Source organism: Sphingobacteruim zhuxiongii (assembly GCF_009557615.1).
Classification (GTDB): Bacteria; Bacteroidota; Bacteroidia; order Sphingobacteriales; family Sphingobacteriaceae; genus Sphingobacterium; species Sphingobacterium zhuxiongii.
Genome location: NZ_CP045652.1, coordinates 4267693 through 4322926 on the forward strand (window position 1 = coordinate 4267693; position 55234 = coordinate 4322926).

The 55234-nt window shown below is 37.7% G+C and carries 48 protein-coding genes and 1 tRNA gene (1 of these 49 cut by a window edge); 24 read left to right on the forward strand and 25 right to left on the reverse strand.

What is annotated here, in order from left to right; all coding sequences use genetic code 11:
- The 4 genes in view from GFH32_RS17975 to GFH32_RS17990 are tightly spaced (at most 14 nt apart) and all read left to right on the forward strand, a layout consistent with a single transcriptional unit that may run on beyond the window.
- Window positions 1–1007, forward strand: partial view of a RagB/SusD family nutrient uptake outer membrane protein gene (locus GFH32_RS17975; RefSeq protein ID WP_202111240.1) — the 3' portion only. It extends 472 nt beyond the left edge of the window; the window shows 1007 of its 1479 coding nt (coding positions 473–1479); its start codon lies off the left edge, out of view; the stop codon is at window positions 1005–1007.
- Between the two features lie 3 nt (window positions 1008–1010).
- Window positions 1011–2501 (forward strand): aryl-sulfate sulfotransferase, encoded by a 1491-nt coding sequence (locus tag GFH32_RS17980; protein ID WP_153512914.1) that lies wholly within the window; start codon window positions 1011–1013, stop codon window positions 2499–2501.
- 1 nt (window position 2502) lies between these two features.
- Window positions 2503–5499: a glycoside hydrolase domain-containing protein gene (locus tag GFH32_RS17985; protein WP_228384169.1), complete on the forward strand. Its 2997-nt coding sequence runs from the start codon at window positions 2503–2505 to the stop codon at window positions 5497–5499.
- A 14-nt stretch (window positions 5500–5513) separates the two neighbouring features.
- Window positions 5514–8624, forward strand: coding sequence for a DUF5107 domain-containing protein (locus GFH32_RS17990; protein WP_153512915.1), 3111 nt, complete (start codon window positions 5514–5516; stop codon window positions 8622–8624).
- Between the two features lie 130 nt (window positions 8625–8754).
- Here the strand turns inward: GFH32_RS17990 and GFH32_RS17995 are convergent.
- Window positions 8755–8826: transfer RNA gene (locus GFH32_RS17995), tRNA-Arg, on the reverse strand.
- Between the two features lie 275 nt (window positions 8827–9101).
- On the opposite strand from GFH32_RS17995, the gene GFH32_RS18000 reads away from it, so the two are divergent.
- The 6 genes from GFH32_RS18000 to GFH32_RS18025 all read left to right on the forward strand — a co-directional run bounded on the left by GFH32_RS18000 (window position 9102) and on the right by GFH32_RS18025 (window position 15111).
- Window positions 9102–9734, forward strand: coding sequence for a peroxiredoxin (locus GFH32_RS18000; RefSeq protein ID WP_153512916.1), 633 nt, complete (start codon window positions 9102–9104; stop codon window positions 9732–9734).
- 66 nt (window positions 9735–9800) lie between these two features.
- Entirely contained in the window at window positions 9801–10115 is a 315-nt protein-coding gene (locus GFH32_RS18005; RefSeq protein WP_153512917.1) for a thioredoxin family protein, read from the forward strand.
- Window positions 10096–10353 (forward strand): DUF6952 family protein, encoded by a 258-nt coding sequence (locus GFH32_RS18010; RefSeq protein WP_153512918.1) that lies wholly within the window; start codon window positions 10096–10098, stop codon window positions 10351–10353. Before GFH32_RS18005 ends, GFH32_RS18010 begins: the two co-directional genes overlap by 20 nt.
- Window positions 10354–10647: 294 nt before the next feature.
- Entirely contained in the window at window positions 10648–13086 is a 2439-nt protein-coding gene (locus tag GFH32_RS18015; protein WP_153512919.1) for a PIG-L family deacetylase, read from the forward strand.
- 12 nt (window positions 13087–13098) lie between these two features.
- Window positions 13099–13296 carry a hypothetical protein gene (locus tag GFH32_RS18020; RefSeq protein WP_153512920.1) on the forward strand — a complete coding sequence of 66 codons (198 nt, stop codon included), beginning with the start codon at window positions 13099–13101 and terminating at the stop codon, window positions 13294–13296.
- 105 nt (window positions 13297–13401) lie between these two features.
- Window positions 13402–15111: a sodium:solute symporter family protein gene (locus tag GFH32_RS18025; protein WP_153512921.1), complete on the forward strand. Its 1710-nt coding sequence runs from the start codon at window positions 13402–13404 to the stop codon at window positions 15109–15111.
- Window positions 15112–15128: 17 nt separating this feature from the next.
- On the opposite strand, the gene GFH32_RS18030 is transcribed toward GFH32_RS18025, so the two are convergent.
- The 8 genes from GFH32_RS18030 to GFH32_RS18065 form a co-directional block, all read right to left on the reverse strand.
- Window positions 15129–16055 (reverse strand): N-acetylmuramoyl-L-alanine amidase, encoded by a 927-nt coding sequence (locus GFH32_RS18030; protein ID WP_153512922.1) that lies wholly within the window; start codon window positions 16053–16055, stop codon window positions 15129–15131.
- Window positions 16056–16060: 5 nt separating this feature from the next.
- On the reverse strand, window positions 16061–17107 hold the full coding sequence (locus GFH32_RS18035) for a DUF3078 domain-containing protein (RefSeq protein ID WP_228384170.1): 1047 nt from the start codon (window positions 17105–17107) through the stop codon (window positions 16061–16063).
- A gap of 1 nt (window position 17108) precedes the next feature.
- Window positions 17109–17870, reverse strand: a complete 762-nt coding sequence (locus GFH32_RS18040) for a hypothetical protein (RefSeq protein ID WP_153512924.1) — start codon at window positions 17868–17870, stop codon at window positions 17109–17111.
- A 69-nt stretch (window positions 17871–17939) separates the two neighbouring features.
- Complete coding sequence (locus tag GFH32_RS18045; protein ID WP_202111239.1) at window positions 17940–18788, reverse strand: glucosaminidase domain-containing protein; 849 nt, start codon at window positions 18786–18788, stop codon at window positions 17940–17942.
- 14 nt (window positions 18789–18802) lie between these two features.
- Window positions 18803–19282: a glycoside hydrolase family 73 protein gene (locus tag GFH32_RS18050; RefSeq protein WP_160366850.1), complete on the reverse strand. Its 480-nt coding sequence runs from the start codon at window positions 19280–19282 to the stop codon at window positions 18803–18805.
- A 48-nt stretch (window positions 19283–19330) separates the two neighbouring features.
- Window positions 19331–19966 (reverse strand): O-methyltransferase, encoded by a 636-nt coding sequence (locus GFH32_RS18055; protein ID WP_153512926.1) that lies wholly within the window; start codon window positions 19964–19966, stop codon window positions 19331–19333.
- A gap of 141 nt (window positions 19967–20107) precedes the next feature.
- Window positions 20108–20731 (reverse strand): GTP cyclohydrolase I FolE, encoded by a 624-nt coding sequence (folE, locus tag GFH32_RS18060; RefSeq protein WP_153512927.1) that lies wholly within the window; start codon window positions 20729–20731, stop codon window positions 20108–20110.
- A gap of 25 nt (window positions 20732–20756) precedes the next feature.
- Window positions 20757–21170: a 6-pyruvoyl trahydropterin synthase family protein gene (locus GFH32_RS18065; RefSeq protein ID WP_153512928.1), complete on the reverse strand. Its 414-nt coding sequence runs from the start codon at window positions 21168–21170 to the stop codon at window positions 20757–20759.
- Window positions 21171–21222: 52 nt separating this feature from the next.
- On the opposite strand from GFH32_RS18065, the gene mqnB reads away from it, so the two are divergent.
- The 3 genes from mqnB (at window position 21223) to GFH32_RS18080 (ending at window position 23939) form a co-directional block, all read left to right on the forward strand.
- Entirely contained in the window at window positions 21223–21849 is a 627-nt protein-coding gene (gene mqnB, locus GFH32_RS18070) for a futalosine hydrolase (RefSeq protein ID WP_153512929.1), read from the forward strand.
- Window positions 21850–21969: 120 nt separating this feature from the next.
- Window positions 21970–22956: a pyruvate dehydrogenase complex E1 component subunit beta gene (locus tag GFH32_RS18075; RefSeq protein ID WP_153512930.1), complete on the forward strand. Its 987-nt coding sequence runs from the start codon at window positions 21970–21972 to the stop codon at window positions 22954–22956.
- A 230-nt stretch (window positions 22957–23186) separates the two neighbouring features.
- On the forward strand, window positions 23187–23939 hold the full coding sequence (locus GFH32_RS18080) for a DUF6263 family protein (RefSeq protein ID WP_153512931.1): 753 nt from the start codon (window positions 23187–23189) through the stop codon (window positions 23937–23939).
- 61 nt (window positions 23940–24000) lie between these two features.
- Here GFH32_RS18080 and gcvH read toward each other — a convergent pair whose 3' ends face one another.
- Entirely contained in the window at window positions 24001–24381 is a 381-nt protein-coding gene (gcvH, locus tag GFH32_RS18085; RefSeq protein WP_153512932.1) for a glycine cleavage system protein GcvH, read from the reverse strand.
- A 72-nt stretch (window positions 24382–24453) separates the two neighbouring features.
- Here gcvH and GFH32_RS18090 point away from each other — a divergent pair, with 72 nt between their 5' ends.
- On the forward strand, window positions 24454–25650 hold the full coding sequence (locus GFH32_RS18090; RefSeq protein ID WP_153512933.1) for an anhydro-N-acetylmuramic acid kinase: 1197 nt from the start codon (window positions 24454–24456) through the stop codon (window positions 25648–25650).
- On the opposite strand, the gene GFH32_RS18095 is transcribed toward GFH32_RS18090, so the two are convergent.
- From GFH32_RS18095 to GFH32_RS18140, 10 genes are all read right to left on the reverse strand, one after another.
- Window positions 25644–26306, reverse strand: a complete 663-nt coding sequence (locus GFH32_RS18095; protein ID WP_153512934.1) for a DUF2461 domain-containing protein — start codon at window positions 26304–26306, stop codon at window positions 25644–25646. The two genes, GFH32_RS18090 and GFH32_RS18095, sit on opposite strands and share 7 nt — an antisense overlap.
- 6 nt (window positions 26307–26312) lie before the next feature.
- Window positions 26313–27110 (reverse strand): phosphatidate cytidylyltransferase, encoded by a 798-nt coding sequence (locus tag GFH32_RS18100; protein ID WP_153512935.1) that lies wholly within the window; start codon window positions 27108–27110, stop codon window positions 26313–26315.
- Window positions 27100–27327, reverse strand: coding sequence for a putative signal transducing protein (locus GFH32_RS18105; RefSeq protein ID WP_153512936.1), 228 nt, complete (start codon window positions 27325–27327; stop codon window positions 27100–27102). Before GFH32_RS18105 ends, GFH32_RS18100 begins: the two co-directional genes overlap by 11 nt.
- Window positions 27308–28237: a CPBP family intramembrane glutamic endopeptidase gene (locus GFH32_RS18110; protein WP_153512937.1), complete on the reverse strand. Its 930-nt coding sequence runs from the start codon at window positions 28235–28237 to the stop codon at window positions 27308–27310. The genes GFH32_RS18105 and GFH32_RS18110 overlap by 20 nt, the downstream gene beginning before the upstream one ends.
- Before the next feature lie 12 nt (window positions 28238–28249).
- A complete protein-coding gene (locus GFH32_RS18115) occupies window positions 28250–28963 on the reverse strand; it encodes a DsbA family oxidoreductase (RefSeq protein ID WP_153512938.1) in 714 nt (237 codons plus the stop codon).
- A gap of 64 nt (window positions 28964–29027) precedes the next feature.
- Window positions 29028–32321: a S41 family peptidase gene (locus GFH32_RS18120; protein WP_153512939.1), complete on the reverse strand. Its 3294-nt coding sequence runs from the start codon at window positions 32319–32321 to the stop codon at window positions 29028–29030.
- Window positions 32322–32462: 141 nt separating this feature from the next.
- Entirely contained in the window at window positions 32463–33200 is a 738-nt protein-coding gene (locus GFH32_RS18125; RefSeq protein ID WP_153512940.1) for a zinc ribbon domain-containing protein, read from the reverse strand.
- On the reverse strand, window positions 33200–34297 hold the full coding sequence (locus GFH32_RS18130; protein ID WP_153512941.1) for a Nif3-like dinuclear metal center hexameric protein: 1098 nt from the start codon (window positions 34295–34297) through the stop codon (window positions 33200–33202). The genes GFH32_RS18125 and GFH32_RS18130 overlap by 1 nt, the downstream gene beginning before the upstream one ends.
- A complete protein-coding gene (locus GFH32_RS18135; protein WP_153512942.1) occupies window positions 34287–34772 on the reverse strand; it encodes a hypothetical protein in 486 nt (161 codons plus the stop codon). The genes GFH32_RS18130 and GFH32_RS18135 overlap by 11 nt, the downstream gene beginning before the upstream one ends.
- A gap of 91 nt (window positions 34773–34863) precedes the next feature.
- Window positions 34864–35577: an SAM-dependent methyltransferase gene (locus tag GFH32_RS18140; RefSeq protein WP_153512943.1), complete on the reverse strand. Its 714-nt coding sequence runs from the start codon at window positions 35575–35577 to the stop codon at window positions 34864–34866.
- Window positions 35578–35806: 229 nt separating this feature from the next.
- Between GFH32_RS18140 and apaG the strand changes: the two genes are divergently transcribed.
- The 4 genes from apaG to GFH32_RS18160 all read left to right on the forward strand — a co-directional run bounded on the left by apaG (window position 35807) and on the right by GFH32_RS18160 (window position 41826).
- Window positions 35807–36193 (forward strand): Co2+/Mg2+ efflux protein ApaG, encoded by a 387-nt coding sequence (apaG, locus tag GFH32_RS18145; protein WP_153512944.1) that lies wholly within the window; start codon window positions 35807–35809, stop codon window positions 36191–36193.
- 98 nt (window positions 36194–36291) lie between these two features.
- A complete protein-coding gene (locus GFH32_RS18150; protein ID WP_153512945.1) occupies window positions 36292–38139 on the forward strand; it encodes an ABC-F family ATP-binding cassette domain-containing protein in 1848 nt (615 codons plus the stop codon).
- 69 nt (window positions 38140–38208) lie between these two features.
- On the forward strand, window positions 38209–40068 hold the full coding sequence (gene mnmG / locus GFH32_RS18155; RefSeq protein WP_153512946.1) for a tRNA uridine-5-carboxymethylaminomethyl(34) synthesis enzyme MnmG: 1860 nt from the start codon (window positions 38209–38211) through the stop codon (window positions 40066–40068).
- Between the two features lie 201 nt (window positions 40069–40269).
- Window positions 40270–41826: an Ig-like domain-containing domain gene (locus GFH32_RS18160; protein WP_228384171.1), complete on the forward strand. Its 1557-nt coding sequence runs from the start codon at window positions 40270–40272 to the stop codon at window positions 41824–41826.
- On the opposite strand, the gene GFH32_RS18165 is transcribed toward GFH32_RS18160, so the two are convergent.
- Window positions 41823–42347: a gamma carbonic anhydrase family protein gene (locus tag GFH32_RS18165; protein ID WP_153512948.1), complete on the reverse strand. Its 525-nt coding sequence runs from the start codon at window positions 42345–42347 to the stop codon at window positions 41823–41825. The genes GFH32_RS18160 and GFH32_RS18165 overlap by 4 nt on opposite strands.
- Window positions 42348–42362: 15 nt before the next feature.
- Window positions 42363–43955 carry an L-aspartate oxidase gene (gene nadB / locus GFH32_RS18170; RefSeq protein WP_153512949.1) on the reverse strand — a complete coding sequence of 531 codons (1593 nt, stop codon included), beginning with the start codon at window positions 43953–43955 and terminating at the stop codon, window positions 42363–42365.
- A 479-nt stretch (window positions 43956–44434) separates the two neighbouring features.
- Between nadB and nadA the strand changes: the two genes are divergently transcribed.
- Window positions 44435–45433, forward strand: a complete 999-nt coding sequence (nadA, locus tag GFH32_RS18175; protein WP_153512950.1) for a quinolinate synthase NadA — start codon at window positions 44435–44437, stop codon at window positions 45431–45433.
- 8 nt (window positions 45434–45441) lie between these two features.
- Window positions 45442–46479 (forward strand): thiamine-phosphate kinase, encoded by a 1038-nt coding sequence (thiL, locus tag GFH32_RS18180; RefSeq protein WP_153512951.1) that lies wholly within the window; start codon window positions 45442–45444, stop codon window positions 46477–46479.
- A gap of 72 nt (window positions 46480–46551) precedes the next feature.
- Here the strand turns inward: thiL and GFH32_RS18185 are convergent, their stop codons facing one another.
- Both GFH32_RS18185 and GFH32_RS18190 read right to left on the reverse strand, forming a co-directional pair.
- Window positions 46552–47289, reverse strand: coding sequence for a LuxR C-terminal-related transcriptional regulator (locus GFH32_RS18185; protein ID WP_153512952.1), 738 nt, complete (start codon window positions 47287–47289; stop codon window positions 46552–46554).
- A gap of 387 nt (window positions 47290–47676) precedes the next feature.
- Window positions 47677–49284: an acyl-CoA carboxylase subunit beta gene (locus GFH32_RS18190; RefSeq protein WP_153512953.1), complete on the reverse strand. Its 1608-nt coding sequence runs from the start codon at window positions 49282–49284 to the stop codon at window positions 47677–47679.
- A 135-nt stretch (window positions 49285–49419) separates the two neighbouring features.
- Here GFH32_RS18190 and GFH32_RS18195 point away from each other — a divergent pair, with 135 nt between their 5' ends.
- From GFH32_RS18195 to GFH32_RS18205, 3 genes are read left to right on the forward strand one after another with little or no spacing between them, the layout of a single operon-like run.
- The gene (locus GFH32_RS18195) at window positions 49420–50571 is read left to right on the forward strand and encodes an acyl-CoA dehydrogenase family protein (RefSeq protein WP_153512954.1); all 1152 of its coding nucleotides are present in this window, start codon (window positions 49420–49422) and stop codon (window positions 50569–50571) included.
- Complete coding sequence (locus GFH32_RS18200) at window positions 50561–51424, forward strand: beta/alpha barrel domain-containing protein (RefSeq protein WP_153512955.1); 864 nt, start codon at window positions 50561–50563, stop codon at window positions 51422–51424. Before GFH32_RS18195 ends, GFH32_RS18200 begins: the two co-directional genes overlap by 11 nt.
- Complete coding sequence (locus GFH32_RS18205) at window positions 51414–52160, forward strand: enoyl-CoA hydratase/isomerase family protein (protein WP_153512956.1); 747 nt, start codon at window positions 51414–51416, stop codon at window positions 52158–52160. The genes GFH32_RS18200 and GFH32_RS18205 overlap by 11 nt, the downstream gene beginning before the upstream one ends.
- Here the strand turns inward: GFH32_RS18205 and GFH32_RS18210 are convergent.
- Window positions 52157–52906 carry a segregation and condensation protein A gene (locus tag GFH32_RS18210; RefSeq protein ID WP_153512957.1) on the reverse strand — a complete coding sequence of 250 codons (750 nt, stop codon included), beginning with the start codon at window positions 52904–52906 and terminating at the stop codon, window positions 52157–52159. The genes GFH32_RS18205 and GFH32_RS18210 overlap by 4 nt on opposite strands.
- 147 nt (window positions 52907–53053) lie before the next feature.
- On the opposite strand from GFH32_RS18210, the gene dxs reads away from it, so the two are divergent.
- Complete coding sequence (gene dxs, locus GFH32_RS18215; RefSeq protein ID WP_153512958.1) at window positions 53054–54982, forward strand: 1-deoxy-D-xylulose-5-phosphate synthase; 1929 nt, start codon at window positions 53054–53056, stop codon at window positions 54980–54982.
- Window positions 54983–55234: the final 252 nt, after the last annotated feature.

A 55234-nucleotide genomic window follows, 5' to 3' on the forward strand; every position in this document is an offset into this window, starting at 1 on the left:
AAGAAATCGAGGCGCTAGTTACGCAAGATTGTCAGTATGCAATCGACAACCTACCGGAGAAATGGTCTGCGGATTTAGGAATCGGTCGCGCGACCAAGGGCGCAGCATTAACCCTACTAGGCAAGATGTATATGCGATCACATAAATATGATAAAGCAAAACCATTAATCGATGAGGTGCTTGCGTTAAGGTCGAAAGGCGTTTATCGCTTGAATCCTGATTTCAAAAACGAATGGTCAGACAATAATAAAATCGATATGGGCTTAATATTCGGAATCCTACATGAACCAACCTTAAATGGAGGAGAAATTACGAACCACTTCGGTCCATCAGATAACAGAGAAGTTCCAGATAGATGGCAATACTACGGTGTTTCCTTACAATTTTGGAGAAAATACAGCGACCTAGATCCTCGAAAAAAGTTCTTCTATTATGACTATGAAGGCTTAGCTCCCAGAGATAAAAATACAACTCATGGATTCTTTTATATGATGCCGAAATTAGGACAAACAGCGCCGCCTAGCGATACTGTAAAACTGTTACAAAATGTGGCTACCAAGAAATATTCATACGATATGACGAACAATTCATACCTCGATGGGCGTACTATCCAAGTATTTAGAATTGCTGATGTTATTCTTTGCAAAGCAGAAATTGAAAATGCTTTAAATGGTCCACAAGCGGCACTACCTTACATAAATGAAATTAGAGCACGTGCTGGGGCTCCGGAATATGGAATAAACGCAAACTTCCCTGTTCCAGCATCTAAAGAAGCGATGATCGATGCATTAGTTGATGAGCGTGGTTTTGAGTTTGTGTTTGAATATAAGCGTAGACAAGATTTAATTAGACTGGGCAGGTATGAGAAGGTAACAAACGAATATCTACAGTCGAGAGGCTTAAAACCTGTTGCAACGCCGGCTTTACGGTACTTCCCTTATCCATTGGACGAGGCTCGTCAACATCAAGAAATGTCTAGTGCTAACGCGAGTAGAATTCCGAACTAATTTATGAAACTTAAAATTATAGCTTTCCTAATAATAATTGTAGTAATCGCCCTAGGCGTTTACTACAATTTAAGTCAACGGGTTGAAATTCAAGAAATTTCACTAAACTCTCCAGACAACCAATCAATCAAAGAAGACATACACATAAAGCTTAGTGCTCCAGCTCCCCTGTATATCGAGTATTGGAAAGACGGAGATTCCGAACGGTTCAGAACTCCATTAACAGATTCCAAAGACGATCATCTAATCAACTTACTGTTGCTAGAACCTTCAACAAAATACAATTACCAAATTGTGATTGATAAATGGTTTCCAGTTAAATCTAAGCAGATGAGCTTCGAAACCAGAAAGCAATCTCCTTGGATGGTTCATAAATGGATAAAAGAAAAAAATCCGCATGATCCAAAAGCATTGGGTGATGATCTGATTATGCTATGCTTCCGAGGATATCCCGGCAACATTTCAATTGTCGATGGCAATGGTACTGTAAGGTGGTATTGGCAAGACGACAAAATGGGGGTTAGATTAGCGTCCTTAACGCCTAGAGGAACAATTCTAGCATTATTAGCGCCAGCAAATAAAGATGAGTTCAAAAAAGAACCCAATAAAAACAATGGTAAACCGCTACCTCAAGGTTATTATCTACGAAGCGGACGCTTAGGATTTATGGGAGGTACTGAATTGGTTGAAATATCTCAAACGGGAAAAGTGCTATGGCGTTGTAATTTGGAAGAAAAAGGTGTTGTAATGCATCACGATGTTCAGATGAACAACTTAAATGAAATATATGCCGTTGTACGTGATTATAAAATTGATGATCGCCCAAATTCCAAAAAAGATACGCTTTGGGGTGATGCAATTGTGCAGATAGATAGTTTAGGAACGATAAAACATAAATGGTCTCCATGGACGGATTGGGATCTTAATAAAGATACACGTTTAGATAGTTTTAAACATGATCGATTCCACTTCAATACCATCGCTTTTGATAAAGACGGAAGCTATCTTACCTCCTCGCCGATCGAAAACCAAATCTGGAAAATTGATCCGAAAAGCGGTAAAATAATCTGGAAACTCGGTAAAAATGGAAGTTTCAAAATGGATCCCAAGGACTACTTTTACTTCCAACATGCGCCGCACATAACCAAAGACGGCGACCTCTTGCTTTTTGATAACGGAGATTATGCGCCACAAGACACGGCAAAACTTCAAAAACGATCTCGGGCGATTGCATTTAGACTCGACACAAAAAATATGGTAGCGACACGATCGTACCAAGCCCCTTTACCAATAAAGCAATATACAGCCCGAATGGGAAGTGCTTTCTTATTGTCAAATGGGAATATTTTACAAACTAGCTCTAAAACAGGAAGCGCAATTGTTACGGATAAACAAGGGAAAGTCCTATGGGAATTAAACAGCCACTTTATACCTTATAGAGCGGTAGAGGTACCAGAAAGTTTTTGGGCAAAATTTAGAATAAAATCTAATTAACATGAAAATCAACCTAAGAGAAAGCCTAAACGTTATACTGTTCTTCGTCATAGCGTTAAGTATTAAAACAGCATATGCACAACAACAACCTTTTCCACCACAGCCTTTGCGATGGGATCCTGATCAGCTAGGTAATCAAAGAGCTGTTATTCGTGTTGACAAAGATATTCAACTCGTGGAGGCAAATATTCCGTGGAGAAATCGTTGGATGACGCCGGAACAAAAACTAATCATCGTCGACAGTACGACGAATAAACAATTCGAACCCTCATCGTATCTATGGATTAACAATGTTTCTGGAGGTATTACCTTTCGACCCCAATCTGGTAAAGGCATCTATTATATCTACTTCCTCCCTTATGAATTGGACGGCCGCACCAACTACCCCACCGCATCATATCTGAAAAATTCGAGCCCCACTCCTGGTACAGAAAAAAAGACGAACAATTCGAAGGCAAAATTGCTACGCCTTGAATCCGTCGATAATTTCAATAGAAACACAGAAATGGATGTTATCGCTTCTGAAAAAGAAGTAGATGCTATATTAAAACAGTTTAACAATGAAGATTACCTGGTGTTTCCTGAGACTCGGAATAACCCGGTAAAAACGGGAGAATACCTTCCAAAACGATGGACCGAAAAAACATTTAATCATCAGCTCTTAAAAGACAAGGCGGAACGAGGCGGATACCATGCTTTCCAAATCGCAATATACCCTATTAAATCAGACCTAAAGCATATAATCGTGTCTTCTAGTGACCTGAAAAGTCAAAATGGTCAATCAATATCCAGTTCATATTTCGACTGCTTAAATCAAGCAGGAATCGCTTATACAGGCGCCCCTCTCACGAACACGGTAAATGCAACGAAAGGGAAAGTGCAATCTTTATGGTGCGGTTTTAATATTCCAGAAAACACGGAACCTGGACTTTACAAAGGAACGCTAACTATAAAAGCTGAAAACAGCGAACCGAGAACCGTTCAATTGGAACTAGTCGTTGATAATAAAAACCTAACCAATAAAGGATATGACGAGCCATGGAAAATGACTCGATTACCTTGGTTAAATTCTACACTGGCACACAGCAATACGATTCTTCCCCCCTATACCGCTATCCAATTAAAGAAGGATTCTATTTTATCAATCCTTGGACGTGAAGTTATTCTTTCTTCATCTGGACTCCCAAAACAGATTCGCACCTACTTCAGTCCAGAAATGACCGAAATATCTGATGCAAAGAATGACATTTTGGCTAAGCCAATTCACTTCAAGTTTATACAGCAAAACGGTAAAGAAGAAGAATTCAAGAATAATGGATATCAATTTACGCAAAAAGAAGAGGGATTACATCGATGGATATCTCAGCTCCTTAGTCCAAACTTACAGATTGACTTAGATGCTCAATTAGAGTTTGATGGGTTTATGCATTATGTCGTTAAAGTTCAAGCACTCAACGATATTGATTTATCTGAAATTAGTCTAGAAATTCCATTTAAAAAAGAAAAAGCAGAGTACTTAATGGGATTGGGACAAAAGGGTGGATATAGGCCATCAAGTATCGATTGGAAATGGGATGTCGCACATAAGAATCAAGATGGCGCTTGGATCGGTACAGTGAACGCAGGATTGCAATTCTCGCTTCGCGATGAAAACTACGAACGACCATTGAACACCAATTTCTATCTTCAAAAGCCACTAAAATTACCGACATCATGGGGAAATGGAAACAAGGGAGGGATAAATATTAAGGAAATTGACAATCAGGCCATCGTCAAGGGCTATAGTGGTAGTCGACACCTAAAGAAAGGCGATGTGCTATACTATAATTTCAATCTCCTAATTACACCATTCCACCCGCTACAGACTGACGCGCAATGGTCGGAGCGCTACTATCACGCTTATCATCCGGTTGACTCAGTTAAGAAAAGTGGTGCCAATGTCGTCAATATCCATCATGCAAATGATCTAAACCCTTATATCAACTACCCCTTCATTGCGACCAAAGAAATGAAGAACTACATTGATTCTGCACATCACGCGGGCCTTAAGGTCAAAATCTATAACACCGTAAGAGAGGTTTCTAATCGTGTTTATGAACTTTATCCTTTACGAAGCTTGGGACATGAGGTATTTTCTGCAGGACCCGGAAAAGGATATTCTTGGTTACAGGAGCATGTCGGTCATGATTACATTGCAGCATGGTATGTTCCAAAATACCAAGATGCGGCGTTAATCAACAGTGGGATGAACCGCTGGCACAACTACTACGTCGAAGGAATGAATTGGTTGGTTGACAACATTGGAATAGATGGTATTTACTTAGACGATGTCGCATTCGACCGCATCACGATGAAGCGGATTAAACGCGTCATGACCAAAAACGGACATCCAGGATTAATCGATTTGCACTCCGCAAATCAGTACAACGAACGCGATGGTTTCAATAACAGTGCAAACCTATATATGGAACATTTTCCGTACATTAATCGTCTCTGGTTCGGGGAATATTTTGATTATGAAAAAAATAATCCTGATTTCTTCCTTACAGAAGTGAGTGGAATTCCATTTGGTTTAATGGGCGAAATGTTACAAGATGGAGGGAATCCATATCGTGGAATGATCTACGGCATGACAAATCGTTTGCCCTATCAGAAAAGTGGACCACAAGGACTGTGGAAGGTTTGGGACGACTTCGGAATCGTAGGTTCAAAAATGATCGGTTATTGGTCGCCAAATATTCCTATCAAAACAGATAGAGCCGATGTGCTAACTACAGTTTTTCAAAAAGATGGAAAAACTATGGTTTCTATAGCTAGCTGGGCAGCTAATGACGTACAATTTAAACTGAAAATCAATTGGGAAAAGCTTGGACTAGACCCTAAAAAGGTAAAAATTAAAGCTCCATATATAGAAAATTTCCAAGAAGCGAAGAACTTTGATCCTCAATCAAACATATTGGTTAAGAAGAATCAAGGTTGGATACTGATCATAGAATAATAACTAATTAAATTATGATTAAAAGCAACAGAATAAAGTCTCTCACTTGTATTGTTATCGCATTTTTGTTTGCGGAGCACGGACTTGCGCAACAGGCAACGAAGGTTGAAGAAGGGCTAGTAAACATGACGACCTACCCTTATTCGGATCCCGATCCTGTGGCCTCCAATCAAAAGCTTTATCCTTATTTTCGTTTTGACGGTTTTTCAAACGCTCCGGTTCAGAAGAGTTGGAAAGTCGTCTATTTGGAAAATGACTACATCAAAGTACAGATAATACCGGAAATCGGTGGCAAAATATGGACAGCCTACGACAAAGTCAATAAAAGGGACTATCTCTATAACAATGGCGTAGTTAAGTTTAGAGATATCGCTATGCGCGGCCCTTGGACTAGTGGCGGAATTGAAGCGAACTACGGCGTTATCGGACATACGCCAAATACATCCACCCCAGTCGATTACTTAATTCAGACTAACGCTGATGGTAGTGCCAGCTGTATTATTCACACCTTAGATTTACTTTCTAGAACCCGCTGGACATTAGAGATCCGATTGGAGAAAGATAAGGGGTACTTCACGACTAAATCATTCTGGTCAAATAGCAATCCCGTTGAACAGCCATATTATACCTGGATGAACTTAGGTATTCCAGCGGCCGATGACCTTCACTTTGTTTATCCCGGACACAAATATATTGGGCATGACGGCGAACAACACAATTGGCCTATAGATGAGCAAGGAAGAGATCTTTCGACCTTTACAGGAAATGCTTTTGGAGATTCGAAGTCTTACCATGTATTAGGTGCTGCCAGCAATACTTTTGGTGCATATTGGTCTAATTCAGATTTTGGGATGGCTAGGTATGCCCCGCGGGAAGACAAGCTCGGAAAGAAGATCTTTCTTTGGGCGCAATCTGGTGCCGGTCAAATTTGGGAGGACTTATTGACGGATAATAGTGGTCAATATGTAGAAATACAAAGCGGAAGACTATTCAACCAAAATATGGGGCGCAGCAGCGAGACGCCATTTAAGCAGATTGGCTTTCAACCCTACCAAACAGACCGTTGGGAAGAAAGTTGGCTGCCCTACCATGGTATTGGTAAGGCAACAGCAATTAATCTTGTTGGGGCTTTCAGTTTGACGCAAAGTGAACAAACATTAGAAGTCCGTATAGATCCAAAACAAAACATCAATGACTCATTAAAGGTTTATAACCGAACCTTTAAGCAAATTGGTGGGACAAGAGTTGACGCAAAAATAGGAACTCCTGTGAGCGTAAAGCTTTCGATAGAAACCGGAGAATCTCCAAGTTACATAGTACTCAATGGAATTCAATTAGACTTAGAACAAGACAAATATGCTTTAAATAGACCTGTAGAGTTAAAAGTTGAATTAAATGAAATTGATTCGCTTGCCTATCTTGGTCGAGACCTCTTAAGATTCCGTCTTTACAATCAAGCGGAACCTCTGATTCGGAAAGCATATGAACTGGCTCCAAACAATTCCACCGTATTAAGTTCCATGATCAAGTTACATTGGTTTCGGATGGAATACGAGAAGGCCTTAGTGTATGCTTCAAGGTCATTGGAATTGGATACTTACGACGCTGAGGCAAACTACTACTACGGTCTAATCAATGAAAAGTTGGGCAATGAATACGATGCTAGAGATGGTTATCAGGTTGCAAGCATGGATGCCGCTTGGCGAGGATCCGCATTTACGGCATTGGCTCGAATATTTTTCAAAGCAAAAGACTTGATAAATGCAAAAAGCTATGCGGAGAAGGCGTTGAATTTAAGCAAAGACAACATTGAAGCTCTTCAAATTCAATACCTGACCTCAACCCTATTAGCGGATGATTCCTCCAAACAAAGCAGTAAACTTACGCTTGAGACCATAGATCCGCTCAACCCATTTTTAAACTTTGAGAACCTCTGGCAACAAAAGACCGTTGAAGCTGAAAAACAATTCCTAGCAGGCGTAAAACAAGAGATGCGAATTGAAGCGTTTTTGGAGTTGGCAATATGGTATAACTCTTTAAACCTCTTCGACAGAACAGCAAAAATATTAGAAGTTGCCCCTAAAAACACAGAAACACTTTACTGGCTGGCATGGCTAAAAAGAGATACACCCGAAGCACAGACCTGGCTAAATCAAGCGGATAACTCAAAGCCCGAATTTGTTTTCCCTTTTCGGGAAGAAAGCCAACCGGTCTTTGTTTGGGCTACGCAAAAAAGTGGGAATTGGAGATCAACCTACCTACAGGCTTTGTTGTTCAGATACAGAAACCAAAGTGATAAAGCTTTAAGCTTACTTCAAACCAGTCAATCTGAACGTGTTGATTTTGCTCCATATTTTGTCGTTCGGGCGGAACTTGAGTCTAACGTTAACCCAAAACAAGCGATTGAAGATTTGAAGCTTGCTGCAAAAATGGATTCCAAAGAATGGCGATATGGAAAGCTGCTATCCAATCAATATCGAATACAAAAAGAGTATAAGAAAGCGCTGGAAATCGCGTCCGACTATTACAAAACTAACCCTCGGAATTACATCTTGGGAATGAATTATTGTAAGATGCTGTTATTAAACAAAGATTTTGTTGAGGCAGAAAACGTGTTAACAAACCTTGAAATCCTACCCTTCGAAGGAGCAACAGATGGTCGTCGATATTATGAGCAAGCGAAGTTAATGGCCGCATATAACGCTTTGATAAAAAACAACACAAAACTTGCAAAGAAGAAGCTAGACGAATCTCGTCATTGGCCCAAGAATCTTGGCGTTGGTGAACCGTATCCAGACGAAAAACAAGAGGTTCTTGCAGACTGGCTGGAATCTCAGTTATATAAGAAACAAGATCCAACAAAATACAAGACGCTGTTGGAGAAAGTTAGCAACACGAAATCAGTCAGATCTCCTGTGTTTTTATTACTAAGAGCAGAAGCAAATAATCTTTTGGAGAAAAAAGATTTGGCAAATAAAGATCTGTCCGATTTAATGGGGCGGTCTTCTAAATTCACGACTAATTTTCAAGATTTAAGCAATGAGATAAAAAGTGGAAACATTCAAAATTATTGGCCAAAATTATTAGAGCTTGTCTATAATCAAGAAGATCAAAGAATATTTTAGAGATAAGCTGTCTATTAAACGGTTATATGAAATGATTTGATTGAACTGCGTATTCAGAGGTAAGAACCTCAAAGGTATAAAATCAGAAACGCCGAAGTTATTAAGACTTCGGCGTTTTTTGTTGTAAGTGTAGCCCCAAGCAGAATCGAACTGCTATCAAATGTTTAGGAAACATCTATTCTATCCGTTGAACTACAGGGCCGAGCAACAAAACTACTATTTTAATAAAACTGTGCAAACAATAATTTTAATTGCCTGAGGATTTTTTCAATACGCAGGACAAGCTAAATAAGACCGCCATACAACATCGAAAAAAGCCTTCCCTCTCATTATCAAATGATACGGATTTGTGATATAAATCACAATTATATGTGACCCCCAGCTCATATAGACAAAACCAATAGTTAATAAAGAATATCAATATAAAGACGGCTTAAAATTATGTACCTTTGTTGCACAAAAGAAAAGAATAATATTATGAGTTTTACAGGTAAAAATTTCCCGAACATTACAGTTGATGCTATTGACTATTTAGGTGATAACTTCACTTTAAATTTATTTGAGAAAGCGCAAAAAGAGAATAAGAAAGTTTTGTTATTCTGGTATCCAAAAGACTTCACTTTTGTTTGTCCTACGGAATTACATGCATTCCAAGAGGCGGCCGCTGAATTCGAAAAAAGAAATACAATTTTAGTGGGTGCATCATGTGACTCTGCAGAGGTACATTTTGCTTGGTTAAACACTGAAAAAGATAACGGTGGTATTGAAGGTGTTGAATACCCTTTAATCGCTGATACGAACCGCAACTTGTCTAGCGTACTTGGTATTTTGGAGATGAAAGAAATTGAGCACCCAGAGTACGGTACATTAGTAGAAGGTTCTGCAGTATCTTACCGCGCGACTTACCTAATCGACGAAACTGGTAAAGTATTCCATGAATCAGTAAACGATATGCCATTAGGTCGTAACGTTAAAGAATATATCCGTTTAATTGACGCTTACACTCACGTTCAAAAACATGGTGAAGTTTGTCCTGCAAACTGGGAAGAAGGAAAAGAAGCTATGAGCGCAACACGCGACGGAGTAGCATCTTACCTATCAAACAACTAAGAAACGCACGAGAAAGAGGAGGCGTTCAGTCTCCTCTTTTTTTTAAACTATACAAAAGGAGCTACTATGTTACAAGAACTAACAGAAGACAATTTACAATCAATCATCGAAAGCAATGAAACGGTGATGGTTCAATATGCTGCCTCATGGTGTGGAAATTGCCGCATTATGAAGCCTAAGTTTAAAAAACTATCTGGCGAGAACGAGCAGGTTACTTTCATTATCGCAGATGCGGAAAAGTTTCCAGAGTCTAGAAAACTTGCAAACGTAAATAACTTACCTACTTTCGCAGCTTTCAAAAACGGCAAGTTGGTAAACCAAGTACAAACAAATAAAATCGAAGGATTAACAGACTTATTAAATGAAGTTACCAGTAATTAAACACCTTACCGAGTTTATTGCCGAGAACGACGTAGATTTCGTTTTAGAAACTATCGAAACCTTAGAGGCATTGACAGAAGTTCCATCCTTAAAAGACGAAGAGCTAGACGTAATTGGCGAATTGATTTCCAATATGTACGGTGCTGTAGAAGTAAGCAAATTAGTACAAGACGGAATGCCACAAAAAGAGGCCTTAAATACCTTTATGAAGCGTGTATTAGGATCCATCGACAAATAAACTCCAGCAGACTAATTCTCTGCTCCATTATATTTATTATTCTTTTCCACAGAAGCCTTGTTTATAACTTGGTTTTTGTGGAAAAGTTTTTTTATAGGCTCTGCCCATTTACATTGATTTTATAGTACTTTTATAATCGTTAAAGGTTAGACCCGAAGCAAATCATCCTGCCGAATCGAACCGATAGGTTTTATGACCAGGGTTTGAAGTCAAAGATTTTTAATTGTTGGTAAAAGGAATCAAATTAGTTTTGATTCCTTTTATTTTTTACAGAAACTTCCTTATTTTTAAGATATGATGCAAAGAGCGCTATTCCTAGTCATTCTATACCTATGTTTGTTCAGCAGTTTCTCTTACAGTCAGCAAAGCTATTCATCCTCGCTGATTAACACCAAAATAGACAAGCTTTCGACCTTAGGCACCGTTTTATATTTTGCCGCACACCCCGATGATGAAAACACACGTTTAATTGCGTGGTTGGCAAACGAGAAGAAATATCGAACCGCCTATCTTTCATTAACTCGTGGTGATGGTGGTCAGAATCTATTGGGAACAGAACAGGGAATCGAATTAGGTCTAATCCGGACGCAAGAGCTTTTAGCCGCTCGATCAATAGATAAAGGAGAGCAATACTTTAGTTCTGCTTACGACTTTGGCTTTTCAAAAACCCACGAAGAAACATTTTCTTTCTGGAAAAAGGAAGAAACACTACGTGAAGCAGTCTACCTTATTCGGAAATTACAACCCGACGTAATCATTAATCGCTTCCCTCCCGACAGCCGTGGTGGACATGGTCACCATCAAGCCTCAGCTATTCTAGCCAAAGAAGCATATGAAGCCGCCGCTGACCCAAATAAATTCCCTGAACAACTAAAAGAGTTAAAACCCTGGAAAGCGAAGCGATTACTCTGGAATACCGCGAATTTTGGAGGAATGAACAATACCAATGAAGACCAACTCAAAATCGATATAGGCGCGTATAATCCTCTATTAGGTTACTCCTATGGCGAAATTGCTGCCCTGAGTCGTTCGCAACACAAGAGTCAAGGATTCGGTGCTGCTGCTGGACGAGGGAAATCTTTGGAATATTTCGAACATGTAGCAGGAGAAACAGCAAAAGCAACCTTATTCGACGGAATTGATGTTAGTTGGAAACGTCTTGGTGAATCAACCGCAGCTATTGAGCAAAAAATAAGTAGGATTCAGCAAAGCTTTCAGGCTTCTTCGCCGGAATCTTCTGTGGATCCACTGCTCGAACTACACGCTTTAATTTCAAAACTTAAGCCTTCAATCTATAAAACACAAAAATTAAAGGACATCGAGGAATTAGTAATTGCTTGTTCTGGTTTATGGATCGAATCAACCGCATCTAAGTATAATTACGTTGTAGAGGAATCTGTTCCCATATCAAATGAATTGATTGTTCGCAATCCTAAATTAAACGTTCTTATAAAAGAAATTAATGGGAAATCTATCAATCAAGAGCTTTCCTGGAATGAAATAAAAAAATATGAGGGTCAACAGCAATTCAGCCGCTGGACACAACCTTACTGGTTAGAAAAACAACACAGTTTAGGGAAATTCGAGGTAGATGCTAAAGATTACGGAAACCCCGAAAACGCTAATTTACCATCGAGTCACTATGTTTTAGTAATTAATGGAACCACGATTTCTGTTGATAGATTAATAAAATATAAGTACGTCGATCCTGTGGAGGGTGAGATTTATGAGCCAATTAGCATTAGTCCGGTTATCACAGCGACTTTCAGCAACCCTAATATGTTAATTCAAGCGAACGAGAAAAAGCAATTCACAGTCGTATTGAAGAACAATTCCCCACAAAAACAACAGATTGAGTTTTCCTTCAAGCAATCGGACGATTTAAATTTGTCTCCAAGTAACTTTAGTTTAAGCTTTGAAGGCAATGAAGAAATAAAGAAAACAATTGAAATTAGTAACACAAAGCAAATTCCTTCCGCAACAATCGAATTACTTGCTAATGGAAACCCTGTGAGTGCTTATAAACGTCTCGAGTACCCTCACATCCCTCCGATAACTTGGTTTCCGCCTACTGTCTTAAAAGTTAAGGCATTATCATTAAACAATCCGGTAAAGCGCGTTGCTTATATTGAGGGAGCCGGAGATTTGATCCCAAGTTCCTTAGAAAATATCGGCATTCAAGTCGATGTGCTCTCCGAATCCCAAATTAGTACTGCTATTCTTAACAACTATGATGCTGCCATCTTAGGCGTTAGAACATATAATGTAAGCAAATCCATCGACCGATGGTTTCCAGCGCTATTAGCCTATGTGGAGCAGGGTGGGACAGTTCTAGTACAATATAATGTGAACTCTCGAATGGGGCTTGAAAAACTCGGTCCCTATCCTTTCCAAATTAGTAGAGCCCGTGTAACCGAAGAGGACGCTAAAGTGAAGTTTATCGATCCAAAAGATCCTTCGCTAAACTATCCAAATAAAATTACTTCTGAGGATTTTAATGGTTGGATACAGGAGCGCGGATTATATTTTACAGAGGATATCGACGGTCACTATCGCACCCCTTTGTCCTTTGCAGACAAAAACGAGAAGCAACATAATGGATCCTTATTGCTTACTAAGTATGGAAAAGGTAAGTTTGTCTATACGTCGCTAGCCTTTTTCCGACAATTACCGGCCGGTGTGCCCGGAGCTTATAGATTATTTGTAAATTTGCTGGCAAAAGAAGAATTATAATAAGAACATATAATGGAAAATCAGATCGAAAACTCTAACGGAATCAACGCAAAAGGAATTATCTTATTAGTTGGTGTTGTATTAGCTGCAATTACTGCTTGGGTTGCAACAGGTACTTTTCTTGGCGTAATAAAAGGTACAGTTGCTGGGTTAATCTTCGCTATTATCTTTATCTCGGTTATATTACCGTTCAAAAAGCATGACAGATAGGGGACTCCCCCCTTTCGTACGAAACTGGAGACAATTCTATTGGATTATTGTACTCTGGCTTTTCGTATGTATTGTCCTCATGTATTTTTTCACTAGATATTTTGGATGAGTAATATCGATTGGATAGTACTCATCCTCACCTTGCTTTCTATCGTACTTTACGGACTTTATAAAAGCAAGAACGTCAAGAATATTGACGGCTACATCCTTGGTGACCGCTCACTACCCTGGTATACTGTAGGTCTTTCTGTCATGGCGACGCAAGCCAGTGCAATTACCTTTCTTTCTGCTCCTGGTCTAGCTTATACCTCCGGAATGAGCTTCGTTCAATTCTATTTCGGATTGCCACTTGCCATGATTGTGCTTTGCGTCACTTTCGTCCCTATCTTTCATAAACTGAAGGTATATACTGCCTATGAGTTTCTTGAAAAACGATTTGATGTAAAAACAAGGGTATTAACCGCCATCCTCTTCCTTATTCAGCGAGGAATATCAACAGGGATCACAATTTTTGCGCCCGCAATTATCCTATCAACGATCCTACATATAGACTTAACCATAACAACACTCTCCATAGGTGCGCTTCTATTAATATACACTGTTTACGGAGGCGTAAAAGCGGTTTCTTACACCCAATTATTGCAGATGTCTATCATATTTGGTGGATTATTACTTGCTGGAATACTCGTTGTACACTTATTGCCCGCTCATATTGGATTTTCAGAAGCACTTCATATTGCCGGAAAATCAGGAAAAACAAATGCAATTGACTTCACCCTAGATTTCGAGAATCAATATACTGTCTGGACAGGACTAATCGGAGGTTTCTTCCTACAGCTTTCTTATTTCGGCACAGACCAAAGTCAGGTTGGGCGTTATCTTACTGGCTCCTCTATTCGAGATAGCAGGTTAGGCTTGCTCATGAATGGCCTTTTAAAGGTGCCTATGCAGTTTGCTATTCTTTTGATAGGTGTACTTGTCTTTGCCTACTATCAATACCATACACCGCCTCTATTCTTCAATGAGAGCGAGACAATAAAGTTAGAGCAAAGTATATATAAAGAAGATTACAAAAACATCTTAGCACAACATGAGCTACTCAGCACGGAGAAAAAGCTTGTTGTCGACGAATTGACTGACGCTTTAGCAAAGAATGAAGAGGGAAAGATCGATGGAATACGAGAAAAACTTGGAGGATACAATACGCAGGAAAAGGAACTTAGGGCAAACCTAGTCGACCTGATGAAGAAGAACGATAGCTCCGCAGAAACAAACGATAATAATTATATCTTTTTAAAATTCGTTACTGACGTGTTCCCTAAAGGCTTGATTGGCTTACTAATTGCAATTATTTTTCTTGCTTCAATGGGTGCAACCGCCAGTGCCATAAACTCGCTTTCATCCACAACTGTTATCGATATCTATAAACGTTTTGTGAGGAAAGATGCCAATGAAACACATTATTTAAATGCATCACGCCTTGCTACTGCGTTCTGGGGGCTTTTTACGATCGGCATAGCCTTGTATTCTAGCAAATTGGGAAATCTACTCGAAGCGGTCAATATCCTAGGCTCGCTTTTTTATGGAACCATTCTCGGAATTTTCCTTGTCGCTTTCTATATTAAACGCATTGGAGGAAAGGCCGTATTTCTCGCCGCCATTATCACAGAAATAATTGTTTTTGGAATCTGGAGATTAGATGTCGTTGCGTTCCTTTGGTTGAATTTGATTGGATGTGTACTTTTAATACTTATCGCCTTCGTATTACAGAATCTTGTAGGAAAAAAGAAGGACACGCCGCCACTTCCACAGTAATCATTTTTGAAAGTCTCCTAATAATACTTTCTATACAAATCGTATAATATTGCTTTATCGCGGTCTGTTAACACGCCAGTTAAATCCGTTCGCACATACTTCTTTTTAAAAGCTCGAATAACTGCTTCTGGATTCTTCATGTCGTACCCCATCAACTTCAACGCATCATAAGGGTTAAAAGTCACGGGAGCAGGCATTAAATATGATTCATTATACCATATTCCAAAACCTCTAGCAGCTAATTTGTCCCAAGGGAAAAGAACATTTGGATCGTCTTTGCGTCCAGGCGCGAAATCGCTGTGCCCAATGAAGTTTAATTGCGGAATGCTATATCTGTTCTTCAAGGTATCCAATAAGGTCATGAGCGCGCTAATTTGGGCCTCGGGGAAAGCATCAAACCCATTATTATCAAGCTCGATCCCAATTGACACAGAATTCATGTCGGAAATTTGTCCCCATTTACCACGTCCAGCATGCCATCCTCGCATATAATCATTCAACATTTGTACAACACGGCCATCACGACCAATTACATAATGACTACTGACCTTTGTATGGGGAAGCTGGAACGTACGAATTGTTTGCGCAGTGCTATTTTGTGAAGTATGATGAATCATCACATACGAAGGTTTTCTCCAGTCATAGTGAATTGCTTGCGCAAAATCATATTCTTTATGTATTCCAGTATTAAATAGCAACCTCGCCTGTTCATCAGAACTTAAAGCAATATTGGAATCAATCGTATTTTTCTGGGAGGATTGCTGATTAATCTGTTTATTCAACGATACTGTATCCTTTTGAACTACAGTATTCTCAACAACATCGGAGGGTTTTATGACAACAGTTTGCGGATTCTGTAGGACGGTAGTTTTCTTGGTTGTCGAACACGAAACCAAGAAAACTAAACCCAACCCTACAATCCAAAACCTTTTAATCTTTAACATTCAATCTATTTTGGTAAGTTTAGAAGCAAACCTACTGCCAAAGCTTGATTCCACTGTACGGCTCCATCCATCGCAGAGTCATAAAGCACTGTACCACTTAAAGATACATTAATTAAAGAAGTTACTTTTGCAGAGAAGGTAGCGTCCAAACGGTGCGCTGGATCATTCATATCTTCGTAGTCTGCGAATAAGTTGTAACGCGCTTTCAGGTTTAAATTTTTCGTTAAATTACGGTCTAAATTTGCGGTCAACTGGAACGCGAGTTCATTGCTAAAGTTTTTATCTTCTTCTACACCATATCGTTCACCAGTTCCTTTATTGTGATCGGAAGAATTAAAATACTCCCCATAACGCTGAAAGTAAGCATTTGCTGAACGAGGTTTAATTCTTTCATCAAGGATAACTGTTTGACGTGCGGTACCTGTACCAAATCGTAGAGAGAAGGTATTGTCCGGCTTATATTCCAAACCCAGTGATTCTGTAAAGTAACCAGGAGACATAAATGCCGAAACTACGCCTGTGATGGTATCTTGACCTTCGCTACCCTTTCCATAGGTATAACGGCTATCAAATTGCGATTCAAACGTAAATGAGGTATAGACCGCCCAGCTCTTAGATAATTTATATGAAAGCTTATTATCCCAGAAAACACGGTCATTATTTGGTTTTGCCAATTGACCTTCATTTCTAATCTTACCGTATTTGAGATCAATCTCCGTGGTGAAGTTGAAGTTATTCTTTGTATAGTCCGACTTGTGCCAAATCAATCCAACGATTGCCCAAGAGTTAATCCCTCCTAATTTCCAGTTTTCAGAAAATGCCGCTTGATTGAAATTGACTCCAACCTTACTCCAGTGCTTCCAATAATTAACTTCTAAATCCAACTTGGGAATCGGGACATTAATGTTTTTCACATTGAGGGCCTTCCCCTCCTTCTTTTCATTGATTGAGCTATCTGGTCTAACGCGCAAATCTTTCAAATCTTGCGCATTGGCTATCGTAAAACCTAGCATCAAAAGAAAACATGGTAATAGGTAGAATTTTATCTTCATATTATTTTTTTTGGTTAACATCCAACTTTATATCAGGCAACTCCCGCAAAGGTCGCAAATTTGGGTGTAGTTTAAATACTTCGTACTTACTTTTTATAAATTGAACCAATTGATAATGATTGGCTTTTGACACAAATTCGTAAGAGGGTCTAAATAAACGCATAAATACTTGCAACTGTTCACCTTCTAATCCTATCAAAGACCGTACTAAATCCGGCGAAAAGTAAAAATCTACGATATTCTCTTCGTGGATTCGTTCGATATGCTGTGTAAATCGTCTTGCATTTTTGGCCTCACGACTAACTAAACTATAAAGAGCATCAATACTTACCCCAGCTCCAGTAGGCCCAACCGAGAAGTAGTCTTTAGGCGCAGCAAGATCAAAGGCTTTCTTATAATCTCTTTTAATATCCTTTAGCATATCATCCGGAGAACGGCGCCCATACACTTGAATGGGATCAATCTTTTTTACTGCAGGTTTCAAAGAAACAATTAAAGCCTTTTGATTCTCAAACGTTAGTGTGTCGCCAACGTACCCCAGTTTTCGAATAGATATCCTATCCCCTTCTTGAGCCTGAATATTAAATTCACCTCGATTATCGTTAAAAAGCAAAACATTAGTATTCAGGTTTTTTATTTGGACTTCCCCTAAGCGCTGTTTCGACTCGCCATCATATACAATACCAGCAACTGCCGTTTGCGCGTACAGCTTACTGTTCCAAGTCAATAAAATCAGAAAAAATATTGCTATTAGGTTTTTCATCCTAACTTCAAAACTACGTCTTAGAAGAATAGGTTGCTAATTTTTAACATCTTTTAATGAGGCATGTAACTATTTTGATACGACTAGAAGCTGACCCACATAAACGCTATCGCTTGTTAAGCCATTGGTTTCCTTCAAAAGGGCAACCGTCGTTTGGAATCTACTTGCAATATTGGTTAACGTATCTGATGCTTTAACCTCATAGATCTGCATAGCTACTGGTTTCTTGATCTCTTCTTTCTGCACAGCTGGTTCAGCGATCGTTTTCTCTTCAATAATTTCCTCGACACGCTCCGCTCGAGCAATAACCTCTACTGGTCGTTCAGCTACATCATATTGTTGTAGGTTGTAACGTTCAATTAAATCGATTAATAGTTCGGGATAACGTGGATTTGTTGCGTACCCAGCCTGTTTCAGTCCACGTGCCCAACCTTTATAATCATCTTTCTTTAATGTAAAAAGACCTTCATATCGCTTTCTAAGTAGAAATTGGGAGTGATCTTTAAATGACTGTTCGGGGTCGTTATAAACACGAAAACAATCATTAACCGCATCATCCGGTCGAGTAACCGATTTGCCAGACCAAGTGCCGCCACATTTAATGCCGAAATGGTTATTAGCATTTACAGCTAAATAGGAATTTCCATTCCCTGATTCCAATAATGCTTGTGCGAGTTTAATACTAGCCGGAATGCCATATCGATTCATTTCCTCGATGGCAATACCTTTATATCGGTCGATATAAGCTAGTCCTGATGTAGATGTTGCTGGCTTCTTGTTGGGATTTCCAACTTGATTAGTCCCCTGTGTCGTCCCTCTATTAGAATTAGGTTTCTGGAGGACCGTAGAACGTTTCGTTCCACATGAAACAAAAAATATGGCCAATATTAAACTGGCCAACATTAATCTCTTTATCATTTTGTTCCGTACGATTAATTCAGATTTATCTTCTCGTCGTATTTCTCTAAGTTATATCTATCTATGGTAGAAATTACCTTACGAGTCCAATCTCCAGTTTCAGAATAGCCAGATCTAGCTATACCTTTAACCCAAGCTTTGTAATCATCGGATTCATGCTTCTCGAATAAAGGTTTCGTTGCCTTTCTTCTTTGCAACAGTCCGACGAAATCACGATAAGAGTCCAAAACGGAACCATAGCCTTTATAAGCAGAGCGAATCTTCGTACTACTGTTTTTCCCCTTTATCCCAAAATGGTTATTAAGGTACTTAGCAATACGACTATTCCCGTACGCACTTTCATGAATGGCAACAGCTAATATAACTGATGCTGGAACCCCTGTTTCTCGCATTAGACGTTGCGCAGATGTACTGTGCTTCTCTATATACGATCTTGTTGTGTAGTCTTGCGCATGCAAGCTTAAAGTTGTAATTACGGTAAGTATACATACCATAAAAATCTTTCTACAATGTTTTAGCATAAACTTCTGTTTAGTTTAACACTACTTCTTGCGTAGCACAAAAAGCCCGTCACGTATTGGTAGAATTAATTTTTCTACCCTATTATCACTCGCCAGTGTTTTATTTAATTCTATTACTTGTTTTGTCTGACTATCCGGCTTATCATCAAAAACCTTGCCTTTCCATAAGACATTGTCTAATAATATTAATCCTCCGGTCCTCACACGATCAATAAGCTCTTGAAAATAATATAAGTTACGCTTTTTGTCAGCGTCTATAAATATCAAGTCAAATTGTCCCTCAATCGTTTGAATTACGTCTGCTGCGTCTCCTATATGATACTTAATTTGAGAAGCGAAATCGGATTCGTCGAAATAACTTTGAACCCTATCCTGCTGTTCTTCATTTATATCAATTGTATGAAGAACGCCCCCTTCATTTAATCCCTCCGCCAAACAAACTGTTGCATATCCTGTAAATGTTCCAATCTCAAGTGCTAGTTTCGGCTGAACCAATTTACTCAGCATTGCTAACACCCTTCCTTGGTAATGTCCAGACAACATATGCGGCATAGTCTCCCGAAGAAATGTCTCTCGATTGATCTTTTTTAACAATGCATTTTCTTCGTCGGTAGTATCTTCCAAATAGGAATTTAAACGTTCAAATTCTTCAAACATACCGAGCAAAGGTAAAACTTTAGTTTATATAAAACAATTGTTTTTTATTTAATCAGCTGTATATCAACACTTTTACTGGTAACGAAGCAATAAAAAAACCGCCTTTAATGCGGTTTTAATGATGTTTTATATTTTCTGATATTAGTCTAGAGAGGCTGTTATTAGACGTAAAAATTCCGATCGTGTGACGTCATTTTGGAATGCACCTGTAAATGCAGAAGTCGTCGTAACCGAGTTTTGCTTTTGCACGCCACGCATGGCCATACACATATGCTTACATTCAATAACCACTGCAACACCTGCTGGTTTTAAGGTATCCTGTATACAATCCCGAATCTCGTTCGTTAAGCGCTCTTGAACCTGTAATCTACGTGCAAATACATCTACGACACGAGGGATTTTACTCAATCCAACGATATGTCCATTCGGAATGTAGGCAATATGCGCTTTTCCAAAGAAAGGTAACATATGGTGCTCGCACATTGAATACACTTCAATATCCTTAACAACGACCATCTGACTATACTCTTCTTCAAACATTGCTCCTCTCAATACTTCCGCCGCATCGATATCATAACCGTGAGTCAAAAACTGTAAAGCCTTCGCAACGCGTTCTGGTGTTTTAATAAGACCTTCGCGACTTGGATCTTCACCAAGCGCGTCTAATATATCTTTGTAGTGGCTCGCGATGCGTTCCACATGTTTTTCATTGTATTGATCTATTTTGATATAGCCGTCTTGTTCTGCTTCGTCAAAATCGTGCATATAGTTTATCTTCTAGGTATGTGAATTATTCGCCGAAATATTCGACCGAGTTATTTTCTGTTTCATGCAAACGAATAGCATGTAAGATAACATTCTCCTTAGCGAAGCATGGTTTTAGTATATGGAATATTTCCATGGCAATTACTTCAGTGGAAGCCATCTTACCTTTCATAAATTCCACATCCAAATTGATATTCTTATGATCCACTATATCGATAATCTCCGTATTAATGATCTCCTTCATTACTTTAAGGTCAATTAAGAAACCTGTTTCAGGATTAATTTCACCTTTAACTGTAACAAACAAATCGTAATTGTGGCCATGCCAGTTCGGATTTGAACAAATTCCGAAAACACGCTCGTTTTCTTCAGCTGTCCAGTCTTCTCTATGTAATTTATGAGCGGCGTTAAATCGTTCGCGTCGTGTTATATAAATCATAAGACAAAGATAACGTAATTTAATGTAAATTAGCGAGCATCCATTTAGACATATGAAAATTCTAATCGTCGCTGCAACAGAGTTCGAAATCGCGAAATCCATCCCTACCTTAAATGATTATCAGATTGAATATCTGATTACTGGGGTTGGTATGACGGCTACAGCGTTTGCTTTAGGAACAAGACTAGCATCAGAAACATACGATTTACTACTAAATGTTGGAATCGCAGGTACTTTCGATAGATCTCAACCCCTAGGTACCCTTGTTAAAGTTATTCAGGATTCTATATTTGAATTGGGAGCCGAAGACCACGAGGAATTCATACCCATAGAGAAACTTGGCTTTGGTCAATCCAGCTTTTATGAACAACTTCCCGATATCACATTGAAAAGCACTTACACGCGTCTGCAAAGCGTTCCTGGAATTACCGTAAATAAAGTACACGGAAATAAAAATACAATAGAATTCCTTCGCACCATCTTCGTACCTGATACCATTGAAACGATGGAAGGGGCGGCGTTTTTCTATGCCGCATCACAATTGAATACTCCTGCAATTCAAGTTCGCGCCCTATCGAATTATGTAGAGGCGAGAGATACTGAGAACTGGAAGATTTCAAAAGCCGTGGAAGAATTAAATGCGTGGCTTGTTGAATTTATTAAGGAACATCAGTCATAATATTGTGATTATTTCCATTAAACCAGTGCTATGCATCGAAAATAGTGCAGCGGTTCGTACGGATTATTGAGAAAATATAGTATTTTTGCATATCTTAAAAAGACACTATTCCTAACACTGATGAGAGAAATACAATTCAGAGAAGCCCTTCGCGAAGCAATGAGCGAAGAGATGCGTAAAGATGAAACAATTTTTATAATGGGCGAGGAAGTCGCTGAATATAACGGTGCTTACAAAGTAAGTCAAGGTATGCTTGATGAATTTGGCGCTAAACGTGTTATCGACACACCTATCGCTGAACTTGGCTTTGCGGGTATTGGTGTTGGTGCTGCTATGAACGGTTTAAAACCAGTTGTTGAATTTATGACATTCAACTTCTCCTTAGTTGCTATCGACCAAATTATCAATGCTGCTGCAAAGATTCGCCAAATGAGTGGTGGTCAATTCAGCTGTCCAATCGTATTTAGAGGCCCTACAGGAAACGCTGGGCAATTAGCCGCACAGCACTCACAAAACTTTGAAAACTGGTTTGCAAACACACCAGGTTTGAAAGTTGTAATTCCTTCAAACCCTTACGACGCTAAAGGTCTTTTAAAATCGGCTATTATTGATCCAGATCCAGTAATATTCATGGAGTCTGAGGTTATGTACGGTGATAAAGGTCCAGTACCTGAAGAAGAGTACTATTTACCAATCGGAAAAGCAAACTTAGTAAAAGAAGGTACAGACGTTACTATTGTTTCATTCGGTAAAATGGTTCCACGTGTTGTTATTCCTGCAGTTGAGGAATTAGCTAAAGAAGGAATCAATGCAGAGTTAATTGACTTACGTTCTGTTCGTCCAATTGATTTCCCTGCAATTCTTGAATCTGTTAAGAAAACAAATCGCTTAGTAATTGTTGAAGAGGCATGGCCAATCGCTTCTATCTCTTCTGAGATTACTTTCCACGTACAAAAACATGCGTTCGACTATTTAGACGCACCTGTTACTCGTGTTACTTCTGCAGATGTACCTCTTGGTTATGCTCCAACCCTTGTTGAGGCAACTCTTCCAAGTATCGCTAAAGTAGTAAAAGCAGTAAAGGAAGTTTCTTACGTTAAGAAATAAGCCTAAAAGCTATTAAAATATTAAAAGCTACCTATATAGGTAGCTTTTTTTTATGTCTTTTTAAATGGGTTTTATATCGATTGATCAGTCCCTTCGATAATCCCGACATAATAAAAATCTGGTGGAAACAATCTGGTGTCAACGCCCCTCAATTTCCTTATTTTTTATGTACTTTAGTATAAATAAAAATACACTCAACTAACGAAAACTTACCACACAGAAAATAAGCCATGAAAAAACTATTCGTATTATTTCTACTTTCATCTGCCACTTATTACACGCAAGCACAAGAAGTTGAATTTAAAATTAACGTGCCATTAAACAAGGCCTATCAGCAAATATCGGTTATAAAAACTGATGTCGAAGGAGAACAAAGCCTAATTATGGACATGAATATAAAAGGAACCATTTCTGGAACAAAAAAAGAAGCAGGAAACTATTTCTTCGAATCGATTACTGACGCGATAAGGATGGATATGGACGCCGGAATGATGACCATGTCATACGACTCTGAGAATCCTTCAGATGATGAAATGAGCAAGATGCTTGGCGCGGAATTAGGCAAACTTGTTGGCAAGAAAACCCTAATGACCATGAGCGATAAGGGAAAATTACTCAAACTAAAAATGCCAGAAGGGGTTTCTGAACAAGCATCTGGTTCTATGGAATCAATGGGGATGACAGCAAGCTACCCAGATCGCGCGGTTAAACCGGGTGATACATGGGATTCCGAAGCCACAACGGATAAGGTTGTTGTAAAATCCTCAAATAAGTATGTGGAGAAAAATGCTGATGGCTATATCATCGAGTCTACTGGAGACGTCTTAAGTCTAGATGGTCAAAAAGTAGGAACGTTTGTTTCAACCTATACACTTGATGCGGATACGCACTTCACAAAAAAAGCAATTATGAAAATGAATATGGATGCTGAAGGTCAGAAAGTATCTATGGATTACAACATTACAGTTAGTCCAAAAAACTAAAGCATTAAAAAAGCCCGATAGTTTTACTATCGGGCTTTTTTAATTTCAGTTATGCTTAAGATTAAGCGTTGATTTCAGATTTATATTGATCTGCTGACAATAACGCGTCAACATCTGCTGCATTGTTCAATTTCACACGAACAATCCATCCGTCACCGTAAGGGTCCGAATTTACTAATTCAGGTGAAGCATCAATAGCGTCGTTTACTTCTAAGATTGTAGCTGTAACTGGGATAAATAAGTCAGAAACAGTTTTAACCGCTTCGATAGTACCGAATACTTCATTTGCTGCTACTTCTTCACCAACTGTATTGATATCTACGAATACAATGTCGCCTAATTCGCGTTGTGCGAAGTCTGTAATACCGATAACAGCCTCATCACCTTCTACACGAATCCATTCGTGATCTTTGGTGTATTTTAATTCAGAAGGAAAATTCATCTTTTTAATTTTTGTATTCCCCAAAAATAGGATTAAGAAAGGAGATTACAAATTTAAATGTATTTTTATCGTATGAATAAGAGTATCGTTAAACTGGCGAAAATTGCAGAAAAAAGAGACCGTTTAATTATCGGTTTGATGTCCGGAACTTCTTTGGATGGACTGGATATTGCCTTATGCAGAATTTCTGGTTCTGGTACAGAAAGCACGCTTTCGCTAATTCACTTCACGACGATGCCTTATGAAGATCTATTTCGACAACAGATAAGAAAAATCTTCGCTAAAAGACAAATAGACCATCAAATTCTATGCGGTTTGAATGCCTATGTCGCGGAGGTGCATAGCCAGCTTATCCTGGAAACACTAAAAGATTGGAATATCGATCCTACACAGATTGATGTTATCGCGAGTCATGGCCAAACCGTGTTTCACGCTCCACAATCACTTACAGGAGACGTAAGTCTTCCAAATTCTACCCTGCAGATTGGAGATGGGGATCACTTCGCCGTAAGAACAGGTATCATCACCATTAGTGACTTTCGGCAGAAACACCTTGCTGCCGGCGGTGAGGGCGCTCCATTAGCGGCCTATGGGGACTATTTATTATTTAGTAGCGAAGAGGAACATCGAATTTTATTAAACATCGGAGGGATTTCCAATTTCACCTTTCTACCCCGTGTTGGAACCAACCTGAAAGCCTATGCAACAGATTTAGGGCCCGGTAACACAATGATGAACCAGTATATGTTTGCTCATTATGGCGAAGAAATGGATAAAGATGCTGCAGTTGCAGCGTCAGGTCGCGTTAGCTCAGAACTATTAAGTCGGTTGAAAAGTCATCCTTTCCTAAAAATTGACTTTCCTAAAACTACAGGGCCGGAGCTTTTCAATTTAGATTATCTCAATGCCTGTCTTGAAAGCGTGAGTATAACTGAACAATTATATGAGGCCGATGTGATGGCAACCCTAAACAGCTTTTCTGCACAAACTATTGTTGAGGGAATTAAACGAGCAATAGCAGGACTAGAAAAAACAAAAATATATGTGAGTGGTGGTGGACTACATAATCCGATGTTAATGGAACAGTTGGTCGCCGCATTTCCTGGGGCTGTAGCCTCCTTTCAGGAACTTGGATTAGACCCAGATGCTAAGGAAGCCTGTCTATTTGCTGTTTTAGCGAACGAAACACTCTGTGGAGACCCTAAAAATGTTATCAATATAAAAGATTCTCCTGCAGTCTGCATGGGTAAAATAAGCCTACCTTATTGATCTAACGCCGTATGGATAAATTGCTTGAATGGAATCATGGAGGCATAGGTCTCGATAACCTTGTCTAAGGCCTTTGTGGACTCCATTTCTTTTCGGCTAAGGTTCTTCGACAAGATAAAGCTTCTATTTTTTAATATTTCTATATTTTCGTTATCAACAGTATACCCTGCAGGTGGACGCGATAGCCTATCCTCACTCGACATGTTTTCGGCGTTCCAGCCGCCCTTTTCTAACGCCGTAAACAAATCCTTAGCGTTGTAGTCTATCTCTTGTCTAATTGCTTCTAAATGCTGTTTCTCGGGACGCCAATATCCTACGGCAAGAAACGTGTCTTCTGGTGCAACATGAATATAATACTCTGGTCCGGCTAACTTTCTTCCATCAACGGAAATACCGGCCGCAAACCAAGATTTATAAGGGTCCTTATTTTTCGAAAATCGAACATCTCTGTAAATTCGAAACAGGCATTTTTTAGCTGAAATATCCGTATGAATATGCGGGTCTAAATCCGCTAATCGGAGAATAATTGCCTCGATGAATTCAAGAACGTTTTGATGGGCTTGGTCATACTCATTCTTATGTTCTTGAAACCATTCTCTATTGTTGTTTTCTCTTAAACTTAATAAGAAATCAAAGGTACTCTTCTCGATTTTCATCTGTTTTTAGATAAATAGTAATAGTAAATATACGAGTGGGGCAGCAATTAAAAGGCCATCAAACCGATCTAAAAAGCCACCATGACCCGGCAAAATCTGTCCAGAATCCTTAATGCCTAAACTACGTTTTAACATAGATTCCACAAGATCACCTAAAGTGCCAAATACACCGATAACTAAGGCAACACTTCCCCATTCCATCTTGGTAAGAGATCCAAAGTATTGTTGTAGGTTCAGCGCAATTAATACTGCTAAAGCAACACCTCCTATAAACCCTTCCCATGTTTTATTGGGACTGATGCGTTCAAATAGTTTCGTTTTTCCAAAGGCACGTCCAGATAGATAAGCGCCAGTATCATTTGCCCAAAGAATAATTAAGAAGCCTAACGGTATATAGGGATTAAATTTTCCATGAATGAAACCTAACGCGATAAAGAATATAAAAGGAATGGTGCCGTAACAAATCCCAAGTAGTGTATAAGCAATATCATTGAAGGGTTTTTCTCTTTTAAGAAAAAGTGAAGCAATAAAGATAGAAGAGAATAATGGCAATACTAGGGCTAGGTATTTCACATCAATTAAGCCCAAGAAATAGAGGGAAGCCAACACTGAGAGCACCCCAGCGGTCAATAATCCAAGTCCAAATAAGGGCTTTGTTTCTTCTGATTTACAAATTACAAAAAACTCTCTAGCTGCAAAAACAGCAATCAAACTAAAAAAAGCGACAAATACATAGGCATTTAACAAGGTCGCTAAGACTAGTGCAATAACAAAAAATAATCCAGTAATAGCTCTAGTTTTCATTACTTATTTCGTCCTCATCATTAAAACTATCAATTAAGGCTGTTGCCTCTAGCGTATGTTCATTATCCACATAAAGCTCTAATACACCAAAGTGGTATGAAGAGTCTTGCTTATTTAACACCACCGCTGGAATATTATTTTCAACCAACATTTGTTTTACAATCTCTGCCTGTAGCTGGTTTGTAAAAACTTTCACTTTAGTCCAGTTCGAATTCATTTAATCTATTTACTTCTTTTGACTTTTTATAAAAATAATACCCGATAAGCAGTGTAATGATAAAGCTGCTCAGGTAAATTATTGGAGAGTATATTTCCACGCTTTGCAGATCCTCATAAGTCTTTCCTTGCTTATGGAAAAAATACGCGATAATTGTCACGGAGGCATTATTTACAAAGTGTGCAAACACGGGGACCCATATATTCTTTGTCCAAACAAACGCATAACCGAAGATTAAGCCAAGGATCATTCGAGGAAAAAAACCAAAGAATTGGACGTGTATCGCTGAAAATATAATGGCAGTAATCCAAATAGCAGCGTGCTGGTTGTCAAATATTCTATAACATATAGTTTGAAGCGCGCCACGGAAGAAAAACTCCTCGACAACAGCTGGAATTATAGCCATTACGACAATATTTGTGAGCAACAAACTTAAACTATCAACCATCACTAAGTTCTTTGTCAAATCGGCCATTGCGTCTTCTTGAGTACGCATCCAGGTTTCCGCTGATTTAAAGCTTTCAGGCAGGCTCATCTCCATATTCCAACGACTAATTAACTCCATAATAGGACTTGCCGCTAATAAAAAGAGGAAACTTAAGCCAATAAACAGGCCTATTTGTACATTTCTTGCGGGAAAATAATCGATTTGATGTCTTTCAATCCTTTGCAATAACATCGCCGGGAACAAAAATGTTCCGAGACTACTACTTGCAAGCAATAGGTAGAGTAAACCACGATTTGATGTGGCTAAGATCACAGGATTAGACAAACTACTGAGGTCCAGTTTTCCTGATAACCATGCAAAAAGTACGATCACGATAATTTGAGAGGCAAGTGCTCCCACGAAGGTAAATCCCAAGAGTGTCACAAGGGATAACCAGGGCGAATTAGGTCTGTCTGTATTCATCGTTATAATACCTTAGATGATACAGCCTTCCGGTCCACAAGTAGAATCTCCGTCTTGATCATTTAGTAATTGTATTTCTGGGTTTTTATCTTTCCACTCTTTAAAACTCTTTTGTAAAACCTCAACAAAGGAATCCACCGGTTGGGCACCTGATATGGCGTATTTCCTATCAAATAGAAAGAATGGAACACCTCGAATACCAATCTGCCTCGATTCTTGAATATCTTGCTTTACAGCGTAAGCGTATTTTTCAGAAGCCAAAGCATCTTGTATTTCTGCAGCAGTAAGCCCCAAAGATTCCCCCATAGTCTTCAATACTTGCTCATCTTCAATATTAAGGCCCGAAACAAAATGAGCTTCAAACAATCGTTCATTCATTTCCTCGGCTTTTCCCTTATCCGCAGCAAGATGTATCATGACATGGGATTTAAAAGTACTTGCCGGAATATTCGTGTCGAAATTTATTGTTAATCCTGCTTCATTTGCCATTTTAACAACATGTGAAGTCATTTCTTTTGCTTGTTCAATGGTTAAGCCTTTCGATTTACTTAACAAAGAATAAACAGTTTCTCCCGGAACATAGTTGGTTTCCGGATTCAACTGATAGCTTTTATAGACTACTTGGATTTGATTTTTGAAATCAACAGCAGCTAAAGCTTTTTCAAAATGGTGTTTCCCTATATAACAAAAGGGACACATGATGTCAGACCAAATTTCTATAACCATAATCAAAAATAATGTTTTTAATGGCATTCAACGAAAAAGCCCCGCCAAAAAGCGGGGCCATATATTAGTTTACACGGATTGGATCCGCCGGCTTTTTCAATTCATTATAAGGATATGTTTTAATCTCCTCTAATAAAAGCTGTACTGTCCGCTCCAACTGTGGGTCGCGACCCTCTAATAAGTCTTTAGGCATTTGTTCTACAAAAATGTCTGGGGCTACACCTTCGTTCTCAATTATGTAGTTACCTTTTAGATCAAAGACTCCAAAATTCGGAGACGTTACACTTCCACCGTCCAATAATGGTGGATAGCCAGAAATACCAACTAGGATACCCATTGTCGTCCGCCCGACTAATTTCCCTAACTTCTTAAAACGGAACATATAAGGCATCATATCACCACCAGACCCAGCGTTTTCATTGATAATCATAGCCTTAGGGCCAAAGATACCATTACCTGGTGTGGTAAAGCTCTTTCCATCACGAATTCCCCAGCCTGCAATAAGTTCTCTAGACAATAAGTCAATCACATAATCCGCTACAGAGCCACCTCCATTATTTCTTTCGTCTAATAGAAGCGCTTTCTTATCCATTTGTGAAAAGTAATAGCGATTGAATGAGGTATAGCCTTCTCTTCCTGTGTTTGGCATATACACATAGGCAATTTGACCTTGGCTCAATTCATCAACTTTCTTTCTATTTCTTTCTACCCAATGCTGTCTACGAAGAGAGATTTCATTGTTAAAAGATATTGGTCGAACAATCACATCCTTTGCTCCTGATAAGCTTGGTTTATCGTTTACTTTCAAATAGATTTGCTTCCCAACTGTATAATCAAACAAACTGTAGATGTCCATATCTGCAGTCAATTCTTTACCATTTACTGCCAGAATATACATGCCTTCGCGGATGTCGAGGCCCGGTTCTGCCAAAGGCGCTTTAAACTCGGGGTTCCAATCCATCCGGTTGTAAATCCGCTTGATCTTATACCTATTATTCTCTATAGAATAGTCGGCTCCTAATACACCTGTAGATACAGATGGCGCTGACGGCTCGTCTCCTGGCATAATATAATTATGACCAACGACCATCTCTCCCATCATTTCATTTAGTAAATATCCTAGATCTGAACGATGGTTTACATAAGGAAGAAATTTCTCGTACTTAACCTTTACAGCATTCCAATCTAGTCCATGCATGTTTTCTACATAAAAAAACTCTTTTTGCATAGCCCAGACTTCGTTAAAAATCTGCTTCCATTCTGCTGCAGGGTCAACTTGTAATTTTATGTTATCTAATTTAAGTTTACCAGATTCTCCGGCTGGTTTTTGTCCAGCGTTAACAATATAATAGCCTTGGCGTGTGCTATACAGCATTTGTTTGCCGTCAGCAGAAACTGCAAAACTGCCCACATTGTCAACAAGATTCTTTTCTTCAAGCTTGTTTAAATCCAATGCATATAAACTGCCATTACGTACGTAAAGCAACGTGTTTTCTATATTTCCATTGAATCCATATGAACCCGCTGGAATAGGAAGAGCAACAATTCGATTATTGATGTTTTCGTAATCAATCTTCACAGATTTCGCTAGCGCTTTATCTTCTACTTTCGTTTTATCAGCAGATTGCTTTTTATCTTCTTTCTTTTTATTTGTATCCTTCTCTTTTTTGGCTTCCTCTTTTGCAGGAGCATCTGCTTTCACAGTTTCTTCATCACTTTCATTCTTAAAAATAGATGGGCTATCGCTTGACAGAATAAATGCATAAGTGTTATACTCCGCACGTCGATCATATGCCGTCATGTGAAGTCCACTATTCGTCAAGCCAGTACTTGTGCTAGCATTAAATACGACATATTTCCCATCGCGAGTAAAGGTTGGCTGGCTTACTGCACTCATACCATCTGTAATCTGCTGAGATTGTTTCGTATCTAAATTATAGATGAAAATTGCATTTACTCCATTTTTTAGGTATTTGCTGTATGCAATAAGTTTTGAATCAAAAGACCAACTTGGCTGAAAAGGATTGTAAGTTCTACCGGTGTGAGATCCTAAATAATCATCTGCGACCTTAGTTAATTGCTTTGAGTCAATATCAACGTAATACAAGTTCAGGTGAGCATCGCTGAAAAACAATTTCTTGCTATCGGGCGACCAAACTGGCTGAAAATAAAACGCATCTTTACCCAACTTAATGTAAGTCGGTTCGTCCATTGCCTTTTGATCACGCAATACTAATTCATATCGTCCATTTTTATCAGAAAGGTATGAAATCCACTTACCGTTAGGTGACCAAGCAGGATAGCGTTCGTGAGAGCCTGATGAATTTGATATATTTCTAGCGTCTCCTTTCTCCTTTGGAACAGTAAAAATCTCTCCTCTAGATTCAAATAATGCTCGTTGACCTGTTGGTGATATGTTCCATCCTCGGATATCATCATTCATATTGACGTAATGAGCACGTTTGTAGACCGCGTCTGCATTTAATTGAATAGCCAAAGACTTACTTGCCTTACTAGTTAAATTCAAAACATGTATACGACCAGCTTGTTCAAACACAAGTTCATTTCCTCTACCTTGCAATGTTCTCACATCATAATCAGCGAAATTCGTCAGTTTTTCTACTTTTTTAGTTTTAACATCGTAGCTGAATACATTAACGATCTTTTCGCGATCAGAAAGGAAATAGACTTTGTCACCCAACCAAACAGGTTTTACGTCGTTACATTTGTCGCCTGGGACCACTTGTACGTCTTTCGTCTTCGTATCAAATATCCAAATAGATGGCATACCACCTCCTCTATAGCGCTTGAAAGCAACAGCATCACGTTCCGTTGGATCGGTATTCTTAATATAAGCCCAGTATCTTCCATCCGCAGATGGAGATCCTTGTGACGCTTCTGGCATCATCAAAGGTTGATCTAATGTCCCGTTTAACTTTGCTTTGTACAAGCGACTCCCCAATGAGAAATCGAACTCTCTGGCCGTTGTAAAATACACTTCATCGTTTGATATCCACCCACGCAGTACATCCGCCGAAGGGTGACTTGTAACGCGTTTAGGCTCTCCTCCATGAATAGAAATGACGTAAACATCTGTGTTCCCGTCGTAATTACCAGTAAAAGCAATCTGACTGCCGTCTGGAGAAAAAATAGGATTTCGTTCAACCGCTGGATTAACTGTTAAACGTTTTGGATGTTGTCCGTCTTTTTCAGCAATCCAGATATCCCCGCCATAAACGAATGCGACGTGCTGATCACTAATTGTTGGTTGTCTTAACAGCAGAGTCTCGTTAGCAGATTGCGCAAAACCAATCTGACTCGCCGATAGAGCAAGCACCGTTAATAGATTTCTTAGCATATATTCAATTGGTATTCAAAAAATGGGTTAAAAAATTTTCACTAATATAATCTATTTTTTGTCGCCAGAAAGTATGTCAAGCAAGTATTACAAACAAAAAAGCCGGACAATGTCCGGCTAGTATGTTTTTAAAAGAAAAGATTAACCTTCTCCGTTCGCGATTTCCTCATCAACTAATATACGACCACAATGTTCGCAGATGATGATTTTTTTACGCTGACGAATTTCAGACTGTAATTGAGGTGGAATCTTGTTATGACATCCTGAACAGCTATCACGCTCAATGAAAACAACAGCTAAACCATTACGAAATGAATTACGCAATTTGTTTGTTACTTTCAATAAACGATCTTCAATGTTCTTTTCGGCATCTTTAGCTTCATCAAGCAATTGATCTTCTTCCTTCTGAGTTTCAGAAGTAATGGTATCAAGTTCTTGCTTTTTAGCATCTAATTCTCCTTTGCTGAACTCTACATTTTTTAATGTAGCATCGTAAGCTTCTGTTTTGTTTTTAATTTCAAACTCTGCCTCACGAATTCGTTTTTCACAAACTTGAATCTCTAAGCCTTGGATTTCAATTTCTTTCGAAATTGCATCATATTCACGATTGTTTTTTACTTCATTCAGTTGCGCTTCATATTTCTTGATCGCTGTTTGCGAATCTTTGATCATATTCTTGCGCTTCACAATTGAATCCTCTAATTCGTCCAATTCGTTACGAATTTTCTCAATACGTGTATCTAGACCCGCGATATCGTCTTCTAGGTCAGCTACCTCAATTGGTAACTCGCCACGTACCTGGCGAATTTTATCGATTTGGGTTTGAACTGATTGCCAAGCCCATAATGCTTTTAGTTTTTGTTCTACGGTTTGTTCCATTAACTGTAGTATTTTATTGGATTTGTGTCTATTTCCGTCAATAGGACAGCAAAGTTAGCAAATTTTTTCCGAATTATTTCGAATAATAATTCTTGTGTAAATTGTTCACTTTCAAAATGTCCGATATCTGCTATAAGTATTTTCCCTTCAGCGTCAAAAAACTCATGGTATTTATAATCTGCTGTTATAAATATATCCGCTCCAGAGCGTATCGCATCGTTCAATAAGAACCCTCCTGCGCCACCACAGAGTGCTACTCGATTAATTTCTTTACTTAAGGTTGTCGTGTGTCGAATGACTTTAAGATCGAACCGATCTTTCAAAAGGGCTAAGAAATTTTCTTCACTCATCGGTTCAGCTAAGTTCCCGATAGCACCAGATCCTACATAAGAATGTGTGTTTTCTAAATTTATTATATGATATGCAACCTCCTCATAAGGATGAGAAGCAAACATAGCAACAAGTATTTTCCGTTCCTGTTGTACAGGGAAAATCACTTCAATCTTTGTCTCTTCTACTCGCTCTTGTTCACCTATTTGGCCTATAGTGGGATTAGCGCCTGAAAGCGGCCTAAAAGTGCCATAACCCGCAGTATTATAACTACATTGATCATAGTCGCCGATTTGCCCCGCCCCAGCCTCGAAAAGAGACGCCCTGAGCGCGTCAACATGTGTTCTTGGCACGTAGACTACTAGCTTCTTCAAAAGCCCCTCTTTGGGTCTTAATATCGCTTGATTTTCCAAACCAAGTTTATCCGCCATCATGCTGCTTACGCCACCTTGAATATTATCCAAATTCGTATGAATCGCATAAATTGCTATATCATTCTTTATGGCTTTGATAACCGTACGTTCTACATAGTTTCTGCCTGTTAACTTCTTCAATCCAGAAAAAACGATCGGATGATGGGAGATTATCAACCCACAATTTTTTGATATCGCTTCTTCTACGACCGCTTCAGTACAGTCTAAAGAAATTAAAACGCTATTTATTTCCTGTTCAGGATTTCCAACAATCAGACCTGAGTTATCATAGCTTTCTTGATAATTCAACGGAGCGATTTCCTCTAAATATTTTGTAATATCTTTAATCTTCATTGTTCGCTTGATTATTTTGCTGACTCTCTCTCCATTTGTTGTGCGCCAGCAATAAATTTCTATACTGATTAATTTTAAACCAGTACGTGATAAAATAGACAAAACTTACGATCATACCCAGCATTTTCCAAAAAACTGGAAATGGAAAGTTATAAACTAGAAAAGACCATGCATAAGTCATTCCGGCTGACATTGAAGGGTTTTCTTCGACAGGGATTTTACGATCAAAGAACTCATTATTTAAGGAATACGATAATCGTCTTGCGACCTCAAAATTCCAGTAAATATTAAAGAATGGTACTACTAGAAACCAAGCTTGATTGGGTAAAATAGCTTGATTTTCCTTTGATATCAGCTTTAGCGTGTTTTTTATAGTATTGGCGAATAAGATCCAAATGGCCAATACGAAAAGTAAAAATATAATGGCTAATTTTTGAAATTCTGCGAGTAGTTCTGGGGATATTACGTCGGGCATTTATTATTATTTACACTAATTGAATATAGTCTTTTGCATAAAGATACAAAAGATACGCGTTGAAATTATTTATTTAGTTTAGCTAATCTAACTAACCAGCTAAGATTAGGAATATACAAGGCTTTTTATGTAAATCTATGGATTGACTTTTCCACTTTTCAATAGTTTGAGTAACTATAAACTCATCTTTACTGGTAATATCACAAGCTATACATAATTTAGTTTGCGGCCGACATGTTTTAAGTAATTCAGAAAGCATTTGATTGTTTCTAAATGGAGTTTCTATAAAAATCTGTGTTCTCCTCTCCCGCTGACTTTCCTGTTCGATATCTTTTATTTTCTTTGTTCTTGCACCTTTATCGATCGGCAGATAGCCTAGAAAACAAAAATACTGTCCGTTTAATCCAGACGCCATTAAAGATAATAAGATAGAGCTCGGTCCAACTAGAGGTACAACGCGGATTCCCCTCTTATGTGCCTCAAATACGACATCGGCCCCCGGATCGGCAACCCCTGGGCATCCCGCTTCAGACATTAAACCAATATCTTCACCTCGCTGTAAAGCAGCAAACATCTCTTGATAATTTACTTTGTCTCTACTATGCTTACTGTAATCGTGTATAATCAATTGATTTTGCGGAGTACGAATACCGGCTTCCTTTAGAAACTTACGAGCTGTTTTTTCATTTTCTACGATATACTCTTTAATATGATTGATTAAATCCAAATGAAATAAAGTATAGGATACCTTTTCTGCTTGTTCAGCTAATGGTACTGGGATAAGATATAATGTTCCTTTTGACATATTTACAAACCTAGGAATTTAATAATTTATATGAGTACAATATTAAGATTAGACTTTTTCCTTTTATGTCTGCCCGAAAGAATATTATCGCAAAACAATCGATAAAATGAGCCGACTACATCTTAGTAAACAACTACTTATGTAAAATAATTGTAGAAAAACAAACAATAATCAAACCTTAAACAGAATATATTTGTCTGAATTATAAGATTTAATATATTTGACTGAAATGGCAACACAAACCACATCAGGAGTTAAAATATCGGTGGAAGCAGTTTTCCAATCGGAATATTCCAATCCCGAGAATGAACATTTCATGTTCGCCTATCGTATTACGATAGAAAACACGAGTGAGTATACGGTGCAATTAATGCGCCGTCATTGGAACATATTTGATTCTACAGGAGAAACTAAGCTGGTTGATGGTGATGGTGTCGTTGGTGAACAACCTATATTATCTCCAGGAGATATCCATCAATATGTTTCGGGATGTAATCTAAAAACAGATATTGGCTTTATGGAGGGCTATTACGAAATGATTAGACAATTTGACAATTCCGTCTTCCATGTTCACATTCCGCGCTTCAATCTTATCGCTACGTACCGTCTAAATTAAGCATAAAGGTCAATTCTCTGTCTACTTTTTAATAATAGAGAGTACTGTTATAAATATTTAATAATTTTGTGCTTGGATAATTACGTGAAAAACAACAGGTGAGTATATTAAGCACAGAACAGGTTAGCCATTCCTTCAATGACAAATGGCTATTTAACGATTTACATTTTGCTTTGCAAAAAGGTGATCGTGTTGCATTGGTAGGAATCAATGGAACTGGAAAATCTACTCTATTAAAAATATTAGCAGAAACAGTTATTCCAAACAAAGGGCGGGTAGTTAAAGAAAAAGGACTACGTATTGGTTATCTCCCACAAGACCCTAATTTCTCAGACTTCAAAACAATCAATGATTTTATATATTCCGCAGAGAATGAGCAACAACAGCTGATTAAGGAATATGAATATATGATTGATAATCAAGATGTTAGCTCAAAAAAGTTTCTAGACTTAACGGATAAATTAACCGAGTTAAACGCTTGGGAATACGAGAATAACATAAAAAGTATTCTAAACCGTCTCCAAATTAAAAATTTCGAACAACATATTGATTCTTTAAGTGGTGGTCAGAAAAAGAGATTAGCATTAGCGAAACTACTGATAGACGAGCCGGATATCTATATCTTAGATGAGCCTACCAACCATTTGGATATTGAAACAATTGAATGGTTAGAGAAATTATTAACTACAGGCAGCAAAACCGTACTACTCGTTTCACATGATAGATATTTCCTAGATAACATCTGTACTGAAATTAGAGAGTTAGACAAGGGAAATATTTTTCTATACAAAGGTAAATATGCATACTTCCTAGAGAAGAAAGCAGAACGAGAGAGCAACGATATTCTAGCCGCAGATAAGGCCCGAAATCTATGGCGTAAAGAGCTAGATTGGATGCGTCGCCAACCTCAAGCTCGAGGAACAAAATCTAAAGCCAGAATCGAAGCGTTCTACGATTTAGAGGATAGATCAAAAGGACCGAGACAGAAAGATCTTGTTGAACTAAGTGTCAAAGTTTCTCGTCAAGGAGGTAAGATATTAGAGTTAGAAAATGCTGGATTTACAGTTGCAAATAAAACCATTATTAAATCCTTCTCCTATACATTTAAGAAAGGAGATCGAATAGGATTGGCTGGAAAGAATGGTAGTGGTAAAACCACTTTCCTGAACTTGATAACAGCAGCCATCTCCCCTACTCAAGGAACGATTGATATTGGGGAAACAACAAAATATGGTTACTATAAGCAAGAAGGTCTACAAGCCAAACCAGAAGAAAGAGTATTAGACGTTGTTAAAAATGTTGCGGATTTCATAGAAATGAAAAATGGCGAAGTAATCACTGCTTCACAACTTTTAACGAAGTTCCTCTTCCCTCCTGAGAAACAATTTGGCTTAGTGAACAAACTTAGCGGAGGAGAACGAAAGCGATTGTTATTGATGCGTGTATTAATGGCAAATCCAAATTTTCTTATTCTCGATGAGCCATCAAATGATCTAGATATCGATACGCTTAATGTCTTAGAAGATTTTCTAGAACAGTATCCAGGTATCCTTATTCTTGTTTCCCATGATAGATATCTACTAGATAAATTAACTGATCAATTATTCATTTTCACCGGTGAAGGAGAAGTCGTTATTTACAATGGTAATTATGCAGACTTCAAATTGGAACAGGAAGAAGCTTCGAAAACTACAGAGAAGAAAATTGAAAAAGCAAAAGTTGTAGTAGAGAAAAAGCAAAAGCTAAGCTTTAAGGAGCAAAAAGAATATGAGACACTGGAAGTAGAGATCGCAGAATTAGAAGAGCAGATTTCTATACTAACAACAGACCTGTCTACAACAACCGATCACTTACTCCTTCAGCAAATAGCTGAAGATATAGAAAACAAAAAAACTTCGGTCGAGTCAAAGACAGAACGTTGGTTAACTTTAGCAGAACTAGCATAAAGTTCCACGTGAAACAAAAGAAATAAAAATAATAATATTATCGTTCCACGTGGAACAGAGAAATTGAATATGTTTAAGAAATATAACGTCATCGTAGTTGGGGCCGGCCACGCCGGATGTGAAGCAGCGGCAGCAGCAGCAAACCTAGGTTCATCTGTACTTTTAATTACGATGAACATGGGGGTAATTGCACAGATGAGCTGTAACCCTGCAATAGGTGGAGTAGCGAAAGGACAAATCGTTCGAGAAATTGACGCAATGGGAGGCTATACTGGAATCATAGCAGATAAATCTACCATCCAATTTAGGATGTTAAATTTATCAAAAGGTCCCGCCATGTGGAGCCCAAGAACCCAGAACGATAGAATGCGATTTGCAGAAGAATGGAGATGGCAACTTGAATCACTTCCAAATCTCGACATGTGGCAAGACACCGTAAAGGAAGTAATCGTCGAAAACGGAAGAGCAAAAGGAGTCATTACAGCAATGGGTATAAGAATAGAATCCGATGCTGTAGTTTTAACTAACGGTACCTTCCTAAATGGTATAATCCATGTGGGAGAAAAGAAATTCGGAGGAGGTAGAACAGGTGAAAAATCAGCAACAGGATTAACCGAACAACTCGTATCACTTGGTTTCGAAGCCGGACGAATGAAGACCGGAACACCACCACGCGTAGACGGAAGAAGCTTAAATTACGCACTGATGGAAGAACAGTGGGGTGATGAAAAACGAGGAAGATTCTCTTACACAAAAGTTGAACGTCCAACAGAACAACGTTGTTGTTGGATTACCTATACCAACGAAGCAGTACATGAAGTTTTGAAAACTGGGTTTGAAAAATCACCTATGTTTACTGGTAGAATAAAAGGATTAGGACCAAGATACTGTCCATCTATCGAAGATAAAATTAATCGATTCGCTGAACGTGAAAGACACCAAATCTTTGTAGAACCAGAAGGATTCAGAACCGTAGAAATATATGTCAATGGATTCTCTACTTCCCTTCCAGAAGACGTACAATTAAAAGCATTGCAGTTAATACCAGGTTTCGAAAATGCTAAAATGTATAGACCAGGATATGCCATCGAATATGACTACTTCCCTCCTATGCAATTAGATTTAACACTGGAAACACTCCACGTGAAACATCTATTCTTTGCCGGACAAATAAACGGTACAACAGGATATGAAGAAGCAGCGGCCCAAGGATTCGTCGCAGGTATAAATGCGCATCAACGAATTAATGATTTGCATGAACTGATCTTAAAAAGATCCGAATCATACATTGGCGTATTGATCGACGACTTGGTAACCAAGGGTACGGAAGAACCATATCGTATGTTCACCTCAAGAGCAGAACATCGCCTACTACTTAGACAGGACAACGCCGACATCAGACTAACCCCTATCGCTCACAAACTAGGCTTAGTAAGCGACGAAAGATTAGACATCGTCAATGATAAAATAAAGAACTCTGACGCCATCGTAAATTACCTACGATCGAATTCAGTTTCCACAGAATCGATGAATCCTATACTTATTGAAAAAGGTTCTAGTTCGCTTACACAAAAGACAAGATTTATCAATATACTAAGCAGACCACAAATTGAAATTCAAGACTTAGCAAAGGCAGATGAAACTTTAAATAATTACCTGCAACAATTCGACGAAGAAACAATTGAACAGGCGGAAATTAAAGTTAAATACGAAAGCTATTTTGAAAAGGAAATGGAAATTGTAAATAAAATGAAAAAGATGGAAGACAAAGAAATCAATCCAGAATTCGATTACAATTCCCTAAGTTCGTTGTCAATTGAAGCGCGTCAAAAATTACTAAAAGTTAAACCAAGAACATTAGGACAAGCTTCCAGAATATCGGGGGTATCACCTGCAGATATTAGTGTTTTAATGGTACATATGACATAAAATATTGATTATCAATATTTTATATTACATAATTAGTAAAAATAAAATAAGTCGATATCAACGCATAAAAAAGTTTTTATGATTCAGTATTCAAAAAAGGATAAAAGTTTCTCATATCGCCTAAAAAGCGGCTTATTTACAAAATGGCCGTTTTTAATGATTATAATAATCATCAGTCTTAGTTTTTTCCAGTGTGCAAACATGCAAAGACCAACTGGTGGACCAAAAGATTCATTGCCCCCAGAAATATTAAATGAGTCACCTCTTAACTTGACTAAAAATTTCAGATCGAAAGAAATCATTCTAACATTTGATGAGTATATAAAAATCACAAATCAACAAAAGGAATTCACAATATCTCCAGATGTCGAAACTCAACCGCTATACAAAATCAAAAAGAAAAACTTACATATACAATTACCGGACTCCTTAGAAGCAAATACAACATATACTATAAATTTCGGAAAAGGACTAGTAGACTATAACGAAGGTAACCCTCTTCCAAACTATACATATGTCTTCGCAACAGGTGCACAACTAGATTCATTATCTATAACCGGGAAAGTCATAAACGGGTATAAGAAAAATTTTGATTATGCTGAGGACAAAGATGTAAACGTTATCTTAATTCCGACAAGCCGCGATAGCATATTCGGTAAAAAGAAAGCATCATACTACACTTCAGTAGATTCTACAGGTAATTTCGCATTCAATAACCTTAGGGAAGATGAATATCGTATCTATGCGATCAAAGAACAAAACAACGACAAAATATTCAACGGACAAGATGAGTGGATCGGCTTCCTACAAGATAGTTTAGTATTAAAGGAGAATATCCATAATATACAGCTGGAATACACGAAAGGAAAGGCCGCAATCCTCAGAAATCTCGAGAAGAAAATGGAAAAAGATGGTAGTATTCTACTCACCTTTAATCGTCCACTAACTGAGCCAAATCTAAGAATCATTACACCGGCAGATCTCGATGCAAATAAACTAGTCAGGTTCAACGAAACTACAGATACGGCAAAACTATATCTAGAGCCTAAAGAACTAGATTCATTAAATATCGAACTGTCAGAGGCAGGCAAAATAGCGGATACGATAAAATTCAAAAAACCGAGAAATCTTAAGGTCGAAAGAACATTAGAACCAAAATTCAATATAACTAACAAAGTAGATCGCGTCAGACACATTGAACTTCGCTCCGCCTACCCGCTAGCAAGCGTTGACAAAAATAAAATAATACTCAACGAAGATTCTGTTTCAAGAAGAAATTTCCAACTACAACAGGATTCAATCGACAAAGAAATGTATCACATACGTTTCAATTGGCGACCAAATAAAAACTACGAACTAGTTCTCCAAGAAAAAGCTATGATGGGACCTTTTGATGAATTCAATAAAGAATCAAAATTGCAGTTCACATTGAATGAAACAGAAAACTACGGAGATATCATATTAACATTCAATGGATTAGATATTAAAAAACATTACATTGTAGAACTTATCGACGAGAAGAAAACAGAAATATTTGATAGAAAAACACTCTTCGGGGCGACTAAACTATCTTACGTCAAATTCCCAGGGGGTAAGTATAGCCTCCGAATAATAGAAGACAGTAACAACAACGGAAAATGGGATGCCGGAGACGTCTATACACGAAGAAAGCCCGAACCAATATGGTACCTGGACCGTACATTTACCATTCGAGCAAATTGGGAACAAAATGAAAATATAGACGTTAAATTCAATTAACTATTATCCTGATTATTAAACCAGGAACTATAGAGTACATAATTATGCGGTAGACGTTTTAAAAGATCAAGCTGTTCAGAAGTCAATGGCTTGATCTTTTTTGCAGGGACACCTGCGTATAAATAACCTGATTCACAAACCATATTCTCCAATACAACGGCACCAGCAGCAATAATTACATTCGATTCAATGTGCGCTAAATCCATCACAATAGCGCCCATACCAACCAAAACATAATCATCAATCTTACAGCCGTGTACAATGGCATTATGACCAATATTAACGTAATTACCTATATCAGTACCATTCCTCAAATACGTACCGTGTATAGTTACATTATCTTGAATATTTGAATACTCCCCTATTCTAATATAGTTCACATCTCCGCGTATCACGGCATTAAACCAAACAGAACAATGGGCACTGATATGAACATCTCCCACAATGGTAGAATTAGGCGCTATAAAGCACTCCTCCCCTATTGAAGGGTATTTATCTAAAACCGGTAAAATAATAGCCATAAACCCTTTAAATTACTATAAAACAGTATCTTTTAGCAAATCCGCATGATTCGGATGATCTGTCGTATAATGCAGCCCTCTACTTTCATTACGAAGTGTAGCAGATTTAACAACTAAATAAGCCACTTGAATAACATTTCTTAATTCACACAGTTTAACGGATAACTTTGTATTCTTATAAAAAGACTCCGTCTCCTCATGCAGCAAACCTAATCTACGCATCGCCCGCTCCAGTCTAAAATCAGAACGCACAATACCTACATAATCACTCATCAGCTTCTGTGTTTCACGGAGATTATGGGTTACTAATATATCCTCATTAGACAACGCAGTATTCGACTCGTCCCAAGACGGAATACCATCTTGAAAATCTAAACCGGAAAATATAGCACTAGCATTTAAGAAAATACGGTGAGCATAAACTGCAGCCTCGAGTAACGAATTGGATGCCAAACGATTAGCACCATGAAGCCCAGTAGATGAGCATTCACCACATGCATATAGATTCTTTATAGAAGTCGCGCCAAATTGATCAACCAAAATTCCACCGCATAAATAATGGGCAGCTGGAGAAACAGGAATAAAATCCTTGGTCATATCTATCCCTACGGACAAACACTTCTCATAGATATTAGGAAAATGTGATAATATATCAGCCTTCGAACGGTGTGTAATATCTAAATAAACATAATCTAGACCAGACTTCTTCATTTCTGCATCTATAGCGCGAGCTACAATATCACGAGGCGCTAAAGAAGCGCGTTCATCATACTCCTCCATGAACGAGTCACCATTAGCCCTACGTAATACACCACCGAATCCACGGACTGCTTCAGAAATCAAAAATGCGGGATACTCTCGGGGGTTATATAAAGCTGTCGGATGAAATTGTATAAACTCCATATTTCGAACTTTACCTTTAGCTCGGTAAACCATAGCAATACCATCACCAGTAGCAATTGTTGGATTTGTTGTGGAAGAATAAACATGTCCTGCACCACCTGTAGCCATTAATGTTACCTTTGCTAACACTTTTTCCACATTCTTTGTAAGCGTATTTAGCGCATAAATACCAAAACAAGTGATATTCTCAGAACGTTTATCCACATGCTCCCCGAGATGATGTTGAGTAATTAAATCAACAGCAAAATAATGAGTCAATATTTCGATGTTAGGATGAGCATGAATTTTTTCCAATAAGGCACGTTCAATCTCATAACCCGTAATATCCTTATAATGAAGTATTCTATGCATGGAATGCCCGCCCTCTTTTGCCAAATCAAACTCACCAGAATCCTCTTTATCAAAGGAAGTACCGTAAGCTATTAACTCAGCAATGCGATCAGGCCCCTCTTTAACCACGTTTTCCACAACTTGTGGATCGCATAAACCGTCACCCGCTATCAATGTATCTTGAATATGCTTTTCAAAACTGTCAGTCTCGTCAGTTACAACGGCAACTCCACCTTGCGCATATTTCGTATTCGACTCATCCTCATTGGCTTTCGTAACAATAAGGACTTTTCCGAGTGCCGCTGCTTTTAGTGCAAAACTCAAACCTGCTATCCCAGAACCTACCACCAAAAAATCTACTTTTCTATCCAGCATGTATAATCAACTATTATTCTAATTAGGAATCAACAAATTAACAAATAATGTGCAAAACATGTAAATAAGAAGTGAATTAAAATTGAAAACTATTTATTATTCCACATTCAACATCTTTTACACACAAGTATTACCGAAATATTAAGAGAATATCACGTATATATTAACAACTCTCCACAGAAATAAAACTCACAATAAAATATGGAAAAAATAAAGCCGGAAAAAAATAAGAATTGTAAATCAGGACTTAAGCCCTAAAATACTGTGGAGAAAATGTGGAAAAACACATAATAACGAAGAAATAAAACTGAAAATTCTAAACTTATCCCCATTTTCCACACACTAATAAACAACAAGATTCTCTTTTATATAAAATATTATGATTTATTGAAAAAAGGGAATGTGGATTTCGTTTCGATTTCTTTCTTTACTTTTGTGCTATTGATGAGTCAAAGAAATCAGTTTACTTAGAAAAGCAAATGAACACAAGTTTTGAACAAGACCTTTCGGCAAAAGGATTTATTGATGTTGCAGTTGATCCGACGATTGATTTAGTCGCTGAAATCAATCGATTGAAAAAGGAAAAGAATGCTGTTATCCTAGCACATTACTATCAAGATTCTGAAATTCAAGATCTTGCAGATTATATTGGAGATAGTTTAGGGCTGTCTCAACAAGCAGCGAAAACTGATGCAGACGTGATTGTATTTGCTGGAGTTCATTTCATGGCGGAAACAGCAAAGATACTTTCTCCTTCAAAAAAGGTTCTTCTTCCGGATTTAAAAGCTGGATGTTCGTTATCTGATAGTTGTCCACCACATCTATTCGCAAAATTTAAAGAAAAATATCCAGACCATTTGGTTATCACCTATGTGAACTGTACAGCTGAATTAAAAGCATTGTCGGATATCGTATGTACGTCTAGCAACGCTGTTCAAATTGTAGAAAGTTTACCAGCTGATCAAAAGATAATATTCGGACCTGATCGTAACTTAGGGGCTTACGTAAAGAAAAAAACCGGTAGAGATCTGGTCTTATGGAATGGTGCTTGTATGGTTCATGAGATTTTTTCTCAAGAGCGAATTGATGCTTTGCGACAAGAGTATCCTCATGCTAAATTTATTGCGCATCCAGAATGTGAAGATCATATTTTAGCGCAAGCTGATTATATTGGTTCAACTTCTGGGATGTTGAAATATACGATTGAAGATCCTACAGATACCTACATTGTAGCTACCGAATCGGGAATTCTTCACCAAATGCAGAAGTCTAGCCCTTCGAAGACTTTTATACCTGCGCCACCAAACAATATGTGCGCATGTAATGATTGTCCTCACATGAAATTAAATACGTTGGAAAAGCTATATAATTGTCTTTACTATGAGCAACCAGAAATTATTCTTCCAGAGGATATTATTGCTCGAGCGCAGAAGCCAATTGAGAGAATGTTAGAAATTTCAGCGAAGTTAGGTTTATAAGAAAATATATGTTCGATAATAAAGAAAAAACAAACCTCAGTGAATTAGGCGAGTTTGGATTAATAAAACATCTAACCAGTCATATTGAGCTAAAAAATGAATCCTCAGTTAAAGGGATTGGTGACGATGCTGCTGTATTAGATTTTAAGGAATATAAAACCCTAATTTCTACGGATTTATTGCTAGAAAACGTACATTTTGATCTTCGTTATGTCCCACTTAAACATTTGGGATATAAGGCAGTACAAGTTAATTTATCGGATATCTACGCGATGAATGGAATTGCTTCTCAAGTGACTATTTCTATTGGAATGTCTTCAAAATTTCCTTTAGAAGCAATAGAAGAATTATACCAAGGAGCTTTGATCGCTTGTGAGAAATTCAATGTAGATCTTATAGGTGGAGATACATCGACTTCTTCCCAGGGACTTGTTATATCTGTTACAAGTATTGGTTATGCTAAAGAAGCTGAGATAGCCTACCGTTCTGGTGCAAAGGAGGGTGATTTAATTTGTGTTTCTGGTGATTTAGGAGCCGCATATGTAGGTTTACAACTACTGGAAAGAGAGAAGCAAATTTTCTTGGAAAACCCTAATATTCAGCCTGATCTAGAAGGTAAAGACTATATTGTTGAGCGTCAGTTGAAGCCGGAAGCACGCCGAGATGTCATCGAATTATTTCGTTTCTTAAACGTGAAACCTAACGCTATGATGGATATTTCTGACGGCTTAGCTTCTGATTTATTTCATATTTGCGATGCCTCTAAATTAGGTTGTAAGCTTTTTGAAGAGAAGATTCCAATTGATCCTATGACCTACGAAACTGCCAGAGAATTTGGATTAGATCCTACAGTTTGCGCACTTAGTGGCGGGGAAGATTATGAGCTTCTTTTTACTGTTCCTCAAAGCGAATATGACAAAGTTAAAAATCAGTTGGATATTTCTATTATTGGTTATATGACAGCTGAAAGCGAAGGAAAGCAATTAATTTCTAAATCTGGAAACGTACATGAGCTAAAAGCTCAGGGATGGAATGCGTTTTCATAGATATTAAGAATCGTAATATTTTTAAAAAGCCGCTTAGTAATATTTCTAAGCGGCTTTTTTTATCATTAATCACTAAATTAATTTCATATTCTTTACTTTTTTCAATAGATCTATGGTGTTATCACATGAAGTTTTATGCAATAAATTTTTTCGATGTGTTCTGACTGTATGAATGCTAATAAAAAGCTTCTCAGCTATTTGTTCTGAATTGTACGCTTGATCTAATAAGGCGAGTATTTCTAATTCCCTTTTAGTTAATTGGAATTTTTGAGGGCTACTTAATACATTTTCTTCCTGTACGTTATAAACAGATTCCAAGCCTTCGATATCTATAAAGTGTAATTCAGATTCGAGCGTAGTCTTAATCGTAGAAATATCGATATGTTGAATCAACGTTTTTAAAACGCAGGCATCATTTAGCTCGTAAGCAACAGTTTGCTGCATCACGCGGATATAAGATCCAGATTTTTTTCTAACCCGATAATCATGGACTATCTTAAATCTCGTTTGTTTGGCTAAAGGTGTATTTAAACAGAATTTAAGTGCTAATTTTTCATGGGAAATAAAAGTAGGTAGATCTTCTGGATGAATAATTCCAAAGAAATCTTCCATCGTAAATAGGTTTGTATCATATCCCAATACTCGATTGAAGTCCTCTGAAAAAGAAACTATTTTGGTGTTTACACAGTCCAAAATGAAGTAATAGCTATCTAACTTTAGTGCTATATTATCATTAAAAAGACGACTATCTTGTTTGCTCAATTCTTCCAACAGAGATTCAGCAGACTTTACTAATTCCTTCCAGCTCAATAGTTAATAATTTGGTTATCAAATATAAGCAATAGTGTTTATTAAAGTATAACCGTTTCTGTATTTAGTTTTTAAGGGTTTTAAGCTACGGAAGTCCTATTGTTTTTACTGAAAGTTTATCGTTCTATTTTTGAGTTCTATTGTTTTGTATATCCAGTTAAAATTGATGAATTTTAGAATGGATAAAATAATATCTTATAGATATTTATTAATAATATTAATTGTATAGATCTAATAATCAATTGTCTTTTTTTTAATTGATTATTAGATCTTTAATAGTTATAATATCTAAGATAATGATCGTGTAATATGATAATTATAAGGTTTTTATTTTATCTAATATTAGTTGATAATTTATCTTAATTAACTTGTAATATAGTATGTATTCTAGGTTTGAATAACGCCTAATTTATAATCTTGAATATTGGGATTATGCGTTGCTGCTTCAATACCCATCGATATTATTTTACGAGTCTCTGCGGGATCAATAACGCCATCTACCCATAGTCGGGATGCAGCATAATATGGACTGAGCTGTTCGTTATATTTTTGCTCAATATCGTTCAGTAATTTGTTTTTATCCTCTTCACTAAGCGTAATATTTTTAGATTTTAGTGTGGCCTCTTGTATTTGTAATAATGTTTTGCCTGCCGATGCTCCACTCATTACAGCTATCTTGGCAGTTGGCCAAGCATATATTAATCTTGGATCATATGCTTTGCCACACATAGCATAATTTCCTGCGCCATAACTATTACCAAGGATAAAGGTAAATTTAGGTACCACAGAATTGGCCATTGCATTTACCATTTTTGCACCGTCTTTGATAATTCCACCATGCTCAGCTCTCGAGCCAACCATAAATCCAGATATATCTTGGAAGAAAACCAGCGGTATTTTTTGCTGATTACAGTTCATAATAAATCGAGCGGCTTTATCAGCTGAATCAGAATATATTACTCCTCCCATTTGCATTTCAGTAGAGTTCCCTGGTTTCTTCGCTTTTACCACTTCTCTTTGATTAGCCACAATGCCTACTGCCCAGCCATCAACACGAGCTAGCGCACAAATTAATGTCTTTCCGTAATCTTTTTTATACTCCTCAAGACTTCCCTTATCGACAATACTCTTCAAAACCTCTAACATGTTATAAGGCTTTAAACGGTCTTCGGGAAAGTAGTCATATAATTGGTTTATTGAATACTCTGGAGCAACAGGTTCAATTCTCGAGAATAAGGCTTTTGGACTAGCTCCAAATTTATCTACAATATTCTTTATAGCATCTAAACAGGATTCATCGTTTGGGTATTTATTATCTGTGACACCAGAGATTTCAGAATGTGTAGAAGCACCTCCTAAAGTTTCATTATCGATTGATTCACCAATAGACGATTTTACTAAATAGGAGCCTGCTAAAAATACGGACCCTGTACCCTCCACTATCAATGCATAGTCTGACATAATAGGTAAATAAGCCCCACCAGCAACGCAAGAACCCATAATTGCTGCTATTTGAGGAATACCCATCGCTGAGATCTTCGCATTGTTTCTAAAGATTCTACCAAAATGTTCTTTATCTGGAAATATTTCATCTTGCAGCGGTAGATAAACACCAGCGGAGTCTACTAAATAGATAATTGGTAGGTTATTTTCCATCGCAATTTCTTGGGCTCTTAGGTTTTTCTTACACGTTATTGGAAACCAAGCTCCAGCTTTTACGGTTGCATCATTTGATACAACAATACATAATCGGCCTTTGACATAACCGAGGACAACTACAACACCCGCGTTAGGACAGCCACCGTGTTCTTTATATTGACCCTCTCCTGCGAAGATGCCGATTTCAGTATAGGACGAATTTTCATCTAAAAGATAAATGATCCTTTCCCAGGCGGACATTTTACCCTTTTCACGTTGTTTTTGAATTTTATCTAAACCTCCACCTAACAGTAGATTTTCTTTTTTTCTGCGAAGTTCATGAATTAAAGCCTGCATATTGGTATTAAAATAATGTAAATTTATAATGGTTAAAAGAACTTTATTTTATAAATATCATAAAATATAATTTGTTTTTTATAATCTTTGTAAAAAAGATTGAAACCCAAATATAAACTAAAATAAAATAAAATTATGTTTCCAGTTAGTTCGGATGAGCAGTTAATGCTTGTCAAAGAGAGCGCTCGAAATTTTGCCCTCAATCATATTAAGCCCTTTGTTATGCAGTGGGATCAAGCGCAGACTTTCCCTGTTGACTTGTTTAAAAAATTAGGTGAGCATGGTTTCATGGGAATTTTGGTTCCTGAGCAGTACGGTGGTTCTGGTTTAAGCTATCAAGAATACATTAGTATACTTGATGAAATTTCAAAAGTATGTGGCTCTATTGGCCTATCAGTAGCAGCACATAACTCTTTATGTACAAATCATATTTTGTCTTTTGCAAATGAAGAGCAAAAGCAACGTTACCTACCGCGATTGGCAAGTGGGGAATGGATTGGTGCTTGGGGTTTAACGGAACCTGGATCTGGTTCTGATGCTGGCGGGATGAATACAACGGCAGTCGCAGATGGAGATTATTTTCTTTTAAATGGCGATAAAACCTTTATTACACATGCTATTAGTGGTGATGTTGCTGTCGTTATGGCACGCACAGGTGAAAAAGGTGATAAAAAAGGAATATCCGCATTTATTGTAGAGAAAGGAACTCCTGGATTTACCGCTGGAGCTAAAATGGATAAACTAGGGATGAGAGCCTCAGAAACAGGATCTTTATTCTTTGATAATTGTAGAATACACAAAAATCAGTTGATAGGAGAAGTTGGTGATGGATTTGTGCAGGCGCTAAAGTTATTAGATGGCGGTCGAATCTCTATTGCCGCTCTTTCCTTGGGGATTGCGAGAGGCGCTTATGAATGTGCCTTGAAATATGCTAATGAACGCGAACAATTTAATACCAAGATCTTTGATTTTCAAGCTGTTGGTTTTACCTTAGCAGATATGGCAACAAAGATTGAGGCTTCCGAGTTGTTGATTCGAAATGCTGGATCTTTAAAAGATCAGGGTAAAAAGGTTACTAAAGAAGGTGCGATGGCGAAGCTGTTCGCATCGGAAACAGCCGTTGAAGTTTCAAATGAGGGTGTACAGATATTGGGAGGATATGGTTTTACCAAAGATTTCCCTGCTGAGAAATACTTTAGAGATGCGAAATTATGTACGATTGGAGAAGGAACGAGTTCGATTCAACGGATGGTAATAGCAAGAGAAATTAAGAAAGATGTTGAATAATAATAATCCATTTGTAAGTTTGGTAGATTGTCCCCGTGATGCGATTCAGGGGATAAAGTATCCAATTGATACACAACGTAAAATCAATTATATAAATCTATTGATCAAAAGTAAGTTGTTTGATTGTATAGATTTTGGAAGTTTTGTGTCACCGAAAGCAGTACCACAAATGAGTGATACTAGAATGGTATTGGATGGATTAGAAAAAACTGACGATGTTAAGTTATTAGCTATTATAGCGAATGAACGAGGCGCGCAAACTGCTACTGAGCTTTCACAAATAGATTATCTAGGTTATCCTTTCTCGATATCGGAAACCTTTCAACAAAGAAATACAAACTCTAGTATCGAGGAGGCCTTCACTAACGTGCAAGGCATCCTCGATATTATACATGGTAAAAACAATCAGGAGTTAGTAGTATATATATCGATGGCTTTTGGAAATCCCTATGGAGACGATTGGAGCCTAGAGCTAGTGAGTGATTGGATAGGGTCCTTAAAAGAGATTGGTGTAGAACGATTCTCTATCGCTGATACGACTGGTGAAGCTACCCCATCTTCGGTTTCTAGTCTTTTTCGGAAATTAGCTAATGACTTCCCAGATAATAATTTCAGCGTACATTTACATAGTCAGGTAGAAAGTGCTTTGCTAAAAGTAGATGCTGCCTATGAGGCAGGTTGTAGGCAATTTGAAGGAGCTATTTTAGGTTATGGTGGCTGTCCTTTTGCAAAGGATGAATTGGTAGGAAATATTCCAACCGAATTATTAGTCGATCGGTTTCAAAAAGGGGCCTATAATCAAGTACAGTTATTAATGAACGGATTTCAAGACTTAATTCGCAATGAATTATAATTTTATAAAAACGAACAAAGAGGGATATGTCTTCACGTTAACATTGGATAGGGAGGCAAAGCGAAATGCATTTACTCCAACAATGGTAAATGAGATCGCGCATGCTTTAAGCAATGCGGAAGAAGACGAGCTTATAAAATTAGTTGTCATTCGAGCAAATGGTCCCATATTCTGTGCAGGGATGGATTTAAAAACCTATCAAGACCCAAGTCTTGATATTTTGAATACACAAATAGAGAATAAGCAGATTTCTCTTGGAGAAGTTTTTGATAAATTCAGTAAGCCAAGTATTGCGGTCGTTGAGGGTGATGTAATTGCTGGTGGTTTTTTATTCCTATTAGGTTGTACATACGTTTTTGCTAAGGAAAATCTTAATTTTAAGTTGCCAGAAGTTAACTTGGGAATCTTTCCATTTCAGGTTTTAGCAGGTTTATTACGCGTTATGCCCGAAAAGAAAGCACTTCAAATCTGTTTAAAAGCGGAAGCGTTTTCTACTGCTGAAGCAAAAGAATTTGGAATTGTAGATGAATACTTGTCCGATGAGCCATTAAACAAACTAATAGATTCATTTGCAGTTAAGAGTACTTATGCTTTACAAGCGGGATTCGAAGCAGTGAAAGCTATTCGTTTTATGGACGTTAGTGAACAATATAATTATCTTCTAAATAGCCTTAATAAACTTAGGGATAAAGATGAAGTGAAAAAGCAAATAGGAAACCAGTTTAAAAAAGATTAAGATACTTTCTTATTGATGAAGAAGTTATTATAACCTAATCCGACTTCTATATCCAATAGTTTTTGCTGTAACATTTCAAGCACAGCTAGGAAGTTATAAACGAACTGTACCTTATTTTCTGAGTTTTTAGCTATCGCAGAAAAATCTAATGTATTATTGAGTTCTATTAGCTCAGCTATTGCTTTTTTCTGTTGTTCAATAGTATACGGGTATTTAACTACGGTATGTTTTACCTCACGGATTCTATGGGTATAGTTGTACATCATCCGTTCGTATACCATCATTAATCGATAAAGGGTAAATGATGAGAGTTCCTCTTCTGTATTGCGGATAGACTTAGAAGAAATCTTGAGGTCATGTGTTATGTTTCCACGCTCATAATGCATCGAGCGGTTCTCTTCCAATACTTTAAACTCCTCAGATACTTCCTTAAATTGCTTATATAGCAATAGTTTTTGAACTAATTCCTTTTTTAGGTCAATTTCATTCTCATTTTCATCAAGCTCAGGACGAGGTAATAACATCTTAGCTTTGATACGCATCAAAGTCGATGCTACAAATATAAATTCACTAGCTAATTCAATATTTAGCGCCTGCATATGTTGTATGTAGGCTAGGAAATCATCCGTAATTTTTGAAATAGGGATATCGTGAATATTCAACTCATCTCGTTCAATAAAGAAAAGTAATAAGTCAAATGGCCCCTCGAATTGGGCTAACTTAATTTCGTAGTTCGTTGCCTCCATAGAATAATCAAAAATAAGGATTTAATCCTTAATCTTATTGATTTTTGAGGATTTGGAGAAACAATATCCTCGATAAAATTGTATATATATTCCACAGTTAAAAGAATAAATTGTTACTTTGTATCTTATTTTGAAATTTTTCAAGTTATGCAGGTAGAAGCAGGAGAGCTATTAAAGAAAATACAATTTCCAACAGATCTAAGGAATTTAAAAGAAGCTGATCTCGAGCAGGTTTGCAAAGAACTTAGACAATATATTGTTGATATTGTATCCGTTAATGGCGGACATTTTGCGGCAAGTTTAGGCGTTGTTGAATTAACGGTGGCTTTACACTATGCTTTAAATACTCCTTATGATCAGATATTATTTGATGTTGGACATCAAGCATATGGTCATAAGATACTTACAGGGCGTAGAGAAAATTTCCATACGAATAGAATTTTTGGCGGGTTATCGGGCTTTCCAAAGCGCTCAGAAAGCGAATATGACTCCTTTGGTGTTGGTCACTCCTCAACTTCAATTTCTGCGGCATTAGGTATGGCTGTAGCATCCGAATATAAAGGAGAGACTGATCGTCAACATGTGGCGATTATTGGTGATGGAGCTTTAACCGGCGGTATGGCTTTTGAAGCTTTAAACCACGCAGGAATCGAAAAATCAAATCTCTTAGTAATCTTAAATGATAACTGTATGTCCATAGATCCTAATGTAGGAGCTATGAAAGAGTATTTAACAAGTATTACGACATCTAAGAGCTACAATAAGTTTCGTGATGATTTAGTGTCTGTTTTATCAAAAATCTCTAAGAATGGCCCAAATGCATACGGATGGGCAAAGAAACTTGAACAGAGCATTAAAGGAACCCTGCTAAAAAACTCCAATCTTTTTGAGTCTTTAAATTTCCGTTATTTCGGACCTGTTGATGGTCATGACGTAAACAAATTAGTTAAAACGATTGAAGATCTAAAACATATCAATGGTCCTAAGTTGTTGCATGTTGTTACAGTGAAAGGTAAAGGTTATGCCTTAGCGGAGAAAGATCAAACAAAATGGCATGCGCCTGGTCTTTTTGATAAGATTACAGGTGAAATAAAAAAGAGTGTTCCTGATAAACCTCAACCACCAAAATATCAAGATGTTTTTGGACATACGCTTGTTGAGCTAGCGGAGTCTAATGATAAGATTATGGGGATTACCCCAGCAATGCCGAGTGGTTCATCAATGAATATAATGATGAAAGCGATGCCAAACCGCGCATTTGATGTCGGTATTGCTGAACAACACGCTGTTACATTCAGTGCGGGTTTAGCGGCACAAGGATTAGTACCATTCTGTAATATCTATTCATCCTTTATGCAGCGCGCTTATGATCAAGTTATTCATGATGTTGCTCTACAGAACTTAAATGTTGTTTTTTGCTTGGATAGAGCTGGATTGGTAGGGGCTGACGGTCCAACACACCATGGTGCATATGATATCGCATTTATGCGTTGTGTGCCTAATTTGGTTGTATCATCGCCTATGAATGAAGAGGAACTTCGTAATCTAATGTATACGGCACAGCTTCCTGACAAGGGTCCGTTTGTTATTAGATATCCAAGAGGAAATGGAGTGATGCCTGATTGGAAGCATCCTTTTAAAGAATTAACAATAGGTAAAGGTAGAAAGGTTTGTGATGGAGAGGAGATTGCAATTCTTACTTTTGGACACATTGGTAATGAAGCAAGCAAAGCAATTCAGAAACTTTCAGAAGACGGGATTCATCCAGCACATTACGACTTAAGGTTTGCGAAACCCTTAGATACTGAATTACTTCATGAGGTGTTTAAGAAATATAGAAAAGTTATCACTGTAGAAGATGGTTGTCTTCCTGGGGGAATTGGATCTGCCGTCATAGAGTTTATGTCCGAGAATCAATACGATGCGGATGTTACAAGATTAGGTATTCCAGATACGATCGTAGAGCATGGAGAACAACAAGAATTGTGGCAGATCTGTGGATATGATGCTACAGGCATTGAAGCTGCTGTTAGAAAATTAACCACCGGAATAAAAACCGAAAGTTTGGTAGGATAATTGCTATCATTTTTAAGGTTTTACAGAAACTTTAATAGAACAAAGAAGAGAAGCCATAAGGCTTCTTTTTTTATTAAAAGTTTTCCACACTCAAAAACTCCAACTTAATTTTCCCTTTAAAAAATTGTCTTTCAATGGAGGTATTTTCAATGTGTTGAAAACTAAATTTGTCCTCTTTTGTAAACCGAAAAAAGCAGAAAAATTACAATTAAAATACTGAGAATAAATGAATTAGTTTTTTTTTACCTTTTT

Bases quoted from the DNA above. Each gene is read 5' to 3' on its own strand.
- GFH32_RS17980 (WP_153512914.1), top strand. From the start codon at position 1,011: ATGAAACTTAAAATTATAGCTTTCCTAATAATAATTGTAGTAATCGCC.
- GFH32_RS17985 (WP_228384169.1), top strand. From the start codon at position 2,503: ATGAAAATCAACCTAAGAGAAAGCCTAAACGTTATACTGTTCTTCGTC.
- GFH32_RS17990 (WP_153512915.1), top strand. From the start codon at position 5,514: ATGATTAAAAGCAACAGAATAAAGTCTCTCACTTGTATTGTTATCGCA.
- GFH32_RS18000 (WP_153512916.1), top strand. From the start codon at position 9,102: ATGAGTTTTACAGGTAAAAATTTCCCGAACATTACAGTTGATGCTATT.
- GFH32_RS18005 (WP_153512917.1), top strand. From the start codon at position 9,801: ATGTTACAAGAACTAACAGAAGACAATTTACAATCAATCATCGAAAGC.
- GFH32_RS18010 (WP_153512918.1), top strand. From the start codon at position 10,096: ATGAAGTTACCAGTAATTAAACACCTTACCGAGTTTATTGCCGAGAAC.
- GFH32_RS18015 (WP_153512919.1), top strand. From the start codon at position 10,648: ATGATGCAAAGAGCGCTATTCCTAGTCATTCTATACCTATGTTTGTTC.
- GFH32_RS18020 (WP_153512920.1), top strand. From the start codon at position 13,099: ATGGAAAATCAGATCGAAAACTCTAACGGAATCAACGCAAAAGGAATT.
- GFH32_RS18025 (WP_153512921.1), top strand. From the start codon at position 13,402: ATGAGTAATATCGATTGGATAGTACTCATCCTCACCTTGCTTTCTATC.
- GFH32_RS18030 (WP_153512922.1), bottom strand. From the start codon at position 16,055: ATGTTAAAGATTAAAAGGTTTTGGATTGTAGGGTTGGGTTTAGTTTTC.
- GFH32_RS18035 (WP_228384170.1), bottom strand. From the start codon at position 17,107: ATGAAGATAAAATTCTACCTATTACCATGTTTTCTTTTGATGCTAGGT.
- GFH32_RS18040 (WP_153512924.1), bottom strand. From the start codon at position 17,870: ATGAAAAACCTAATAGCAATATTTTTTCTGATTTTATTGACTTGGAAC.
- GFH32_RS18045 (WP_202111239.1), bottom strand. From the start codon at position 18,788: ATGATAAAGAGATTAATGTTGGCCAGTTTAATATTGGCCATATTTTTT.
- GFH32_RS18050 (WP_160366850.1), bottom strand. From the start codon at position 19,282: ATGGTATGTATACTTACCGTAATTACAACTTTAAGCTTGCATGCGCAA.
- GFH32_RS18055 (WP_153512926.1), bottom strand. From the start codon at position 19,966: ATGTTTGAAGAATTTGAACGTTTAAATTCCTATTTGGAAGATACTACC.
- folE (WP_153512927.1), bottom strand. From the start codon at position 20,731: ATGCACGATTTTGACGAAGCAGAACAAGACGGCTATATCAAAATAGAT.
- GFH32_RS18065 (WP_153512928.1), bottom strand. From the start codon at position 21,170: ATGATTTATATAACACGACGCGAACGATTTAACGCCGCTCATAAATTA.
- mqnB (WP_153512929.1), top strand. From the start codon at position 21,223: ATGAAAATTCTAATCGTCGCTGCAACAGAGTTCGAAATCGCGAAATCC.
- GFH32_RS18075 (WP_153512930.1), top strand. From the start codon at position 21,970: ATGAGAGAAATACAATTCAGAGAAGCCCTTCGCGAAGCAATGAGCGAA.
- GFH32_RS18080 (WP_153512931.1), top strand. From the start codon at position 23,187: ATGAAAAAACTATTCGTATTATTTCTACTTTCATCTGCCACTTATTAC.
- gcvH (WP_153512932.1), bottom strand. From the start codon at position 24,381: ATGAATTTTCCTTCTGAATTAAAATACACCAAAGATCACGAATGGATT.
- GFH32_RS18090 (WP_153512933.1), top strand. From the start codon at position 24,454: ATGAATAAGAGTATCGTTAAACTGGCGAAAATTGCAGAAAAAAGAGAC.
- GFH32_RS18095 (WP_153512934.1), bottom strand. From the start codon at position 26,306: ATGAAAATCGAGAAGAGTACCTTTGATTTCTTATTAAGTTTAAGAGAA.
- GFH32_RS18100 (WP_153512935.1), bottom strand. From the start codon at position 27,110: ATGAAAACTAGAGCTATTACTGGATTATTTTTTGTTATTGCACTAGTC.
- GFH32_RS18105 (WP_153512936.1), bottom strand. From the start codon at position 27,327: ATGAATTCGAACTGGACTAAAGTGAAAGTTTTTACAAACCAGCTACAG.
- GFH32_RS18110 (WP_153512937.1), bottom strand. From the start codon at position 28,237: ATGAATACAGACAGACCTAATTCGCCCTGGTTATCCCTTGTGACACTC.
- GFH32_RS18115 (WP_153512938.1), bottom strand. From the start codon at position 28,963: ATGGTTATAGAAATTTGGTCTGACATCATGTGTCCCTTTTGTTATATA.
- GFH32_RS18120 (WP_153512939.1), bottom strand. From the start codon at position 32,321: ATGCTAAGAAATCTATTAACGGTGCTTGCTCTATCGGCGAGTCAGATT.
- GFH32_RS18125 (WP_153512940.1), bottom strand. From the start codon at position 33,200: ATGGAACAAACCGTAGAACAAAAACTAAAAGCATTATGGGCTTGGCAA.
- GFH32_RS18130 (WP_153512941.1), bottom strand. From the start codon at position 34,297: ATGAAGATTAAAGATATTACAAAATATTTAGAGGAAATCGCTCCGTTG.
- GFH32_RS18135 (WP_153512942.1), bottom strand. From the start codon at position 34,772: ATGCCCGACGTAATATCCCCAGAACTACTCGCAGAATTTCAAAAATTA.
- GFH32_RS18140 (WP_153512943.1), bottom strand. From the start codon at position 35,577: ATGTCAAAAGGAACATTATATCTTATCCCAGTACCATTAGCTGAACAA.
- apaG (WP_153512944.1), top strand. From the start codon at position 35,807: ATGGCAACACAAACCACATCAGGAGTTAAAATATCGGTGGAAGCAGTT.
- mnmG (WP_153512946.1), top strand. From the start codon at position 38,209: ATGTTTAAGAAATATAACGTCATCGTAGTTGGGGCCGGCCACGCCGGA.
- GFH32_RS18160 (WP_228384171.1), top strand. From the start codon at position 40,270: ATGCAAAGACCAACTGGTGGACCAAAAGATTCATTGCCCCCAGAAATA.
- GFH32_RS18165 (WP_153512948.1), bottom strand. From the start codon at position 42,347: ATGGCTATTATTTTACCGGTTTTAGATAAATACCCTTCAATAGGGGAG.
- nadB (WP_153512949.1), bottom strand. From the start codon at position 43,955: ATGCTGGATAGAAAAGTAGATTTTTTGGTGGTAGGTTCTGGGATAGCA.
- nadA (WP_153512950.1), top strand. From the start codon at position 44,435: ATGAACACAAGTTTTGAACAAGACCTTTCGGCAAAAGGATTTATTGAT.
- thiL (WP_153512951.1), top strand. From the start codon at position 45,442: ATGTTCGATAATAAAGAAAAAACAAACCTCAGTGAATTAGGCGAGTTT.
- GFH32_RS18190 (WP_153512953.1), bottom strand. From the start codon at position 49,284: ATGCAGGCTTTAATTCATGAACTTCGCAGAAAAAAAGAAAATCTACTG.
- GFH32_RS18195 (WP_153512954.1), top strand. From the start codon at position 49,420: ATGTTTCCAGTTAGTTCGGATGAGCAGTTAATGCTTGTCAAAGAGAGC.
- GFH32_RS18200 (WP_153512955.1), top strand. From the start codon at position 50,561: ATGTTGAATAATAATAATCCATTTGTAAGTTTGGTAGATTGTCCCCGT.
- GFH32_RS18205 (WP_153512956.1), top strand. From the start codon at position 51,414: ATGAATTATAATTTTATAAAAACGAACAAAGAGGGATATGTCTTCACG.
- GFH32_RS18210 (WP_153512957.1), bottom strand. From the start codon at position 52,906: ATGGAGGCAACGAACTACGAAATTAAGTTAGCCCAATTCGAGGGGCCA.
- dxs (WP_153512958.1), top strand. From the start codon at position 53,054: ATGCAGGTAGAAGCAGGAGAGCTATTAAAGAAAATACAATTTCCAACA.